Below are 56,334 nucleotides of genomic sequence, written 5' to 3' on the forward strand. Positions count from 1 at the left end.
CGGCGACCGGGTGCCCTCCGCACGGCAGATCACCAAGGAATGGGGCGTCGCCATCGCCACCGCGACCAAGGTGCTGGCCGTGCTGCGCCAGGAAGGAGTGGTGCGCGTGGTGCCGGGTGTCGGCACCGTGGTGGACACCCCGCAGGCCGCACCCGCGCGCGAGCACAGCCGCGATGCCGAACTGACCGCGGAGCTGGTGGTGCGCGCGGGTATGGCCATCGCCGACGCCGAAGGTCTTGCCGCACTGTCGATGCGCCGAGTGGCCACCGAACTCGGCGTGCCGACCATGTCGCTGTATCGCCACGTGGGCAGCAAGGATCGGCTGGTGCTGCTGATGGCGGACGCGGCCTTCGGTGAAGCCGAATTCCCGGACCCGGCGCCCGCGGGCTGGCGCGAACGCCTGGAACTGCTGGCCCGCCTGCAATGGGCGATGTACCACCGGCATCCGTGGGTGGTCGCGGCCATCTGGGTGAATCAGCCGGATCCGACGCCGAAGTTGCTGGCGCACACCGAATGGGCGGTGCGCGCCTTCGACGACCTCGGCCTCGGTCCGGACGCCGTGATCTACGCCCACGTCTCGCTGTACAGCTACGTCCGCGGCATCGCCGTGAACCTGGAGCTGGAAGCCGGGTTACGCCGGGCGGGCGCACCGGTCGAACCGTGGGACGTCCGCGAGCCGGAGTTCGAGCAGTTCCTGGCCGGCGGGCAGTTTCCCACGCTCGCGCGGCTCAACGAGCGCAACGACTTTCAGTTCGACATCGACCGGCTTTTCGAGTTCGGGCTGCGGCATCTCCTGGACGGGTTCGCCGCCTCGGTGGCACCGCGCGACTGAGCGGCGCCGGCGAAGGTCGGTCACCCGAACCGACCGTCATATCCGTACGAATCCAGTAGAACTAACAATCAGTCTGAAATGAACCTGAGAATAATCCCGAATCAGAGCATTCGGCTTGCCAAGATCAGGTCCCGCTATCTACTGTCTCAATACGTAGCAACCAGCTACGCACGATCATCACGAGCGAGCTCGCCCGGCGCGGTTCGACAGCTCGGGTCCTCCCTCATCGGACCCGCGGTGTCGGTGGGTGCGGAACATGGACTGGACACCCATTCGCACCCCCGCGCGACGGTCGATCTCCCTCGTGATCAGCCACCCTCGAGTCGGCGCCGGCACGGCGACTCGAGGGTGGTGTTGTATCCAGCCCCCTTGGCTGTGCGGAACGTCATACCCCCCAATCACTTCCACGACCTCGGCCGCCGGATACGTTGGCGCCCGATATAGTTGGTGGTTGGCGTTAGGAAGCTCGATGAAGTTCACAGTGCAGCGGCTCGCTCTGATCGGGCTGGCCATCGCGACATTCATCGGAGTGTCCTACTACTACGTGAACCGAGTCGAATCCCCCAGAGCGAGCGCGCAGTGCGGCTCCACCGTCTGCGCCGACGCGCCCGCCAGCATGCCCGGCCGCGACACCCTCGCCCTGCTGGAGACGATCCGGGTGGCCGGCCGCGCCCCCAAAACCGGTTACACCCGTGAACAATTCGGCCCCGCCTGGACCGATGACGTGTCCGTCCCCGGTGGCCACAACAAGTGCGACACCCGCAACGACATCCTGCAGCGGGATCTCACCGAGATCACCTTCAAGGACAACAGCCGCTGCGTGGTCGCCACCGGCACCCTGAACGACCCGTACACCGGCAAGACCATCAAGTTCGTCCGCGGCCCGAAGACCTCCGACGACGTGCAGATCGACCACGTCATCGCGCTGTCGGACGCCTGGCAGAAAGGCGCGCAACAGCTTTCCGAGGCGCGTCGCCGTGACCTGGCCAACGATCCGCTGAACCTGCAGGCCGTCGACGGCCCGACCAACCAGTCCAAGAGCGACTCCGACGCGGCCAGCTGGCTGCCGCCGAGCAAGGGCTACCGCTGCGCCTACCTGACCAGGCAGATCCAGGTCAAAGCGGCCTACCAGCTCTGGGTCACCCAGGCCGAGAAGGACGCCATGACAAGGGAACTCAGCACCTGCCCCTGATGGCGTCGCTCAGGACATCCGCACGACAACCTTGCCGAACGGGTCGCCGTCGCGGAAGTAGCGGTACGCCTGCACCGCATCGTCGAGCGCGAACACCCGATCGATGACCGGCCGGGTGCGGTGTTCGCTGATCGCCCGGTTCATGGCCGCGAAGTCGGTGCGGCTGCCGACGGCGATGCGGCGGATCGACACGTATTGCGAGCCGAACACCTCGCCGACCGGCTCCGCCACCGCGGTCGGCATCGCACCGATCATCGTGATCTGCGCGTTGTATCCGCCGGAGCGAACGGATTTCGACAGTGTCGGCAGCCCGACGGTGTCCACGACATGCTCGACGCCGTCGCCACCGGTCAGTTCCTGCACCGCCGCGTCCCAGTCCGGTGTCTCGGTCCGATCGATCACCTCGTCCGCCCCGAGCTTGCGCAGCCGTTCGGCCTTGACAGGATTGGAGGTTATCGAAAAGACCCGCGCGCCCAGCATTGCGGCGTGCTGCACGGCGAACAGCGCGACGGTTCCGCTGCCCACCGTGAGCACGGTGTCGCCGGGAGACACCGGCACCGGCTTCGTGAGTGCCGCCCACGCAACGACTCCCGCGCAGGTCAGCGTCGCCGCCTCGACATCGGTCAGGTGCTCGGGCACGTGCACCACCGAATCCTGCTCGAGCACCGCGTAAGTGGCGAGCATGCCGTGGAAGTTGGCGCCGTACTGCTCGGCGACGGTGGCGAGCCGCTGCGGGCCGTCGATCCACCGCACGAAGTAGCTCGCGGTGATCCGGTCGCCCACTTCGGCGCGGGTCACGTTCTCGCCCACCGCGATCACCTTCCCGACGCCGTCGGAGAGCGGGATGATGCCCGGCGTGGCGGGCAGCGGGTAGTCGCCGTCCATCAGCATCAGATCGCGTCGGTTGAGCGAGGCCGCCAGCACCTCGATCACGACCTGGTTCGGGCCCGGCTCGGGCAGGTCCTGCGCCGCCGTGGTCAGGCCGTCGAGTCCGCGCAGTGGATCCAGGTGATACGCAAGGCCGTTCATCGCACGCCCTCGATGTACTGGTGGTCGGACAGGATCCGGCCCTCGTCGTCGAGGCCGATGACCTCGAAGCCGCCGCCGGCGACCGCACCGTCGGCCTTGGCCACCATGGTCCAGCTCACCCCGATGAGTCCGGCGGGCAGCCGGAACGCCGGTGCCTCTACGGCGAACTCGTACTCCCCCGACGCGATGAACATCTCGTAGGCCCGAGTCACCCTGCGGTCCATGGCATCATGGCCGCGCACCTCCAGTGCGGGCATCGGGAATTGCAGCCGCTCAGCCTCTTCCCGCATCTCCACCGGCGGGTCGACCAGGGTCTGTGCACCGGTGGGTGCCCACAGTTCCCGGATCCGCTTGCGCCGAGTTTCGGGGTCGGACTCGTTCCACTGCGCGGCGTACTCTTCGGCGAAGCGGGCCAGTTCGTTGTCGTTCAGTTGCTTGCTCATGGCACAGAGTTTTGCCGTCGCAGCGATACCGCGCGATTCCCGGCAGGGAATAGCCGAATCACGGAGAAGCTGCTGCTCATACCCTCCGCGGAATCGCGAGCGAGCCCACCTCGGATAAGACTGTGCACATGACAACGGCGATAGCAGCACCCGGATTCGCCCGCGAGCTGAAGCATTGGCGGACCCTGCGCCGGGTCAGTCAGCTCGACCTCGCGATCCGGGCGGACACCACCCAGCGGCATCTGAGTTTCCTGGAGCAGGGGCGATCGCGGCCGGGGCGCACCATGGTGGTGCGGCTGGCGGAGTCGCTGGAACTGTCGCTGCGGGAACGCAACAGCCTGCTGCTCGCCGCGGGATACGCGCCTGCGTTCCCCGAATCCGACCTGGACACACCGGAATTGGGTCCGGTGCGCGAGGCACTGAAGACCATTCTGGACGGCCACCAGCCCTACCCCGCGCTGGTGGTGCGCCCGCGCGGCATCCTGCTCGCCGCCAACGCGGCCTTCGAGGTGCTCACCGAGGGCGCCGCCCCCGAACTGCTGGAGCCGCCGATCAATGTGCTGCGCCTCGCTTTACATCCGGACGGGCTGGCCAAGCGCGTGGAGAACCTGCCCGAGTGGGGCAGGCACGTCATCGAGGCGCTGCGCGGCCAGGTGTCCCGCAGCCCCGACGCGGCCCTCGGCGAATTGATCGAGGAGCTGGAAGGCTATCTGCCGCAGGCCGAACCGGGCCCGGACCATCTGGGTTTCGCGGTACCGCTGCGGCTGCGCAGCGACGCCGGGGAGCTGCGACTGATCACCACCCTCACCTCGTTCGCCACGGCCACCGACATCACCCTCGCCGAACTACACCTGGAGGCGTTCCTCCCCGCCGACGCACAGACCGCCGACATCCTCCGCACCCGCGCGGCCCGCAAACCGACGCAGCCGCACACTTTTTGATTTCCCGCATACCGAATCGCATGCGATTCCAGGTGCGGGAAATCAGCAGGTGTGCGGCTACCAGGTGCGGGCGGCGGCGCGCAGGTGGGCGTGCACGAGGTCGACGTGCGGACGGGTGCCGGGGCCGGGGCGGCGGACCAGGAAGCCGGTGTTGATCGGCGGGTCCGGCGGGTCGAGCAGGGTGACCAGTGTGCCCGAATCCAGTTGGGCCGCACACAGATAACGAGGAAGCACGCTGATCCCCGCGCCCGCGGCGACCGCAGCAGCAACCGCGCGCAGATCCGAGACGATGACCGCGGCTTCACCGGCCAGCCGGATGCCGAAGACGTGCCGCCAGTACCGGCGCAGGATCGGCAGATCGGCGGCGTAGCTGACGAGCGGGACCGTGGACAACACGACCGGACCCTCGGCGCGCAGTTGCACGAGGTCGATCCGTTCGGCGACCGCGGGCGCGGCGACCAGGACGAATTCTTCATCCGACAACGCCTCGGCGACCACCGTCCGGCCCCGGGGACGCACGGTCGACACCACGATGTCGTGGTGACCGGCGCGCAGCCCGGCCAGCAGATCTTCCGAGAGCCCGGCCGTCACGGTCAGCCGGACACCCTCCGCCACCAGCGGCGCCAACGCCGGAAGCACCTGCACCGCAAGCATTTCCGCAGGCCCGGCCAACCGGACCGGTGGCTGCGCTGCGAACTCCGCCGCGACATTCCGTCCGGCGACCGCGTTCAACGCGTCCAACGGTTCGGCGATCCGCGCCGCCAACTCCGCGGCGGCCGCCGTCGGCGCGACGCCGCGCGGCAGCCGCTCGAACAGGCGCTGCTCCAGCCGCTTCTCCAGCGCCTGTAGTTGCGCGGTCACCGTGGGCTGCGACAACCCGACCAGCCGGGCCCCCGCGGTGATCGACCCCGCCCGGTGCACGGCCAGAAATGTGCGCAACTGATTCAGATCCAAACTGCCATCGGAATCCCTATCGCTCACCGGACCAGTCTATTGCCTCGCCGATGTTGCCATGCGTCACTTCGGGCGAACGGCGGCGAGCAGCTCCGGCCCACCCGTGGCCAGCCGCCGCTCAGCGATGCGGGCACCGAGCAGGGCTGCCGCGATGCCGAGCCCGAGGCCGACCGGGACCGCCAGCCATTCGACCGCCTTCAGCTCGGTCGCGCGACCGACCAGCAGGATGGCCACCACCGGCAGCACCGAGAACATCTGCCCGAGGATCATGACGAACTGGATCAGCATCTTCGCGCACCCCGGATTACCCGAACCGGAGAACGGATTACCGGTGCGCGGCGGCAACGGATACGGCGCGATGACCGACAGCACCAGCGCCGAGCAGACCCCGACACCCAGCGCGACGGCATACAGCGAGAGCACCCACGGGTACATCTCCCACCGGCCGAGCGCCCCCGGCAGGATCAAGCTGAGCGGCAGCGTGGGCACCCCGACCACCAGCAGCAAGGCCAATAAGCGACCACGCACATCCGCGCGAGCCGCCCCGGGTGTGACGAGGGTTTGCCACAGAGCGGTGCCGTCGTAACCGTAGAGATTGGCGGCGGCCAGCACGGCGAACAAAGCCGCGGTGACACCCGCGAACGGCACGCCACCCGCGCTACCACCCTGCACGGCCGGGAACACCGGCATCAGGATGCCGACCACCAGCACCGGCAGCAGCGTGGCCCGGCGGCGGCTGTCCCGCCACCAGGCGCGCAGCTCCTTGACCAGCACGGCGCCGACCGGTCCGCCCTGTCGCACCCGGCCGAGCAGACCGCCCCCGCTGCCGCCTGCCACCGAGTTCATCGGCGCGGCCAGGCGCCGGGCCAGCAGCACCGACCACGCTTGCCACAACCCGAGCGACGCCGCGGCCAGCGCGCCGAGCGCGAGCAGCGCGATCAGCCAATCCCCCTGTGCCGCAGCTGCTACGGCGGCAGGCGCCCAACCGGACGGTGACCAGCGCAGCGCCGTCGCGACACCGGACGGCACGTCCCGCAGCTCGCTCACGTGCCCCAGCAGCCAGCTCAACGGGTAGTAGGCGAGGCCGACCAGCCCGGCCAGCAGGACACCGAGATCTTTGCCGCGCCGCGACCGCATGGCCGCGCCGACCCAGGCCAACACCACCCGCGACAGCAGCACCACGAATACCAGGTGCAGCAGCACACCGATAACCGCGACAAACGTTGCCGCCCAACCCCATTGCGCCGCAAGCACGATCAACCCGCTGAACGCGATCAGGTTGATCACCGGCGCGGGCCCGGCGAACGCCGCGGCGAGCAGCCCGGCGGCCAGCCCGCGATGGCTGATCGGCAGCAGCCGCAGATGCTCCGGCTGCACGGTCTCGTCGCTGCTGCCGATCAGCACCGGACCGCACAGCCAGCCGAGCGTCCATATCCCGAAAAGCGTTGCCGCGATGGTTGTTCCGTGGGCCACATCGCCGTCGCGCGCCGCGAAACCGATCACCGCGGCCGTGCCGATCGCGACGACAGCACCGGCCAGGATGCCGGTCACGAAGGTGAAGCCTTGCCAGCCGTTGGTCAGCGCCCGCCGGGTGAGCAGCAGCCGCATCCGGATCAGGACGCCAGCCACGACAGTCCGTCCTCGCCGCCGACACGGCCACCGACGAGGCGAACGAACGCCTCCTCCAACGTGGTTCCGCCGCGCACCTGCTCCAGCGTGCCCGCCGCGACCACCCGGCCGCCGGTGATCACCGCGACCTGATCGCACAGGTTCTCCACCAGCGCCATCACGTGACTCGACAGCACCACCGCGCCGCCCGCGGCGACGAAGCGCTGCAGGATGGTGCGAATCGTGCTCGCCGACACCGGATCCACCGCCTCGAACGGCTCGTCGAGCACCAGCAGCTTCGGCGCGTGCAGCAGCGCGGTCGCGAGACCGATCTTCTTGCGCATGCCCGCCGAGTAGTCGACCACCAAAGTGCCTTCGGCCCCGGTCAATTCGAACACCGCGAGCAGTTCGTCGGCGCGCTCGGCCACCGTGCGCTCCGGCATGCCGCGCAAAAGCCCGGTGTAGGTGAGCAATTCCCGTCCGGTGAGCCGCTCCGGCAGCGCGAGCCCGTCCGGCAGCACGCCCGCCAGGGTTTTCGCGCGCACCGGATCGGCCCACACGTCGGCGCCGAAGATCTCGGCGCGACCGCTGTCGGGCCGCAGCAGTCCGCAGGCCATCGACAGGGTCGTCGTCTTGCCCGCCCCGTTGGGGCCGACCAACCCGAAGAAGGAGCCCGGCGGGACCGCCAGGCTCACGTTGTCGACGACCCATGGACCGCCGAAGCGTTTGCACAGGCCCGTCAGGTGCAGGGCAGGCTGGTGGTCAGGTTGCATCGTTCCCCCGGAGTGCGCTCGACTTGATGTGCTCCACAGAGTACGGACCACCAGCCCGCCCGGTTCGGGCGAATCAAACCGCTACGGCCAATTCCTTTTGTGCGGGCGCATCCCAGTCGATCCGGTAGCGCTGCTCGGGCCCCATGGTCTTCTCCGGGTTCATCATCTTGATGAACAGCGGAGCGAGCAGCTGCATCATCTTGCGTCCGACCGGACCGAGGGTCTTGCTGTGGTTGGCCTTCGCCGCTCGGGCCGCGACGGCCTCCACCCGGCCGCGGCGCAGCTGCTCATAGGTGGCGAACGCCGCGGGCACCGGCAGGTCACGCAGACAGCGAGCGATCTGGACGGCGCTCTCGATGGCCAGCGACGCACCCTGGCCCGAGCTGTTGGACGGCGCGTGCACCGCGTCGCCCACCAGCACCATCCGGCCGCGGAACCAGTGCGGCACCGGCGGCATGATGTGCAGTGCGCCGATGACTTCCAGCTGCTCCTCGGTGGTGCGCCTGGCCAGTTCGCCGCCGGGGGTGTCCTCGGCGTAGGTCTCGCGCAGGATGTCGAGCCAGTGCGATTTCGGGATCGCCCGGGCCGCGGTGAGCGACAGGTACTCCTTGTGCGGCAGGTTCGCGCCCCACATCACCCGGCCGTCGCCGCCCGGCCCGTACAGGTAGTAGGCCTGCTTGCCGAACGCGAAGGTCATGGTGTCGTCCGGGATCTCGCCGTCGTAGTCGACCAGCGCACCGAAGCCGAGCATGCCGAGGTACTCCGGCCCCGGCGCCTGCGGGTCGATCAAGCCGCGCACCGTGGATCGGATGCCGTCGGCCCCGATCAGTACGTCGGCGGTGGCCGTGCTGCCGTCGGTGAACCGGGCGGTGATGCCCGACTCCGTCTCGGCGACATCGACCAGGCGCTTGTTGTATTCGAAGGGCACGCCGGCGGCGACCGCGTGATCGTGCAGCGTCTGGTGCAGTTCGCCGCGATCGACCAGTTGCAGTGGCGGCAGGCCGGACAGGCCGGGCATGTGCATGTCCTTGTCGTTGACGGACAGGCCCATCTTCGGCACCGGCACGGCGATGTCGCGCACGGCGTCACCCGCGCCGATGATGTCCAGGGCGGCAATGCCATTGGGTGCGAGCGCGAGCCCGCTGCCGATGTTGTCGGACGGTCCGGGATAGGCCTCGTAGACGCGGGCGTCGATGCCCGCCTTCAGCAGGGCGGTCGCGGCGACCGGTCCGGCGATGCCGCCGCCGATGACCAGTGCGGTTCGAGTTTCAGACATGGGTGTCTCCAGGTTCGGGTACTGCGGATTTTTCGAATCCCCGAACCGACCCGTGCACAACGCACCCAGTTATCCTGTGGTTGCCAGCCTTGTAGCCGGGTGCGCGTACGCGGGCGCGGTTCGAGACTGTTCAATCGGGCTCGGCGGCGGTGTTGCCGCACCCCGCCGGGCCTGGTCTCGTGGTCAGGACGATTCCTGTTCGGTCAGCCCCCTTTCTATGGACGCGATGACTTCCGCCACCGGGATGTCCTCGGCGTGCACCTGCCGCCACCAGTCCACCTCGGGGAACGTGCCGTCGACGAGTTCGTCGCGCAGCGAACGCGCCCAGGCGGCTTCGGCTTTCAGCATGGCGAGCCCGTATTCGGATTCGATGACGAACAGGCGAGGCAGTTTGCCTGCCATGGCTTGGTCAAGTTCCCGGCGCCCCGAGTCGAAGAGCTGGTCGAGCGCCTCGATGCGCCGGCCGAGCAACTCGACGACCTCGTCGGGAGGCAGCACCGCGAGCACGGAAAGCCCCGCGACGAACCGGTTCTGTTCCGGTTCCGGCTCGGCGAGCAATTCTCTGGTCCAGTCGGTGAGTTCGGCGCGGCCCGCGTCGGTGATCCGGTAGATCACCCGCTCCGGCCGGGCACCGTCGCGCTCGCTGCCGACGATCTCCAGGAAACCGACCTTCGCCAAGTTCTGCACGACGGTGTAGAGCGAACCCCACTTGATGTCCATGTCCTGGTCTTTGCCGCGGTCGCGCAGCGTCTGGGCGATCTCGTAGCGGTGCTTGGGCCGATCGATCATCACGGAGAGCACCGCAAGCGCCAGCAGGTTGTTCACCTTGCGCTTCTTGGCCATCGCACCTCCTTACTCGTCTACGAATATACGTGCACGAGTATTCGCGGCGCAAGGCGGTAGCGCGATCGCGACGCGGGTGTTTTCAGGCGCGGGCGGGCTCGTGCTCGCCGGTCTCTTCCTCGAGCAGCTTGGCGGCGACGTTGTCCAGGGCCTGGTCGAACAGTGCGCGATCGGCCGGATCGTCGTTGCTCCAGTCGTCGAGCGTGCTGTCGAGCCACCGGCGCCACGCGGCCTTCACCCGGTCCAGCTCGGCCTGGCCCTGGTCGGTCAGCCGCAGTTCCCGGCCGTCATCGATGAGGTATCCCTTGGCGGCCACCCGGCGATAGATCGGCTCGAGCACATCGTCGGGCAGCTTGTGCGCCCGCGCGACCGAGTCGATCGTGGCCCCGCCCTTCACGCGGTCGCGCAGGTAGACCTGGCCGAGCGCCCAGGCCTCGCCGCGGCTCAGCGTGCTGCCCGCGTCGGCGAGGATGCGCGGCCCGATCGGCCCCTCGGCGTGTGATTTGCGCAGGGTTCCCGCGATCGCCCGCTCCAGCTGCACCACCCGGTCCGCCGAGTCGGGCACCGAGAAGCCGCCGCCGACATCGCCCGCACCGGTCCTGGCACTGTCACGCAGCGGCACTTCTTTGAGGAACCAGGCCACCACAAAGCCGACCAACGCCACCGGAACCACCCAGACGAAGACGTGGTCGATGGTCTTCGCGTAGGCGTCGATGATGGGCGCCGCCACGTCGTCGGGCACCGCCTGCAGCGACTGCGGATTCGCCGCGACCTCCGGCGGCACCACCTTCGCCTGCGCCAGCCCCTCACGCAGGTTCGGGCCGATCTCGTTGCTGTACAGGGTGCCGAAAATCGCAGTGCCGAAGGTACTTCCGAGGGTGCGGAAGAAGGTGACGCCGGAGGTTGCGGTGCCGAGTTGCGCGTAGGGCACGGTGTTCTGCACGACGATGGTGAGCACCTGCATGGTCAGGCCGATGCCCAGCCCGAGCACCATCATGTACAGCGATTCTTCCCAGAAGCCGGTGTCGCGGCCCATGGTCGACATCAGGTACAGGCCGAGCGCCATCACCAGCGTGCCGACGATCGGGAAGTACCGGTAGTGGCCGGTCTTGCCGACCACCTGACCGGACAGGATCGAGGTGACCAGCAGACCCACCACCAGCGGTAGCGAGCGCACGCCGGACATGGTGGCCGAAACCCCGTCCACGTACTGCAGATACGCGGGCAGATAGGTGATCGAGCCGAGCATCGCGAAGCCGCAGATGAAGCTCAGGATCGAGCACACCGTGAACACCCGGCTGCGGAACAGCCCCATCGGCAGCATGGGTTCCTTCGCCCGCAGTTCGATCACCACGAACGCCGCGAACAGCACCACCGAGGCCGCGAACAGTCCGAGGATCATCGACGAGCCCCACGGGTACTCCTGCCCACCCCATTCGAGCCCGAGGATGAGCGTCGAAACCGCCACGGCGACAAGTCCGATGCCCGCGTAGTCGATGATCGGCTTGATGACCGCGCGCACCCGGGGAATGGTGCGGGCCGACATCACGATCATGATGATCGCGATCGGCACGTTGACGTAGAAGCACCAACGCCAGCTCGCGTGGTCGGTGAACAGGCCGCCGAGCGTCGGCCCGATCACCGTGGTGACACCGAAAACGGCACCGAGCGCGCCCTGATACTTGCCGCGCTGGCGCAGCGGGATGGTATCGGCGATGAGCGCCATCGCCGTGACCATCAGACCGCCGCCACCGAAGCCCTGGATGCCGCGGGCGATGATCAGCATCATCATCCCGTTGGCCAGGCCGGCGATCATCGAGCCGATGATGAAGATCAACGCGCTGACCTGGAAGACCAGCTTGCGGCCGAACAGATCGCCGAGCTTGCCCGCCAGCGCGGTCGCCACCGCCTCGGCGAGCAGGTAGGCCGTGACCACCCAGGCCATGTGCCCCGCCTCGCCGAGGTCGGCGACGATCGTCGGCAGCGCGGTGGACACGATCGTCTGATCGAGCGCGGCCAGCAACATGCCCAGCACAATCGTGGCGAACACAATGTTGGTCTTCGCCCGGCTCATCGGCTCGGGGGCTTTCTCGGCGACAGCGACTGCACCGGTCATCGACTCAGTATGGTCTTGATCCGCCGTCCTGTCCGTCCAGCGACACGGCAGCGACTCGAGCAGCGGCGGCGGCCGGGCTCAGCCGAGCAGGCCTTCGAGCACCTTGGCCCGCGCCGGTTGCCGCAGTTTGGCCATGCCTTTGGCCTCGATCTGACGGGCGCGTTCGCGCGACACTCCGTAGGTCTTGCCGATCTCGTCGAGCGTCTTCGGCTCGGCGCCGTGCAGGCCGTAGCGCAGGGCGATCACCTCGGCTTCGCGCTCGGTCAGGGCGGCAAGGACCTGATCGAGCTGGCCGCGCACCGCCGAGGCCAGCGCCGCGGCGGACGGGTCCGGTGCGGTGTCGGCGATGAGCTGACCCAGCTCGGCGGTGTCGTCCTCGCCGACCGGCGTGTGCAGCGAAATGGGTTCGCGCGCATGGTCGAGCACCTCGCGCACCTTCTCCGGCGTCATGTCGAGCTCGACGGCCAGTTCGGCCGGGCTGACAGCGCGGCCGAGTTGCTGAGTGAGCGCCCGCTGAGTGCGGACCACCCGATTCAGCACCTCGACGACGTGAACCGGGATCCGAATAGTGCGGCCCTGATCGGCCAGCGCGCGGCCGACGCCCTGCTTGATCCACCAGGTGGCGTAGGTGGAGAACTTCAGCCCGCGGTGGTGATCGAACTTCTCCACCGCGCGCATCATGCCGACGGTGCCCTCCTGCACCAGGTCCAGCAGCGACATGCCGACGGGCGTCGGATAGCGCTTGGCGATCGAGACGACCAGGCGCAGGTTGGCCTCGACCATGTGGTCCTTGGCGCGCTCACCGTCGGTGACGCGACGGCGCAGTTCGCGGCGTTCCGCGGGGTCGAGTTCGCCCTCGTCGGCGAGCCGTTGGCCGGCCAGCACCCCCGCCTCGATGCGCTGGGCGAGCTCGACCTCTTCGGTCGCGGTGAGCAGCGGGGTGCGCGCGATGAGCCGCAGGTAGTCGTTGACCGGGTCTTCGCTGACGGTGCCGGACACGCGAGTCGGGCGGGCGGTGCAGAGCTTGGTCACGGGTGAGTCCTTCCGAAGGGAGCGAACCGGTCGTCGGCGCGGTGCTGCGCCGACGACCGGCAGGGGCAGTGCTCGGCTGGTCAGCCGCGACCGGGGATGCGCAGCGGGCGCTGCGGGGCCGCCCGGAAGGCGGTCCGGTTGGGCGAGAGGACCTTTCGGTCGAGTCGCTGCGTGCCGGGGAAAGCGTTGGTGTGCGGCTTCTTTCGCTTGGCAGCGGCCTCGGTGGGTGCGAAGCGCTCGAGCACGGCGTCGATCGCGGTCTGTGCGGTGGTCTTGTCGGCCATGGTGGCTGGTCCCTTTCGGTCGGTGGTGGAGCTGGTGCGGGCCGGGGTTGCTTCGACAAGTCCGTGGTTCATCGAGGTGCTGCTCCTTCGTTCTGACGACGAGCACAAACTTAGAACAGACCTAAAAATATGTCAAGCATAAATTTTGGTCGGTATCAGCTATGGTGGTGCCATGAGCACCGAGACGTTGGGCCTCCGGGACCGAAAAAAGCTGCAGACCAGGGAGAACATCTCCCATCACGCGACCATGCTGTTCCTCGAGCACGGCTTCGACAAGGTGACGATCGCCGACGTCGCGGCCGCCGCACAGGTCGCCAAGATGACGGTGACCAACTACTTCCCGCGCAAAGAGGACCTGGCCCTCGACCTGGCGGACGTGTTCATCGACCAGCTCGCGCGCACTGTTCGCGAGCGCCAACCCGGCGAATCCGCGTTAGCGGCGCTGCGCGGCGCCTACCTGACGGCAGCGGCTGAACAGGATCCGGTGGTCGGCTTCTCCGGACCGGAGTTCGCCAAGATGATCGACGACAGTCCCGCACTGACGGCACGACTGCGCGAATTCCACGACGAACGCGAGCGGGCCCTAGCCGCGACGCTCGCCGCCGAAACCGGCGCGGCGGCAACGGATATCACGCCGCGGGTGGCGGCGGCTCAACTGGGCGGGGTGCACCGGGTGCTGTTCGACGAGACCATGCGCCGCACCCTCGACGGCCAGTCGAACGACGAAATCGCCGCAGCCCTCACCGAATACATCACCATCGCGTTCGACGCACTGGCCCCGTCGCTGGCCACCTACGCCGTGCGTTGATCCGGAACTTCCAGTAGCGACAGCGCGATCGGCACCAGCAGTTCCACCAGCTCCCCCACCGAGGGACGCGGGTCAGCCAGCACCCATTCATGCGCCAGGCCGTTGATCGCGCCGATCAATGCGCTTGCGCCCCAGGCACTTCCGCCGCGAATCCGCGCGCCGGGCGCCACCGTGGGCACCAATTTGGTATCCAGCAGTTGCGCCCACGCGTGCCGCCGTTCGCGCCGGTGCCGCTCCATCCGGTCGCTGACCCCGACCACCTCGATGAAGGCGACCTTGGCGCGATACGGGTCGGCGCCGATCGACCCCAGATAGGCCGAGACCATCGCGGTCATCGCCGCGGTCATGTCGAAGCGCGGGTCGAGGTCGGTCAGCGCCGCGAGCAGCACGGCGGCCGCCTCGTCCTGGATCCGGTCGTAGGCGGCGACCAGCACGTCTTCCCTGGTCTGGAACTCCTCGTAGAACTGCCGCTTGGACAGCGACGCGGCGGCGCAGACGTCGGCCAGCGAGCAGTTCGCGTAGCCGCGTTCGGCGAAGATCCGGGTCGCCGCGTCGAGGAAGCGCTCGCGGCGTTCGGCCTTGCGCTCCGTGACGGCGCGTCCGCCGTACTGCCTGCCAACCATGGTCACGCACCCACCGTATCCGAGCGGGGGCACGACCCATGCGTACCTGCGCATTCGCTCCGGCTGCCGGCGGTACGAACCCCTGCTGCGAGGCACGTCTCGACAACAAATGTTTGTGATTCACGTCATGGCGATGCATACTCGACAACAGTCTGAAACCGATTGGGCTCACATGTGCGCCCGGGCAACAAAGAGGTTGATCTGTGGTTACACCGCGCAAGCACGCATCGAAGCTGCTCGCGGCCCTCGCCGTGCTGGCGGCCGGGCTGCCCTTCGCCCTCGCCGGGCCGGCCGTCGCGGAGCCGGATACGCCGCCGGTCCAGCCCGCACTGCAGTTCCCGATTCCGCCCATGCCGCCCGGCTTCGATCCGGCCTTCTATCGCCCGGCGCCGGAAACCTACGCCGATCTCGCGCCGGGCCAGATCATCGCGGCCCGCCAGGTGCACGTGGCGAACCTGTCGCTGATCCCGGTCAACGTCGATTCCTGGCAGCTGTCGTATCGGTCGACCAACACCCGCGGCGAGCCGATCGCCGCGGTGGCCACGGTGCTGAAGCCGCGCGGTCACGTCGCCGATCGGCCGCTGTTCTCCTATCAGATCGCCGAGGACTCCACCGGCAACTACTGCATGCCGTCCTATCAACTGCAGATGGGCTCGATCCCGGCCACACTCACCGGCTCGATCCTGGTGGCCGCGCAGTTCCTGGAGGTGCAGGCGGCGCTGGCGCAGGGCTGGGCGGTGGTCGTGCCCGATCATCAAGGACCCGATTCCGCCTATGCCGCAGGGCCGTTGGCGGGCCGGATCACCCTGGACGGCATCCGGGCCGCGACCAACTTCGATCCGATGGAGTTGTCCGGGAACGCGACCCGGGTCGGCCTGATGGGCTACTCCGGCGGCGCCATCGCCACCGGCCACGCCGCCGAGCTGAAGCGCAGTTACGCGCCGGAACTGAATGTCGTCGGCGTCGCCGAGGGCGGCATCCCCGCCGACCTGTCGGCCGCGCTGAAGATGGCCAACGGCAATCTTTCCGCCGGACTGATCTTCGCGGGTGCGCTGGGCGTCTCGCGCGAGTACCCGGAGCTGCGAAACTTCCTCGACGCCAACATGAACGGCCTCGGCAAGCTGATGATGGCGGCGAAGGAACAGCTCTGCGCGAGCTACCAGTCCATCTTCTTCCCGTTCGCCGACAACATCGGCATGCTGGCCAAGAATCCGTTCACCGATCCCACGGTCACCGCGGTGCTGGACAAGACCAAGATGGGCAAGGCGGTGCCGGACATGCCGATGTTCATGTTCCAGGCGAACCCGGACTGGCTGATTCCGGTCGGCCCGGTCAACGACCTCGTCGCCTATTACGCGCAGGACCCCAACGCCCGCGTCGAATACATCCGCGATCACTTCAGCGAGCACCTGACGCTCGACCCGATCGGCGCGCCGCGCGCCCTGCTGTGGCTGCGCGACCGCTTCGCCGGCAAACCCGTCGCACCCGGGGTGACGACCACCGATGTCGGCTCGATGATGCTCGACCCGGCGACCTGGCAGGTGTGGAGCGACACGGTCGGCACGACACTGGCGGCGGTGTTCCAGCAACCAATCGGCAGCGGACGCTGAGTGAACTTCGCGTGCGCGGGGTGTGATCTTTGACGAAGGCCGTGCGAGCCGCCGGGTGCGCTGCTGTGATCGCTTGCGACTGTGATCTCTCGCGGCGGTTTCCCACACGCGGCCGAGTGACAGGTATCACCTCCGTCTGAGACACTCGTCATCGAACCGGGGTGAAACCCTTCCCCGGAAACTTACTCCAGAGTAAGGTTGTTTCATGGCGTGGAAACCTACTGAAATCCCGGATCAGACCGGACGCACCTTCGTGATCACCGGCGCGAACGGCGGGTTGGGCGCCGTGACCACCGAGGTCCTCGCGGCCAACGGGGCGACCGTCATCATGGCCTGCCGCAACGCGGCCAAGGCCAAGGCGGTCGCCGACGGCATCACCGGCGACGTCCGCGTCGCCGAGCTCGACCTGTCCGACCTGGCGTCGGTGCGCAAGTTCGCCGACGAATCGGGCGAAATCGACGTGCTGATCAACAACGCGGGCCTGATGAACGTGCCGTTCTCGCGCACCAAGGACGGCTTCGAAACGCAATGGGGCGTCGACCACCTCGCCCACTTCGCGCTGACCGGTCTGCTGCTGGACCGCATCCGCGACCGGGTGGTGACGCTGGCCAGCATCGCGCACAAGCAGACCCCCAAGCTGTGGGTCGACGACCTCAACTACGAGAACCGGCGCTACCAGCGCAATCTCGCCTACGCGCAGGCCAAACTGTCGAACCTGATGTTCGCCAGGGAACTACAGCGCAGGCTCGCCGAATCCGGTTCGGCCAAGCGGTCTTACGCGGTGCACCCCGGTGTCTCGGCCACCGACCTGTTCGCCAGGACCGAGACCCCGGTCGACCGGATCATCAAGCCGTTCGTCGCGCTCATCGGGCACCCGCCGAAGAAGGCCGCGCACTCCTCGCTGTTCGCCGCCACCATGCCCGACGCCGATCCCGAGGTCTACTGGGGTCCGCGCCGGTTCTTCCAGACCCAGGGGCCGGTGGAGGCGTCGCCGTCCAGCCGGTTGTCCAAGAACAAGGAACTCTGGAAGCGGCTCTGGGAAGAATCCGAGCGACTGACCGGCGTCACCTACAAGTTCTGAACGCAGCGCGACCCGCTCTCCCTGGGGGCGGGTCGTCGCATGTGCTGCGACCACCCTCGCGGTGAGGGTGCCGCCGCCGGGACTTCACGTGCCCCGCGGCAGTTCGCAATGCCGGGTGCCGCACCGCACAGCCCGGGATCGCAGCGGGTTCCGACCGCCGACCTGCTCCTACGGACCGCGTAGTAGACGGGTACCGTAGTAGCCGTGTCCGCTTCACCCCGCCGCTCGGCACACAATCGCCCGGCCCTCATCGCGCTGGTGATCGTCGCTGCCCTCGGCTGCCTGGCGCTGGCGTGGTGGCAGTGGCAGCGGTTCGAATCGACCAGCGGCACCGGCCAGAATCTGGGGTACGCGCTGCAGTGGCCGTTGTTCGCCGCGTTCGCGGTGTTCGCCTACTTCCGGTTCGTCCGGCTGGAACGCGAAGCCGAGGAGAGCGAGAACCCCGGCGACCAGACCACACCCAGCCCGAAAAAGGTTGCGCCGCGCGAGATTCCGGCCGGACTGCTGCCGGAACGGCCGAAGGCGGTTCGCGACGACGACCCGGTGCTCGCCGAATACAACAGGTATCTGGCCGCACTGCACGCCCAAGACATCGATGATCAGGTCCGCGAGGCGGGCCTGCATACCCGCGACACCGAGAGGAGCGCCGGTTGACCGCCAGCGAGAATTCCACCGAGAGCACCGCGGCCACCGAGCGCACCCTGGCACCGGCGCGCACCGGCGGCACCGGCACGGCCAAGATCAAATCCGCGCTGCTGCGGTACCGCACCCTGGCCTGGATCACCGGCCTCTGGCTGCTGCTGCTCACCGGCGAGATGATCGCCAAGTACGGCTTCGACGTGCACACCCCGAGCTGGATCGCCGTCGTGCACGGCTGGGTGTACTTCGTCTACCTGCTGGTCACCGCCGACCTCGCGGTCAAGGTGCGCTGGCCCGTCCTGCGCACCGTCGGCACCCTCCTCGCAGGCACCATCCCGCTGCTGTCCTTCGTCGTCGAGCACGTCAACGCGAAGAAGGTCAAGGAAGAGTTCGGCATCTAGCACGCGACCGCCGCACACTTTTTGATTTCCCGCATACGGAATTGCATGCGATTCCGTATGCGGGAAATCAAAAGTTGTGCGGCTCACCTCATCCAGCAGGCCAGCCTACGAGTGGGGCAGTCCTGGACGGACGGCTCAGGGCTCGGCGAGCTCGGACAACGCGGGCAACAGCTGCGTCAGCGCGCGGCCTCGGTGCGAGACCGCATCCTTTTCGGCGGGAGTCAGTTGCGCGGCGGAGGTGTCGCCACCCTCGGGAACGAACAGCGGGTCGTACCCGAACCCGCCGTCGCCCAGCGGTTTCCGGCCGACCGCGCCCGGCCATTCGCCGCGCACCACGATCTCCGCACCTTCCGGCACGACCAGCGCGCAGGTGGACACGAACCGCGCACCGCGCCGCTCGTCGGGCACATCGCCGAGTTGCGCGAGCAGCAGCGCGTTGTTCGCCGCGTCGTCGCCGTGCCGCCCGGCCCAGCGCGCCGAGAGCACACCCGGCATGCCGTTGAGCGCGTCCACCTCGATGCCGGAATCGTCTGCGACACAAGCCAATCCGGTAGCAACGGCACCGTCACGAGCCTTCGCGAGCGCGTTCTCCTCGAACGTCGCGCCGGTCTCCGGCGCCTCGTCGTAGGCGGGCACGTCGTCCAGCCCGACGATCTCGATACCCGCGATCCCCGCGTCGGCGAGAATGCGCCGCAGCTCGTTCAGCTTCTTGGCATTGCGGCTGGCCACCAGTACCCGGCGCGCCATGACTACTTCTTCTTCGGCTCGGCCGGCTCCGGCAGCACGCCGGGGTACGGCAGGGCCAGCGCCTCCTTCTGGATGCCGAAGATCTGCTCGCAGCCGACCAGCGCGGAGTCCAGCATCTTGTCCAGGGTGGAGCGCGGGAAGGTGGCGCCCTCGCCGGTGCCCTGGATCTCGACCAAAGTGCCCGTGTCGGTGGCGACCACGTTCATGTCGACCTCGGCGCGCGAATCCTCTTCGTAGGGCAGGTCCAGCCGCACTCGGCCGTCGACCACGCCGACGCTCACCGCGGCGATCGCGCAGGAGATGGGCTGCGGGTCGGCCAGCACGCCCTTGGCGGCCAGGTAGGTGACCGCGTCGACGAGCGCGACATAAGCGCCGGTGATGGCGGCGGTCCTGGTGCCGCCGTCGGCCTGCAGCACGTCGCAGTCGATCGCGATGGTGTTCTCGCCGATGGCGGCCAGGTCGATGCAGGCGCGCAGCGAACGGCCGATCAGCCGGCTGATCTCCTGGGTACGGCCGCCGACCTTGCCCTTCACCGACTCGCGTCCGCTGCGGGTGTGCGTGGCCGCGGGCAGCATCGCGTACTCGGCGGTGACCCAGCCGAGGCCGGAGTCACGACGCCACGGGGGCACGCCCTCGGTGACGCTCGCGGTGCACATCACCCGCGTCTGACCGAACTCGACCAGCACCGAACCCGCTGGATGCGTGGTGAATCCACGGGTGATCCTTACCTCGCGGAGTTCGTCGTCCGCCCTGCCATCGGCTCGTCTAGACACGCGCAGAGCTTAACTGCCGCACCTTCGCGCGGCTGAGGCGGTCAGAGATCGAACGTCTCACCCGGTGCCACGGCGTGCACGGGTCCGGAGAACTGCGCCTTGGCTTCGGCGATGACGTCTTCCCGCGAGGTCCACGGCGGAATGTGGGTGAGCAGGAGCTCCTTCACGCCCGCCTCGGCGGCGATCGTGCCCGCCTCGGTGCCCGAAAGATGAATGCCGGGTGGCCGATTCGCGGGGTCGTGGGTCCACGACGCCTCGGCCATCAGAATGTCGGCGCCCCTGGCGAGCTCGTTGACCGAGTCGCACATCGCGGTGTCACCGGTATAGACGAAGGTGCGCCCGGCAGCCGTCACGATCCGCAGACCGTAGGACTCCGGCGGATGGAACATCCGGCTCGCGGACACGATATGGCCCGGTCCGAATTCGATCTCCTCGCCGGCGTTCCACGGCTGCAGGTCGATCACGTCGGACCAGTCGTCGCATTCGCCGCCGACCTCGGCCGAGGCGTTGCCGATGCGCAGCGCGCTGTCCGACGGGCCGCGCACGATGGCCCGGCCGACCGGCGGTGTCGGGTGGTAGCGCCGCCAGACCAGCAGGCCGGGCAGATCGAGGCAGTGGTCGGCGTGCAGGTGGGTGAGGAAGATGTCGACCTCACCGGGGTCGGCATACCGTTGCAACGCGCCGAGCACGCCGGGCCCGAAATCGATCACCACGGGCGTCATATCCGGCCCGGTCAGCAAATAGCCCGACGCTGGGGAGTCCGGGCCGGACACGCTGCCCGAGCACCCGAGGACGGTTAGGCGCATTCCCCCATGCTCCCACGACGAATTCTCCATCAAGAAACTATCCCCCACATTTCTCGACGAGCCGCTGAATCACCGTGGCGACGCAATGACTCCGGCCTGATTCCCGCGACGATTCCGGCGTGCATCACCAGAGAGTACCCAGCCGGCGAGCAGTCCACCCATCGCCCCGAAAAGGTGCCCCTGCCAAGAGATTCCAGCTTGTCCCGGCAATACGCCCCACAGCAACGACCCGTAGAGCGCCAGCACCACGAGTCCGAGCACGATTTGCCCGACATTACGGGCGAACCACCCACGCGAGATCAGGAACGTCAACCAGCCGAACACCAGGGCCGACGCGCCGAGGTGCACGCTGCCGGTGGCACCGGTCAGCCAGGTGCCCAGGCCTGCGACGATCCAGATGATCGCGGTCGCCGCCAGGCCACGGCCGATGCCCGCCGCCAGCGCTAGAAAGCCGAGCACCAGAACGGGGAGGGTGTTGCCGATCAAATGCGGCCAGCCGTGGTGCAGAACCGGGGCGAACAGAATGCCCCACAGCCCGTCGGCCTGCCGGGGCTGGATACCCGCGTTGTCGAGTCCGTTGTTATCGAGGGTGTCCACGCCTTCGATGCCGTACAGCAGCGCGACGAATCCCGCGATGAGCACACCGGCGCGCAACCACAATTGCCGGATGGCAGAGAAGTTGTTCGACTGCACCGGGGGCGTTGCACTCCGCGGCACCGTCGCGCCGGGCTTCCCCAACTGCGCACGGATCGACGCGATCCGATCGGGGTCGAATGACGAACCGATTCCCGAACCACCGGTCATCGCAGCCTCCTCGTCGAGCAGGAGCACGACGATGCAGCTAACGACCGTCGTCCCGCTATTGACGAGGGTACCGGCGCGACCGGCCGCGGGCAGTTATGCCCAGAGCTGCCCGTCGAGACGTTCCTCGGCCTCTTCCAGGGTGCCGTCGTACGCGCCGGTCGACAGGTACTTCCACCCGCCGTCGGCGACCACGAACGCGATGTCGGCGCGCTTGCCCGCCTTGGCCACCTTGCGGGCGACGCCGAGCGCGGCGTGCAGGATGGCGCCGGTCGAGATACCGGCGAAGATGCCCTCCTCGCCGACCAGCTCACGGGTGCGTTTCACCGCGTCGAACGGGCCCACCGAGAAACGGGTGGTGAGCACCGACTCGTCGTAGAGCTCGGGGATGAAGCCCTCATCGATGTTGCGCAGCCCGTAGACCAGCTCGCCGTAGCGCGGTTCGGCCGCGACGATCTCGATGCCAGGCACCTTCTCGCGCAGGAAGCGCCCGGTGCCCATCAGCGTTCCGGTGGTGCCGAGGCCCGCGACGAAGTGCGTGATCTCCGGCAGGTCGGCCAGGATCTCCGGGCCGGTGGTCTCGTAGTGCGCCAGCGCGTTCGCGGGGTTGCCGTACTGGTACAGCATCACCCAGTCCGGGTGCTCGGCGGCGATCTGCTTGGCCAGCGCGACGGCCTGATTGGAGCCGCCCGCGGCCGGGGAATCGATGATCTGCGCGCCGAACATGGTGAGCAGCTGCCGCCGCTCCACCGAGGTGTTCTCCGGCATCACGCACACCAGCTGGTAGCCCTTGAGCTTGGCGGCCATGGCCAGCGAGATGCCGGTGTTGCCGCTGGTCGGTTCCAGGATGGTGCAGCCTGGCGTCAGCAGACCGTCGGCCTCGGCCTGCTCGATCATCCGCAGCGCGGGCCGATCCTTGATCGAGCCGGTCGGGTTGCGGTCCTCCAGCTTGGCCCACAGCCGCACGTGGTTGTCGCCGTCCCACTGCGGGGACAGGGTGCGCAGGCCGACCAGCGGGGTGTTGCCGAGGGTCGCGATCAGCGATTCATAGCGCGCCACGGGTCGCCTCAGCCGCCGGCGACGGCAGGCAGGATGGTCACGCTCGCGTCGGCGGGCACCTCGGCGTCGAGGCCGCCGGAGAAACGCACGTCCTCGTCGTCGACGTAGATGTTGACGTAACGGTTCAGCTTGCCGTCCTTGAGCAGTCGCTCGGCGAGGCCGGGGTGGTTCGCGTCGAGGTCATCGATCAGCGCGCTCAACGTGGCGCCCTGCGCCTGCACGCGCTTCTCCCCCTTGGTGAGCGAACGCATGATCGTCGGGATGGACACGGTTACCGGCATGGGGACTCCTCGGTTGCACGAACAAGCATCGGTTTCAGTCGGTTTCGTACGCGTCGACGATCCGCACCGGTTCCTCGGTGACCTCGCCGTCGACGATCCGGTAGCTGCGCAGCTCGTGCTGCTCCGGGGCGCGGGTGGAGATCAGCACGTAGTGCGCGAACGGCTCGGACGCGTAGGACACATCGGTGCGGCTCGGGTACGCCTCGGTGGCGGTGTGCGAGTGGTAGATCACCACCGGCGTCTCGTCGGCGTCGTCCATCGCCCGCCACACCTTCAGCTGCTCACCGGAGTCGAACCGGTAGAAGGTGGGTGAACGCTCGGCGTTGACCATGGCGACGAAGCGTTCCGGGCGATCGGACCCCTCCGGTCCGGCGATGATGCCACACGCCTCGTCGGGATGATCGGCGCGCGCGTGCGCCACCATCGCCGCCACGAGGTCGGCCCTGATCACCAGCACTAGTCGAACCCTTTCGCAATGCCGACCCTGTCGCAGTCGACAACGAGTGAGAATATTCGGCTATTCCCCGGGGTCCGTCGCCCGGTCCCGGATTCCCCGCGGCTAACGGGGAAATAGAGCGCTGTACGCGGGGACTTCGCCGACCGAATGCGCGGACAAGATCGCGTCCACGATCGCGCGTTCCACACAGAGGGCCGCGGCGGTGCACAGCACGTCGACCAGGAACACGTCCGGCGGGAACGCGGGTGGCAGCGGGAAGCTCTCCGGTGGCTCCCAGGCGCCGGTCGCCAGCGCGAAGAAGGTGTCGCCGTCGAACGGGGCGTGCGCGGGGCGGATCGCGCGGGCCAGCCCGTCGTGCGCGGCGGTCGCGAGGCGCTGGCAACCCGTCGGGTTCAGCGGCGCGTCGGTGGCCACCACGCCGATGGTCGTATTCAGCCGCATGCCTTTCGAAGGCAACGTGTTGGCGTGGGCCAGCTGCTCGGCGGTCGGCGGCCGCAGGCCGAAATGATCGGGTCCATCGGTACCGACGCCCCACGGCAGGCCGGTGCGCGGATCGAAGGCCGAGCCCGCGGAGTTCGCCACGACCAGCGCGGAGACCGTGGCGCCGGCTGCCACACCCTCACCGATCACCACACTCGCGGACCCGATGCCGCCCTTGAGCGCCCCGGCTCGCGCACCGACGCCCGCGCCGACCACGCCACGTTCGAAGTCGAGCGCCGCGGCGTCCGCGGCCCGGTAGCCGAAGTCGGCGGTGGGCCGAATGTCCCACGCGCCCAACGGCAGGTCGTAGACCACCGCGGCGGGCACGATCGGCACCACCCGGCTCGGATCGGTCGCGTCCATCGGGACGCCTTCGCGGCGCTCCTCGAGCCAGCGCATCACCCCGTCGGCCGCCGCGAGCCCGTACGCGCTGCCGCCGGTGAACAGGAGCGCGTTCACCTGGCGCACGGTGGTGGCCAGGTCGAGCACGTCGGTTTCCCGGGTGCCCGGCCCGCCGCCGCGCACGTCGACCGCGGCGGTCGCGCCGCCGGGGGCGAAGACGACGGTGGAGCCCGTCGCCGCGCCGGAGCCGAGCGTCGCGTCCGGGTCGAGTGCGTAGTGGTGCCCGACCAGCAGACCGGATACGTCGGTGAGCGAATTACGTTGCCCCGCTTGCACCTGCACAGTTGCTCCTGACTCTCGGTCGCGGCGCGACTGCGCCCGCATACAGGTTCTGTTCTACCTGTCCGGTCCGGTTCGCGCGGGACCGTGCGGGCGGGTCAGGGAGCCAAGGCTTGCAGCAGCGAGTCCTGCATCCAGGTGAGCCAGTGGTACACGTCCAGGTGTGGCGCGCGCGGATCGTCCGGGCTCAGGTGGTCCGGGGTGTCGGCGTCGATCCCGAGCACCGTGCCCAACGCGAGGCGCACGTCGGTGAGGGCGGTCAGCCAGGCGTCGGCCTGCTCGGGTGTGAGCACGATCTTGCCGCCCGAGGTGGGCACGGTGTTCAGGATGACGCTGCCCGCCGCCAGCTTGGCGTCGATGATCTCCGGCTCGTGCAGCCCGCGCAGCGCGCTGTTGAGGTCGGCGCGGTCCGCGTCGGGTGAACCGGGTTCACTGCGATGGAAGTCCGGCAGCAATCGACGCAGCCGCGGATCCTCCGGCGCTGCGGTGTTGCCGGTACGCAGCCCGGTCAGCGCGGCGAGGTCGTCCTCGGGCGCGGCTTCGGCACGCTCGCTGAGCAGCCCGGAGACCGCACCGACCAGCGAGCGCAGCACATTGGCCTCGCGTGCGTCCATCTCGGATCGCAGTTTGAGACCGCTCAGCGAGTTCTTTCTGCTCCACTTCCGCACGGCGTCAGGGTAGTCGTCCTGGTCAGTCGTCTCGCTGCATGGTCGCCCAGAGTCCGGCGGCGTGCAGCCGCTGGACGTCGTGTTCCATCTTGTCCCGCGAACCCGACGAGACGACCGCTTTGCCCTCGTTGTGCACGCAGAGCATCAGCTCAGTCGCCTTCGCTTTGCTGTAGCCGAAAAGCTTTTGGAAGATGTAGGCGACGTAGTGCATGAGGTTGACCGGGTCGTCCCAGACCACAGTGACCCACGGGCGATCTTCTGCCTCCAAGATCTCGGTGTATTCGACCGCCTCGGGGGTCGCCTGTGCCGCTGACAGTGTCGCGTCCACGGCGCCTACCCCGACGCCGCCGCCGACTATGTTGCACAAGGCCATAACGTCAAGGGTACGACTCGACTCCGGATGAGCAACACCCCGATCGGACCTGATTCGAGCATTTCACAGGTCACCGAGCGAGCGCCCACCTATCATGTATCGCACTCGCAAGCGCTCTATACCGGACCGGTCTGTCTACAGTGGCTGCGTGGACATCCGCGACGGCGTCGGCAGCACCGCTCTGCTGACGGACCAGTACGAACTGACCATGCTGGCCGCCGCGCTGGCCGATGATTCGGCGCATCGCCGCTGCACCTTCGAGGTGTTCGCGCGCCGCCTGCCGCACGGCCGCCGCTACGGCGTGGTCGCGGGCACCGGCCGGGTGCTGGAGGCGCTGGAACGTTTCCAGTTCGGCGAGCCGGAGCTGGCCGTGGTCGCGCCGTTCCTGCCGGCCAAGACGGTGGACTGGCTGCGTGACTACCGCTTCACCGGCGATATCGACGGCTACGCCGAGGGTGAGCTGTACTTCCCCGGCTCCCCCATCCTGTCGGTGCGCGGCAGCTTCGCCGAGTGCGTCGTACTGGAGACGCTGGTCCTGTCGATCCTCAACCACGACAGCGCGATCGCGTCCGCGGCGGCCAGGATGGTGAGCGCGGCGGGCGGGCGCCGGATGATCGAGATGGGGTCGCGGCGCACCCATGAACTCGCCGCGCCGGACAGCTCACGGGCCGCCTACCTGGCCGGCTTCGACGCGACCTCGAATCTGGCGGCGGTGCGTCGCTACGGCGTGCCGGGCGCGGGCACCAGCGCGCACGCGTTCACGCTCTTGCACGCGGGGGCGGCAGGCGCCGGTGTCGGGGCGCCCGGCACGGCAGAAAGCGAGGCAGCCGCCTTCCGCAGCCAGGTCGAGGCGCTCGGCATCGGCACCACGCTGCTGGTGGACACCTACGACATCACCCGCGGCGTGGCGACCGCGATCGAGGTAGCCGGGCCGGAGCTGGGCGGGGTGCGGATCGACTCCGGCGACCTCGGCGTGCTGGCCAGGCAGGTCCGCGATCAGCTGGACGGGCTCGGCGCCACCAAGACCCGCATCGTGGTGTCCGGCGACCTCGACGAATACGCCATCGCCGCGCTGCGGGCGGAGCCGGTGGATGTGTACGGCGTCGGCACCTCGCTGGTGACCGGATCCGGCGCGCCGACCGCGGGCATGGTCTACAAGCTGGTCGAGGTCGAGGGCGTGCCGGTCGCCAAGCGCAGCAGCCACAAGGAGTCGCGCGGCGGTACCAAGAAGGCGATCCGGCTGTCCAGGGAGACCGGCACGATCGTCGAGGAGATCGTCTACCCGGCGGCCGGGCCGATGCCCGAGGTGAACGGTTTCGAGGCGCGTGAACTGCTGGTCCCGCTGGTGCGCGAGGGCAAGCTCGTCGACGATCTGCCGACGCTGTCCGACAGCCGCGATCACGTGGCGAACGGCCTGATCAGCCTGCCGTGGGAAGGCTTGAAGCTGTCCGCGGGCGAACCCGCCGTGCCGACGACCTTCGTCAGCTGACCACCGCCTGCCGATCCGCCGGGTCGGCAGTCTCGCGAAGCGGCACAATGCAATACGGGTACTCAGTTCACACCGCGGGAGGTCAGCATGACCCGAGCCCTGATCATCGTCGACGTGCAGAACGATTTCTGCGAGGGCGGGTCGCTCGCCGTCGCGGGCGGCGCCGCGGTCGCCGCGCGCATCAGCGACCTGCTCGCGGCCACCCACTACACCGCGGTGGTCGCAACCCGCGACCATCACATCGACCCCGGTGACCACTTCTCCGCGCAGCCCGATTACGTCGACTCCTGGCCGCCGCACTGCCGCGCGGGTACTCCGGGCGCGGATTTCCACCCGAATCTGAACACCGCGGCGGTCCAGCAGGTCTTTTCCAAGGGTGAGTATTCCGCCGCCTACTCCGGTTTCGAGGGCACCGCCGAGGACGGCACCGGCCTGGCCGATTGGCTGCGCGCGCACGACATCGAGTCGGTCGACATCGTCGGCATCGCCACCGACCACTGCGTCCGCGCCACCGCGCTGGACGCGCGAATCGAAGGCTTCGACACCCGCGTGCTGCTCGACCTGACGGCCGGGGTTTCCCGCGACACGACCGACGCCGCGCTGGGTCATATGCGCGCCGCGGGCGTCGACCTCGAAGGAAGCGTTTCCGGGTAACCGATCACCGCGACGGCCGCGTCTGCTGTCGGTCCCGGGCAGTAGGCTGCTCGCGTGCCCGAACTCCCCGCCGTCCCCGACCTTTTGGCCACTGCCGTGCAGGCGCTCGGCGGGAAAGAGCGCGTCGGGCAGGTGACGATGGCGACCGCGGTGGACCACGCGATCGACACCAAGGAGCACCTGGCGGTGCAGGCCGGAACGGGTACCGGCAAGTCGCTGGCCTACCTGGTGCCCAGCCTGCGCCACGCGGTACGCACCGGGCGCACGGTGGTGGTGTCGACGGCGACGATCGCGCTGCAGCGTCAGCTGGTCGATCGCGATCTGCCCCGGCTGTCCGAGGCGCTGAGCAAGCCGCTCGGGCGCGCGGCGAAGTTCGCGATTCTCAAGGGCCGCAACAACTATCTGTGCCTGAACAAGATCAACAGCGTGATCCCGGACGAGCCGGAGGCCGAGCTGTTCGACGCGTTCGCCATCTCCCGGCTCGGCCGCGAGGTGCAGCGGCTCAACGAGTGGGTCTCCGACACCGAGACCGGCGACCGGGACGAGCTGGTACCCGGCGTGACCGACCGCGCCTGGAAACAGGTGAGCGTCTCCTCGCGCGAATGCCTCGGCAAGTCGCGCTGCCCGTTCGGCCAGGACTGCTTCGCCGAACGCGCCCGGGCGGAATCCGCGCAGGCCGACGTGGTGGTGACCAACCACGCGCTGCTGGCCATCGACGCGATCAGCGGCATCCAGGTGCTCCCCGAACACGACGTGGTGGTCATCGATGAGGCGCATGAACTGGTCGACCGCGTCACCGGCGTGGCCACCGCCGAGCTGGCCTCGACGGCGATCAGCGCGGCCGCGCGGCGCTGCGCCAAGCTGATCGATGAGAAAGAGGTGGACCGTCTCGAGGGCGCCGCCGAGGCGTGGCACGACGTGCTGGACGAGTTGCCCGCCGCCCGCTGGGAGCGGATACCCGGCGGCGTCGCCCCGGTGCTCGCGCTGATCCGCGATGCCGCGTGGAACGCCCGCACCGCGCTGGCCCCGCAGGGCGGCACCACCCAGCAGGGCGATGTGGAGACCGCCGCGGCCCGTACCCAGGCGGTGGCCGCGATCGATGAGATCCACGACAGCGCGGTCCGTGCGCTCACCGCGTTCGACGAACCGGATCCGGCCAAACGACACGACGTCATCTGGCTGTCCGCCGACGAGATGCGCGGCGTCGCCCGGCGCGCGCTGCGGATGGCGCCACTCTCGGTGGGTGGGCTGTTGCGCAGCAGGCTGTTCGGCACCGCGACCGTGGTCCTCACCTCGGCGACACTGCAGATCGGCGGCTCGTTCGACGGGCTCGCGATCACCTGGGGACTGCCCGCGCAATCGTCGAGCCAGTCCGATCCCGGCATGGCCAACGGGGCCGAGGCACCCGCCGACGCCGACAAGGTGCGCTGGAGTTCGCTCGATGTCGGCTCGCCGTTCGACCATGCCAAGTCCGGCATCCTCTACGTCGCCAAGCACCTGCCCCCGCCGGGGCGCGACGGCCTCGCGCCCGCCTACCTGGACGAGATCGAGCGGCTCATCAAGGCCGCGGGCGGTCGCACGCTCGGCCTGTTCTCCTCGATGCGAGCGGCCAAGGCGGCGACCGAGGCGTTGCGCGAGCGGCTGGACACACCCGTGCTGTGCCAGGGCGACGACTCCACCGGCGCGCTGGTCCGCAAGTTCGCCGACGACCCGGAGACCTCGCTGTTCGGCACGCTGTCGCTGTGGCAGGGCGTCGACGTGCCGGGTCCGTCGCTGAGCCTGGTCATCCTGGATCGAATTCCGTTCCCGCGCCCCGACGATCCGCTGCTCACCGCGCGCCAGCGTGCGGTCGAATCGCGCGGCGGCAACGGGTTCATGGCGATCGCGGCCAATCATGCGGCGCTGCTGCTCGCCCAGGGCACCGGCCGGCTGCTGCGCAGCGTCGACGACCGCGGGGTGGTCGCGATCCTCGACTCCCGGCTGGCCACCGCCCGCTACGGCGGCTACCTGCGCGCCTCGCTACCGCCGTACTGGGAGACCGCCGACCCCGAGGTCGTCGTGAAGGCGTTGAAGCGACTCACCGAAAACGCGGTGTGATACCGCGCACATCGCCGCGCCGATACTCGCGCATACTTCCGAACAGAAGTAAATTAAGGGTGGTACTTCGGTGAACCCCAATTCCCACACCGAATGTATCGGCGGTCCCCGCGCCAAGCCCTGCACGCGGCGCGGGGACACCACAAATCCCCCCTCGCGCGCGGTCCGCACATGAGACCGTTTCCAGATGAAGCACCCCGCAGACACTGATGTCCTAGGCGAATTTCTGGTCAGCGCAAGATCATTGGCCGAGTATCGCGCAATATTCATGCTCTCCGACGCCGATTTGCACGGCCGCATTCTCGACTGCCCGGGCGGCGCAGCGAGTTTCACGGCTGAGGCGAGTGCACTCGGCGCCCACGTCACCGCCGCCGATCCGGTCTACGCCCGCTCCGCCGAGGAGCTGCGGATTCTCGCGGTCGCCGAAACCGACCGCGGAAGCAGCTGGGCCACGGCGCATTCGGCCAGATACCGGTGGGACTGGTACGGCGGCCCGCAGCAGCACCGCGACATGCGCCACGCCGCTGCCCTGCTGTTCGGCGCCGATCAGACCGTCCACCCCGATCGGTACGTCGCCGCGGAGCTGCCGTCGCTACCCTTCCCGGTTAACAGCTTCGACCTGGTGCTCAGCTCCCACCTGCTGTTCACCTACGCCGATCGGCTCAACGCCGACTTCCACCGCAACGCCCTGCTCGAACTGGCCCGGGTCGGCACCGGTGAGGTCCGCACCTATCCGCTGGTCGACCACCTCGGTAACCCACTGGACGACCTGGTCGCGCACGTCCGAAAGGAACTCGAAGACAAAGGTATTCGGACCAGCCTGCGAGAAACCGACTACGAATTCCACCACGGGGCGCACACGATGCTCGTCTTACACCCCTGATCACCAGCTGTGTGCCACCGCGCGGTAGGTGGTCTCGATGAGCCGGTGCAGTTGTCGCTGGAGCTCCTCGGTCGGCCCCGGCGTCAGCGTGAACTCGTCGTCGCCGTGGTTGTGCAGCAGGTAGCGGCCGTCGGCGGGCAGGTAATCCATCCAGTGGAAACCACGACCGTCGGTGGTCGGCCTGCTGTCGATCGCGCCACCGGCGAACACGCCGACTTCACCGAGCCCGGAGCGCGGGCGGCGGACAATGCGATTGAGTTGCTCGGTGTGTGAAAGGCGCGTGGGGTGCTTGGCGTACTCCACCCGGTGCACATCCGAGCGGCGCCCACTGATCGGCGGATATTTGCCGCCGACACAATTCGGGAACTGCGCGGCGATCTGCCCCGGCAAAGCCTGCGGCGGACAGCGGCTGAGCAGAATATCGCGGCCGTATTCCTGCGTGGGACCGGGCAATTGGACCGCGATGGTCGCGGCGCGCGCCGTCATACCCGCGTGCACGCGCACCACCTGTTTGAAGTCGCGCCCGAAGAATCCGTGCACCTCGACCCGAACCTGCGGTTCCAGCAACACATTCAAGGCATTGAACAAGTCGGGAGTCGCGAACCCCGACAGCTGCCGCGTGGCATTCTCGCGCAGCCGCTGATAGTCCTCGTAGGCGTCCACGTCATCGACGGTGTAGCGCAACGGATATGGCAGCCGGTCCCGGCCGAGCGCCTCCAGCGCCAGCTCGAACATCAAACCGTCCAGGCGCCAGCGGGATTCACTCATCCGCCGATGACCCCGCCCGGCGGCAGCGCGGGCGGCTGCGTGCCCAGCAATTCCGAACCACGGTCGTAGATCAGGTAATCCGGGGTTTTGTGCTCGCCGTCTTCGTCGCCTTTGCCGCGCGCACCGGGCGCACCCATGCCCGGCATGCCTGCCGCGCCCGCCTTGCCCGTGGATGCCGCGCGGGCGGCGGTCGACGCGGCTGTGGTGGTGGGCGTGGCTGCTTTGCCCGGCACGCTCTTTCCCGGGGACGGGGTGGAACTCGGGGTCCCCGGGGTGCGCGACGGGGTGCCCGGGAACGTGGTGGATGGTGTGCCGGCCGGGGTCGACGGGTTGCGCGACTTCGTCGGATCGTCGGTGTTGCTGGGGGTCCCCGGGGTGGCCGAGGCCGGCGTTGTGCTGGTCGGCTTGTCCGAGGTCGGGTTCTGGTTCGTGCTGGCGGGTTGCGTCGACTGCGGGGTGGTGGTGTCCGGCTTTTTCGTGTCGTCCGCGGATTTCGGGTCCGTCGAATTCGGCGAGCCGGTCGGATCGGCGCTGGTCGGGTTGCCGGTCGGGTTCGAACTCGGGTTGCTGATCGGGCCACCCGGGTTGTTCTTGTCCACCGTGGTGGTGGGTTCGGGGAGGATCGGGGTGATCTGGTCGACCTCGTTCACGCCGGGGCGGTAGTACTGGGTCATCACGAACCGCGCCTCACTCTCCGCCTCTTGCGCGCGATGAGTGGGGCCCTTGATGACGTTCTGCAAAGGCAAAGCGTCGATGAATCGATCACCGACCGTATAGCTATCCGGCTTCCCCACACTGGCTTTCGCCTGCGCCAAGTGCCCCTGCGTCAGGTCCAGACCGTGGCCGACCATCTGGAACGTGGCGGCCAGCTTCGCGAACGATGTCGAGAATTCGCGCGTCGCATCGATCGCGCTCGTGCCCGACTTACCGTTCCAGTGCTCCGTAATATCCTGCTCGACACCCTTTTTGAACTCTTCGACGGCGGTGCGCGCATCGGTGGACAGATTCCGCCAGCCGTCGGCCTTGGCGTTGATCTCGCCCTCTTGCACCCCTTCGAGCGCGTTGTAGATCTGCTGATGCGACATCGTCTCGAACGGATCCTGCGCCTTGATGGCCGGTGCGTCGAACGTGCCGTTGCCGTACTCGGACAGCAAGCTCGACCACTCGTTGTTGACGAAACCGCGGTCCTGATCCCACTTCGTCTTCTCGTCGGCAGCACGCTGCTGATCGGTCTGCTTGTTCTTGTCCGCCTCGTGCGACGAGCCGGTGAGACGGCCGGCGCCGATCGCGACGAGCCAGTCGTTGAAGGAGGGCATTACGCACCACCCGTGTTCAGGGCGGCGAGTTTGTCCGCGACGGACTGGTCGGATTCGGTGATCTTGCCGATGGCGAGTTCGTACGTTTCCTTCATCAAGGTGACGATGTCGATGCTCTGCTGAAGCCGCTTCACGGCCGAATCAGTGCCGTTGTTCGCCTTGAGCGCGAACTTCTGTCGCAGATCCCCCGCGGAAGTCAGACTGCCGAACCCGCTGAGATGTTCGAGTTCCGCAGCCTTGTTCACCATCGCATCAAGCTTGGTGCGCATCTGCTCGGCGTGCGTCACCAACCGTTCACGAATCTGACTATCCAAGAGGAGCTCACCGCCTTCGGCCTGCTTCTTCAATGTCTGCCAGCGCGTCAGCATCGCCTGCATTTCGCTCTGCTCGGTGTCCGACATCGTCCCTCCTCTAACTGTCTTGATCCCCTGCCCGCTGCCGCCGTTATTGCGGCGCCGCTGCGTCTGCCATCAGTGGGTCGCAGCGCGATGCGGCTACTTCGGCAGGAAAGGCTCGAGTTCCTGCGCGTGCCGAACGGCCAAATCACACGGAGGCGACTGCGGGATCGAGGCCCGCGCGCTGTATCGCCAGCCGACGGCCACCTCGAACATGCCCTTCGACCAGGGCAGGCTCGCGTAGCAGCGGAGCTTGTCGACATCGGATTTGTCCTGGTAGGTCAGGCCGGGGCGCGGACCGATCGGCACATCGCGGAAGCCGGTCAGCTTGTCGTTCTTGCGAGCTTCGTCCTGTGAATAGACAGTCGACGAGACACTGACGAAATACGGACCCTCGGTCGAACTCCACTGGCAAACCCGAGCGCTGACAGGACCTGTCGGCGCATCTGTGGTGACGTCCTTAGAGGCAGCATCCACTTTGGTGGCGCGCAACGCGTCATCGGACAACTCCGTGCACGGGTTGTACTGCACTGTCCGCTCACCATTGGTCGGCTTCCCACTGACCTCCGTCGTAGGCGTCCCCTCGGTCGGCGAGCACCCCACCACCAACCCGACCACCGCCACCCCGGCGAGCACCGTCCGCACCGCAACCTTCGGCGACACAATGGCGGTTCGCATATCTCTCCTGACTTCGGCCCGGGACACCCCGACACAGGATAAGACGCACACGATCTCCCCCTGGTTCCCCTTCAAACTAGAGCAATCCAATTGGATCGTTCCAGTCCGGCCGCCGAATCCCGCGCCATCCCCACCCGCGGAACTCGGCGGCCGACCCCGGTCAACCGCGCACAGCTACCGCGTCCACCTCGAACAACATCCCCGGCAACGCGAGCGCGGCAACACCCGCCAGCGTCTGCACCGGCGGACGCTCACCCCAGATCTCTGCGATCTTCTGTCCGATCACCGCAAGCTTGTCGAGGTTGTGGTCGACAATGAACGTGCGCAGTTGCGCAACATCCGCGAAGTCCAATCCCACTGAGCGCAAAGCGATCCCGAGGTTGGCGAACGCCTTGTCGACCTGCACCCCGAAATCCGCGCTCGTGGTATGCCCCTCCGCATCCGAGTCGTACTGCCCCGCGACGAGCACCAGCTCCCCGCTGACCCGCGCCACATGGCTGTACCCGAACCCCGTCGGATCGTGCAGCTCCGCAGGATTGCTGATCTCGATAGCCATCACCGTCTCCTATTGTCTCGATCTTCCGAACAACGAGATGACCACGCAGCGTCGCGGACTGTGACATGACAACGGCGCGGCGACCCGAATGGGTCACCGCGCCGCGATCGAGAGGTGTGGTCAGTAGGTCAGATGACCCACTTCAGGATGAGGGTGATCACCGCGGCGATCACGGCGAGCACGATCGCCGCGGCGCCGACCGCGAATCCCCGTTGCGCCCAGGGGCGGCCGTGATCCAGCGAGAACTTGCCGGGGCCGGTGAAGGCGAATCCCGCGGCGACGACGCCGAACAGCAACGGCATCTCGTAGGTGTTCTCACCGAACAGGCCCATGGGCCACAGCGCGTTGATCGCGTTGATCATGGTGCCCAGCACGATGGCGGAGGCCAGCGGCGTCAGGAGACCGAGGGCGAGGAGCAGACCGCCACCGAGTTCCGTAAGACCGGCGAGGGCGCCGAAGACCTTGCCGGGGTTGTACCCCATGCCATCGAAGCCTGCGGCGGTGGCTTCCAGGCCGTAGCCATAGAACCAGCCGAACAGCTTCTGGGCACCGTGCACGGCCATCAGCCCGCCGAACGCGACGCGGATGATCAGGAGGCCGATGTCGGCGGCGACGCCGTCCAATTCGGTGTTGGTGGTAGCTCTTTCCAGTACGGATTTCGTGGTCATGCTGGTCCTCGTCCCTGCAAGTCAGATTCCAAACAGCTGGTCAAATGGCTTCGGCGTTGAAGCGGACTGCGGTCCGATTCTCGCACGGGCCATCACAACTTCCAAGACCCTGGTCTTATTCCTGACTACGTTTTCCGTCCCCGGTTCGGTTCACTCCGTGAGGAAGAAGAAGTAACCCAGGAACACGACCAGCAGTGCCCACATCGCCGGGTGCACGTCTTTGATCCGGCCCTTGGCGACCATGACAATCGGGTAGAACAGCATTCCCATGGCCAGGCCATTCGCGATCGAGTACGTCAGCGGCATCATCACGATCGTGATGAATGCGGGCACCGAGTATTCAAGCCGATTCCAGTCGATCTCGCCGAGTGCGCGAGACATCAACACACCGACCACGATCAACGCCGGGGCGGTGACCTCGCCGGATCCCGCGACGACCGCGAAGATCGGGTAGCAGAACATGGCGATCAGGAACCACCCCGCGGTGGTGACGGCGGTCAATCCGGTGCGGCCGCCCGCGGACACACCCGCGGTGGATTCGACGTAGGCGGTGGTGGTGGAGGTGCCGATGACCGCACCCGCCATGGTGCCGACGGAGTCGGCGGCCAACGCGCTCGCGGCGCGCGGCAGTTTGCCGTCCTTGTCGAGCAGACCCGCCTGGTTGGCGACGCCGATCAGCGTCCCGGACGCGTCGAAGAAGTCCACGAAAAGCATGGTGAGAACGACGACGGCCATCTGACCGGTGAACGCGTCGGGCAGATGGATGATCGCCTGACCGAAGGTCTGGTCCAACCCCTTCGGCGCCGCGACGACACCATTGGGCAGATCGACCAGCCCGCTGACGATGCCCACACCCGCGGTAAGCACGATTCCGTACAGCACCGCACCGTGCCAGCCGATGACGAGGAAGACCACGGTGATCACGAGCCCGAACAGCGCGAGCAACGTGGTGCCCTTGGTGAAGTCGCCCAGGGTGACGAGGGTGGCCTCGCTGTTCACCACGATGCCCGCGTTCTTCAAGCCGAGGAACGCCACGAACAACCCGATGCCGGCGCCGACGGCCAGCTTCATCTGCATGGGAATCGCATTGAGGATGCGCTCGCGCACCTTGGTGACCGCGAGCAGGAAGAAGATGATGCCGGAGAGCAGGGTGCCGGACAGCGCCACCTCCCACGGAATGCCCATGCCGAGCACCACCGAGTAGGCAAAGAACGCGTTGAGCCCCATGCCGGGTGCGAGCGCGATCGGATACTTGGCCCACAGCCCCATGACGAGCGTGCCGAACACCGCGGCGACGGCGGTCGCGGTGAACACCGCCTGCATGGGAATGCCCTTGTCGCCGAGCGCACCCTCGTCGCCGAGGATCGACGGGTTCACGGCGAGCACGTAGGACATGGCCAGGAACGTGACCGTGCCCGCCATGAGTTCGCGTTTCATGCTCGAGCCAGTCGCGCTGATGCCGAAGAACGCGTCGATGCGACCTCGGGGCTCGGTCGGTACGGCGGTGGCCATGGGCGGTCTCCAGTCGGGGAGTGGTACGGGCGTGCCCAGGCACGGTAGCCGACGATTCACCGAATCGCGGAATTCGACCCGACCGATCCCCGCTCGGACCGTCTATGTCCCGAAAGGGCTGGTGTGGCCCTTGCGGCCGGTCTCAAGCGTTGGGCGCGGCGACCAATCCGAGCTCCGCATCGCCGGCGAGCAACGCGTTGTGTGGCAGCACTCGCACCGTGTAGCCGACTGCGCCCGACAGCGGCACCGGCGTGTCCACGGTGAAAAGCTCGACACCGGCATCGGATCCGGCGTGCGTCATCGCGACGGTGCTCACATCGGAGAGATCGTCGGAGGTGGACACCCGCCCGAGCACCGCCTGCACCACCACGTCGCCGACCTGCAATCCGCCCAGGTCGATGCGCGCGGTCAGGGACAGCCGGGCACCGATGATCGGCGTATCCGGCAGGCCCGCGCTGTCCACCTGGATCACCTTCACCGACGGCCACGCCGCTTCGACGCGGCGCCGATAGTCGGCGATGGCCCGGGCTTCGGCGAACTCGTCGGCGGTCGCCCGCTGGTAGGCGTCGGCGGCCGGGGCGTAGTACTCGACGGCGTAGTCGCGAACCATGCGGGAGGCGAGCACCTTCGGGCCGAGGGTCTGCAGGGTGTGCCGCACCATCTCGACCCAGCGCACCGGCATCCCGGCGGCGTCGCGATCGTAGAAGCGGGGCGCGACAGTCCGCTCGAACAGGTCGTAGAGCGCGGCGGCCTCGAGGTCGTCGCGGCGGTGTTCGTCGCTGACGCCGTCGGCGGTCGGGATGGCCCAGCCGTTCTCGCCGTCGAACATCTCGTCCCACCAGCCGTCCCGGATGGACAGGTTGAGGCCGCCGTTGAGCGCGGACTTCATGCCGGAGGTGCCGCACGCCTCGAGCGGGCGCAGCGGATTGTTCAGCCAGACATCGCAACCCCAGTACAGGTAGCGGGCCATCGACATGTCGTAGTCGGGCAGGAAGACGATGCGGTGCCGCACCTCGGGATCGTCGGCGAAGCGCACCACCTGCTGGATCAGCGCCTTGCCGCCGTCGTCGGCGGGGTGGCTCTTACCCGCGACCACCAGCTGCATCGGCCGCTCGGGGTCGAGCAGCCTGGCGCGCAACCGTTCCGGGTCGCGCAGCATCAGCGTGAGCCGCTTGTAGGTCGGCACGCGGCGGGCGAAGCCGACGGTCAGCACGTCCGAGTCGAAAACACTGTCCACCCAGCCCAATTCGGCCTCGGCGGCGCCGCGGTCCAGCCAGGACGCGCGCACCCGGCGCCGCACCTCGGCAACCAGGATGCCGCGCAACGCGTTCCGGGTGGACCACAGTTCGCCCAGATCGACGTCCCGCAGCCGCTCCCAGCCGCGCGCCTCCTCGACGAGTTCGGCGCCGATGTGCTTGCGCGCCTTGTCGAACCACTCGCGGGCCGCCCAAGTCGGCGCGTGCACACCGTTGGTGACCGAGCCGATCGGCACCTCGGCCGCGTCGAATCCGGGCCACAGCGCGGCGAACATCTCCCGGCTGACCTCGCCGTGCAGTTTCGAAACACCGTTGGCGCGCTGGGCAAGTCGCAAACCCATGTGCGCCATGTTGAACACCGAAGGGTCCGCCTCACGACCCAAAGCGACGATCCGGTCCACGGAAAGCCCTGGGAGCATGGCGGATTCGGATTCGCCGTGCGCTCCCCCGAAGTAGCGGCGCACCATCGGCATCGGGAACCGGTCGATACCGGCGGGAACCGGGGTATGCGTGGTGAAGACCGTGCCCGCCCGCACCGCGGCCAGCGCCGTATCGAAATCCTGCCCGGCAGAGACGAATTCGCGAATACGCTCGACGCCGAGGAACCCCGCGTGCCCTTCGTTCATATGGAACACATCAGGATCGGGCAGTCCGGCCGCGTTGGTGTAGGCGCGCACCGCACGCACCCCGCCGATACCGGCCAGGATCTCCTGCCGGATCCGATGCTCCTGATCGCCGCCGTAGAGCCGGTCGGTCACCGCACGCAGCTCCGGATCGTTCTCCGCGATATCGGAGTCCAGCAGCAGCAGCGGCACCCGGCCGACCTGTGCGATCCACACCCGCGCCCGCAGCACCCGCTGATCGGGCATCGCCACGTGAATCAGCACCGGCGCGGTCTCCGCCCCACCGTTGTCCGAGGTGAGCAGCCGCAACGGCAGACCCTGCGGATCCAGATCCGGGTAATGCTCGGTCTGCCACCCGTCCGCCGACAACGTCTGCCGGAAATAGCCGGAGCGGTACAGCAAACCGACACCGATCAGCGGCAGGCCGAGGTCGGAGGCCGCCTTCAGATGATCCCCCGCGAGGATGCCGAGGCCGCCGGAGTAGTTGGGCAGCACCTCGGTCACGCCGAACTCCATGGAGAAGTACGCGATCCCGCGCACTCCCTCCTCCCCCGCCCGTCGCTCGAACCAGCTCGGCGCCGCCAGGTAGTCCCGCAGATCCGCCGCCGCGGCATCCACTCGACGCACATATTCGGGGTCGGCCGCCAGCTCGTCTACCCGCGCGGCAGGCACCTCCCCCAGCATCCGCACCGGGTCGTGCCCCATCTCCAGCCACCGCTGCGGATCCATCTCGGCAAACAGATCCTGCGTAGGCGGATGCCACGACCAGCGCAGATTCGTAGCGAGCTCGCCGAGGGCGGCCAGCCGCTCAGGCAGATGGGCACGGACGGTGAATCGACGCAATGCCTTCACCCGGCGAACCCTACCGAACGAGGCGCCTTCGAGCCGCCTCGGCGGTAGAGCTCACAACCAAAGCGATACGACATCTGTCTTACTTATGTCGTACACTTGTCACATGGCTACGATTACCTTTCGCCCAACCGCTGACGACGAGCAGATCATCAACCGCGCCCGCCACGACGACGAGAACATCACCGATGTCATCCGTCGCGCCCTGCGATTACTCGATCGCGAAGAGTGGCTAGCGCAGGCCCGAATCGACGCGGCAGCGCTCCGGGACGAGGACCTGAACGCGGAGCCCGACGCATGGTGAACCTGATCCGTGGAGCAGTCCACCGTGTCGATCTCGGCGATGCCAAGCGCGGCCATGAGCAACGCGGGCGACGGCTGGGGATCATCGTGTCGCCGACAGATCTGCTTTCCTCGGTAGTCACGATCGTCCCGACTTCGACGTCAGCTCGATCTTCGGTCTACCGACCGGTGACCGAGATCGACGGCCGCGAAACACTGCTACTGGTCGACCAGGTGCGAACCATCGATCTGGACTACCTCGGAAAATTTGTCGAGATGCTGAACCGCACCGACGTAGCTGCACTCGACGACGCACTGGGTCGGTACCTCGGGATCGTCTGATCCGAATGCAAGGGGGTTGTCATGACTTACCTCGACCACCGGTAGTCGACTGCCGAAAGTACTTACGGATGACTGATTCGGGTCGTGTCCTGCGGCAATAGCGTTGCTCCCGTTAGCAAGACGAGCAACGAGCACTACGAAGGACACATCATGAGTCGAGTTATCCGCCGTACGCCGCGCCAGGCAATCGTCCTCGCGACGGCCGCGATCATCGCGCTGGGGCTGGGGACCGGATGCGCTACCGCGGACCCCGCGCCGGCGCCGCCCTCGGGTAGCTCGCAGACCGCGGCACCGGAGGTCGATATGAATACTGTTGTCGCCCAGTACCTGGAGGCGTGGAACGCCACCGATCCCGCCGCCAGGAAGGCGGCCATCGCCCGGGTGTTCACCGAGCAGGCGACCTACGTCGATCCGTTGATGGCCGTGACCGGTCACGCGGAGCTCGATGGGGGCATCGCCGCGGTGCAGACCAAGTTCCCCGGGTGGGTGTTCAAGCTGGCGGGACCGGTTGACGCGCACCACAATCAGGTCCGCTTCACCTGGGGGCTCGGCCCGGCCGACAGCGAACCGGTGGTGATCGGCTTCGACGTCGCCGTCGTCGAAAACGGCCGTATCGCAAAGGTATACGGCTTCCTCGACAAGGTCCCCGCCGCCTGATCCGCAGGGCCCATGACCGAATCACCAACGCGGCCCCGGCTTTCCGCCGGGGCCGCGCTCGTCATTACTGCCCGCTGAACTTTTCCGCGGTGTACTCGGGGCTGAACTGCTCGACGTACTCACCCGCGGGCGGCACCTCGGTGATCATGTCGATCAGTACCCCGCTCGGGTCGGCGACGATGAAGTGCCGCTGCCCGAAGTCCTCGGTGCGGATCTCGAGTTCGGCCTTCAGGCCACCCTGGACCACCATGCGGTCCCACTCGGCATCCACGTCGGCGACCTCGAAGTTCAGGATCAGTCCCTGCACCGGCTTGCGATACGCCTCGGGCACCGTCGCATGGGTGTAGTCGAGCAGCGCGAGCTCGTAGGTGACATCCCCCGGCCGACGCAGGCTGACGTACCAGTCCGCCTCGAAGGTGATCTCGAAGCCGAGCCACTCGGTGTAGAAGTCGCGGGCTGCCGCGACCTCGGAGGTACCGATGACCGGGTAGAAGCTGCTCAGTTTCACGTTCTCACCTTTCACATACCGTTGGTATGTGAGTTAAGGTAGTTCACGTACCATCGGTATGTCAACAGGGAAGGTGGGCGATGCCGAGCAAGATCCGCACCCAGCAACGCGAGGAGACCCGCAACGCGCTGCTGCGCGAGAGCAGGCGCCTGTTCGCGGCGAAAGGCTATGGGGCCGTGGGCTTGTCGGAGATCGTCAGAGCGGCGGGGGTGACCAAGGGCGCGCTGTACCACAACTTCGACAGCAAGGCCGAGCTGTTCGCGGCGGTCCTCGAACAGGTGCAGAGCGAGGTGGGCGAACGAGTGGCCGCGGCCGCCGACGCCGTCGAGGACCGCTGGGAGCAACTGGTCACCGGATGCACGACGTTCCTGGCGACCTGCACCGATCCGGAGCTGGCGCGGATCATGCTGATCGACGGGCCCGCGGTCCTCGGCTGGCACGAATGGCGTGCGCTGGACGCGGCCGCATCGGGCCGCCACCTAGAGGAGGCATTGACGGCGCTGATCGACGAGGGTGTGCTGGCCGACCAGCCCGTCGCCCCGCTGACCCACCTGTTGTCCGGCGCGATGAACGAGGCGGCGCTGTGGTTGGCCACCTCGGACGACCCGCAGGCACTGGCCGACACCACCGCCGCCCTGCGCCGCCTGCTCGAAACGTGTCGCACCACTCCTGGGTGAGCACCGCTGGAAGCCGGGCAGGCGACGGTTCCCGCCATGCGCAGTCGCAGGGACCGGTCGCGAATCTGACACCGCAGCAGCTGACGGCAATGCCGTTTTCCGATGCGGCCCCGCAGCAGGCGATCGGAGCGCGGCCAACGGCAGGCGACCACGCCGTCCGGAATGCGGCCGGGCAACAGGCAACCGCGCCCATCAGCTGCGGAAGCCGAAATCTGCTGGCGACGCAGCCAATCGACATGACAGCATCGACGAATGCCGCACTGGGTGACCGTCCTCCCCCAATTCCTGCTGGCCTGCGTCATCCTGGCCGCGCTACCCGGACCCGCGACGGCCCTGTTCCTGCAGCGCGCGGTCCGCGACGGACGCAAGGCGGGCCTGGCCGCGGTCGCGGGCAACGAGATCGGCGTGCTCGCCTGGAACCTGGCGGGCGCCGCCGGCCTGTCGGTGCTGCTGGTCGCCAATCGATACATGAACACCGCGATGCACATCATCGGCGCGGTGGTGCTGATCTGGCTCGGCGTGCAGGCCTGGCGCGGTGCGCGCACCGACGACGAGTTCGGCGGCACCATGACGAAGCTGCTGCCCTCGGGCCGGACCCCCGCCGCGGCGTTCCGCGCCTCCCTGGTCTCCATCGCCGCGAATCCGAAGGCGGCGGTGTTCGGGCTGACGATCCTGCCGCAATTCCTGCCGTCCAGCGGCCCGGTGCTGCCGACCATTTTCATCCTGGTGGCGATTCAACTCGTCGTCGACTCGGCCTGGTGCGTGGGCATCGTGCTGGCCGCCGACCAGGCGGGCAGCTGGTTGCGGCGCACCGGTATCCGGCAGCGGATCGAGCGGGCGCTCGGCGCGATCCTGATCGCGCTCGGCCTCGGGCTGGCCGCCGACGCGCGTTGATCCGCCGACCGCGCTGATCACACGAATGGCGCTCTGACGGTAGGTTGGGTCCGTGACCGGCCGCATCGCAATCGATGACACTGCCCCGTACATCGCAGGCGGACGGCCCGCCAAGGCCGTCGTCGGGGAGGTTTTCCCGGTGCGCACCGTGGTGTGGCGCGAGGGCCACGACGCCGTCGCCGCCACACTGACCGTGCGCGCACCGAATTCTTCCCGGCCGATCCGGATCCGGATGACGCCCGATCTCGAACCGGACGTGTTCAACGCCACGTTCACCCCCAACCTGCCCGGTGCGTGGACCTACCGCATCGAGGGGTGGAGCGACCCCATCGCCACCTGGCGCTCGGCGGTGGAGGCCAAGCTCGCGGTCGGCCAGACCGCCGCCGACCTCGCCAACGATCTCGAGATCGGCGCCAGGCTCTTCGACCGGGCCGCGCAGGCCGTGCCGAAGAAACAGTTCGAACGGTTGCGCGCCGCGGCCGCCGCATTGCGCAGCGACGAGCAGCTTCCCGCCAGGGTGGCGCCTGCCTTCGCCGAGGAGATCGCCGAGATCCTGCGCGCAACGCCGTTGCGCGACATGGTGACTCGCGGCCCTCAGCACACCGTGCAGGTGGAACGGCAACGGGCACTGTACGGCTCGTGGTACGAGTTCTTCCCGCGCTCGACCGGCGGCCGGGACGCGGCGGGCAAGCCGATCCACGGCACCTTCGCCACCGCCGCGAAAGAACTGCCGCGCATCGCCGCCATGGGCTTCGACGTGGTCTATCTGCCGCCGATCCATCCGGTCGGCGAGGTGAATCGCAAAGGCCGCAACAACACTCTCGTCGCCGAACCGGACGATGTCGGATCGCCGTGGGCCATCGGGTCGAAGGACGGCGGGCACGACGCCGTGCATCCGCTGCTCGGCACCGAGGCCGACTTCGCCGAGTTCGTGGACACCGCAGCGCAACTCGGCCTCGAGGTGGCGCTCGACCTGGCGCTGCAGTGTGCGCCGGACCATCCGTGGGTCGCCGCGCATCCGGAGTGGTTCACCACCCTGCCCGACGGCACCATCGCCTTCGCCGAGAACCCGCCGAAGAAGTACCAGGACATCTACCCGGTCAACTTCGACAACGACCCCGACGGCCTGTACGCCGAGGTGCTCCGCGTGGTCCGGCATTGGATCGCGCTGGGCGTCAAGATCTTCCGGGTGGACAACCCGCACACCAAGCCGGCCGACTTCTGGGAGTGGCTGATCGGCACGGTGCGCCGCACCGACCCCGACGTCATCTTCCTGTCCGAGGCGTTCACCCGCCCGGCCCGGCTCTACGGTCTCGCGCGGCGCGGATTCAGCCAGTCCTACACGTATTTCACCTGGCGCATCGCGAAGTGGGAACTGACGCAGTTCGGCGACGAACTCGCTGCCAAGGCGGACGAGGCCAGACCCAACCTGTTCGTCAACACCCCCGACATCCTGCACGAAAGCCTGCAGCACGGCGGCCCCGGCATGTTCGCCATCCGCGCGGTGCTGGCCGCGACCCTCGCACCGAGCTGGGGAATGTACTCCGGCTACGAGCTTTTCGAGCACCAGGCGGTGCGACCGGGCAGCGAGGAATACCTGGATTCGGAGAAGTACGAGCTGCGCCCGCGCCCGTTCGCCGAGGCTCTGGCCCGCGGTGAATCGTTGGAGCCGTGGATCACCCGGCTCAACGAGATCCGCCGCGCGCATCCGGCGCTGCAACAGTTGCGCTGCATCCACTTCCACCACGTCGACAACGACTCACTGATCGCTTACTCCAAGATCGATCCGATCAGCGGCGACGCCGTGCTCGTGGTGGTGAACCTGAACCCGTTCGCCGCCGAGTGGGGCATGGTCTCGCTCGACCTGCCCGCCATCGGCCGCGAATGGCACGACCACCCGGTGGTGTACGACGAGGTCAGCGGCGAGGAATACCACTGGGCGCAAACGAATTACGTGCGCCTCGACCCGGCGAACTCGGTCGCGCACATCCTCACCCTGCCGCCGGTCGCGCAGCAGGCGCGCACCGAACTCGCCTACCGGAGCACGCTGTGAAGCGCCGGGACCTGATGCTGCTCGCCGCGGGCACCCACGGCGATCCGCACACCGTGCTCGGCGCACACCCGCATCCGGACGGCACCGAGATCAGCGTGCTGCGCCCGCACGCGGAGTCGGTCACCGTCCGCATCGGCACCGCCGACCATGCACTGAAGTCGTTGGGGCACGGCATCTTCGCCGCGGTCGTCCCCTACCCCGAGGTGATGGACTACCGCATCGTCACCACCTACCCGGGCGGCCGCACCATTCTCTCCGCCGACGGCTACCGCTTCCTGCCGACGGTCGGTGAACTGGACCTGCACCTGATCGGCGAGGGCCGCCACGAGCGACTGTGGGACGTGCTCGGCGCGCACCCGCGCCGCTACACCACCCTCGACGGCGAGGTGGACGGGACCTCGTTCGCGGTGTGGGCGCCGAATGCGCGCGGCGTCACCGTGATCGGCGATTTCGACGGCTGGAGCGGGCACACCGCGCCGATGCGCGCGCTCGGGTCGTCCGGCGTGTGGGAAGTGTTCGTGCCCGGAGTCGGGCCGGGCATGAAGTACAAGTTCCGGGTGCACGGCGCGGACGGCCGCACGGTCGACCACGCCGACCCGATGGCGTTCGCCACCGAACTCCCGCCCGCCACCGCATCGGTGGTCACCGAGAGCCACTACGTCTGGGACGACAAGGCCTGGCTGGACACCCGCGCGAGCACCGACCCCAACCAGGCGCCGATGAGCGTCTACGAAGTGCACCTCGGCTCCTGGCGACCGGGCCTCGGTTATCGCGAATTGGCCGACCAGCTGGCCGATTACGTGCAGGCCGCCGGATACACCCACATCGAACTGCTGCCCATCGCCGAACATCCCTTCGGCGGCTCCTGGGGCTATCAGGTCACCTCGTACTACGCGCCCACCGCGCGCTTCGGCACGCCGGACGACTTCCGCGCCTTCGTCGATCGGCTGCACCGAGCGGGCATCGGCGTGCTGCTCGACTGGGTGCCCGCGCACTTCCCACGCGACGAATGGGCGCTGGCCCGCTTCGACGGCACCCCGCTCTACGAGCACGCCGACCCGCGCCGCGGCGAGCAACTCGACTGGGGCACCTACGTTTTCGACTTCGGCAGACACGAGGTGCGCAACTTCCTGGTGGCCAACGCGCGCTACTGGATCGAGGAGTTCCACATCGACGGGCTGCGCGTCGACGCCGTCGCCTCCATGCTGTACCTGGATTACTCACGCCCCGAAGGGGGTTGGGAGCCCAACGTGTACGGCGGCCGGGAAAACCTGGAGGCCGTCGACTTCCTGCAGGACCTCAACAACACCGTGCACCGCCATCATCCCGGCGTGGTCACCATCGCCGAGGAGTCAACCAGCTGGCCGGGCGTCACCCGCGGCACCGACGTCGGTGGCCTGGGCTTCACCATGAAATGGAACATGGGCTGGATGCACGACACCCTCGACTTCCTGCAGCGCGACCCGATCCACCGCTCCTGGCACCACAACGAGATCACCTTCTCGCTGATGTACGCGTGGAGCGAGAACTTCGTGCTGCCGATCAGCCACGACGAAGTGGTGCACGGCAAAGGCACACTCTGGACCAGGATGCCCGGCGACGACTTCGCCAAGGCCGCGGGCGTGCGGGCCCTGCTGGCCTACATGTGGGGTCACCCCGGCAAGCAAGTGCTGTTCATGGGCCAGGATTTCGGCCAGTTCCGCGAGTGGTCGCACGATCGCGGGCTGGACTGGGCAGAGCTGGAAAACCCACTGCACCAAGGGATCACGGCGGCCGTGCGGGACCTCAACACGGTGTACCGCGCCCGGCCCGCGCTGTGGAGCCAGGACATCACCCCGGGCGGCTACTCGTGGATCGAGGCGAACGACCAGGCGAACAATGTGCTGGCGTTCCTGCGGTACGGGTCGGACGGGTCGGTAGTCGCCTGCGTGTACAACTTCTCCGGCTCGGTGCACGGTGAGTACCGGGTGGGCCTGCCGTTCGCCGGACAGTGGACCGAGATCCTGAACACCGACGCCGCCGAATACGGCGGATCGGGTATCGGAAACCTGGGTGCTGTCAAGGCCACTGACGAGGGTTGGCACGGTCGGCCGGCCTCGGCGACGATCGCGCTGGCACCCAACAGCGCCGTCTGGCTGGCCCCGGACAGCTGACATTCGGTCGGGTGACAGCCGGATCCGTTCGGTCCAGCGATAGCAACGACAGCGCCCCGCCACCCGATTCGATCCGGGATGACGGGGCGAGTTGCGTTGTCGGGATGCGCCGCCGGCCGAGCTAGTACAGCGCGGCAGCCAGCTTGCGGCGAGCGGCGACCACGAACGGCTCGGCCTGATCGAACAATTCGAAGAGTTCGAGCAGGCGGGTGCGCGCCTTGGTGCGGTCGTCGCCCGCGGAACGCTTGACGACCGCGATCAGACGGTCGAACGCGGCCTCCGGCTGCTGATCGAGCATCTCCACGTCGGCGGCGTCGAGCGCGGCGTCCACATTGCCGAGGTCGGCGTCGGCGGTCGCGATCGCCGATGCCGGGATGTTCTGCGCGCGGCCGAGGAACCGCAGCTGGCGCAGCGCGCCCTTGGCTTCCTCGTTGCCCGGTTCCGCGGCGATGATCGCCTCGTAGGCGGCCTCGGCGCCGGCCAGGTCGCCCTGCTCCAGCGCCGTCTCCGCGGCGACGAAGCGAGGGTCCTCCGGCGCCTCCTGCGGCTCCTCGCCGCCGGGCAGCTTGCCCGCCACCGCGTCGATGACCGCGCTCAGCCACTGCCGAACCTGCGGCTCCGGCTGGGCGCCCTGGAAGTCGGCCAGCGGCTGGCCGCCCGCGACCGCGATGACGGTCGGGATGCCCTGCACACCGAACGCCTGCGCAATCCGCATATTGGCCTCGGCCTCGACGGTGGCCAGGTCCCAGGCGCCGTTCGCCTCGCCGACCAACCGCTCCAGCGTGCGGACCAGCTCGACACTGCCCGGACTGCGTTGCGAGTACAGCGCGACGACCACCGGCACCTGCACCGAGCGGCGTAGCACCTTGGTCTCGAAGTTCGCCTCGTTCACCGCGTAGTCGCCGCCGTTGGCGGCGGCACCGGGCGCACCGGCGGGCGGTTGCTTCAAACCGGAGAGATCAACTGCCCCGGACATGGCGGCGACAGCGGCTGGCGAAGGACGGCGTGCAGCAGGTCGAGTCACGGTTTCCAGTTTGTCACGACGTGGCGGCGGCCGGAGCCCCGGATCCGCCAGAATTCGCGTTGCTCAGCTCACCGAGCTTGCCCGAGCGGACCGCCCAGATCTCGAACAGCACGGTGAAGAACGGCGGGATGCTGGACAGCAGCGCGAGCACCGTGGTCTTCGCGTTCCAGCCGAGCTCACGCGCGGTCACGATGGCGAGGATCACGAAAAGCACGAAGATGATGCCGTGCGTCATGCCGAACACCTTCACCGGCCACAGCACCGGCTCGGGGAGGCGCTTGAACACCATGCCGACGATCAGAAAAACCCACGAGATCGCCTCGAGTACCGCGATGAAACGAAACCGCTTCGCGACGGTGCTCAGGTCGAAGACATTGCCCATGCGCACCATTGTGCCGGATGCACTACGACGTGTCGTAGTGCGACGGGTCACATTCGACCGCCGCCGCCCGCCGTCCGAGCGCGCAGACGACTCGGCCCCCGTGCACCTGCACGGGGGCCGACGACGAACTCGCTTGCGGCAGAACTAGACCCGGACAATCAGGGCATCGCCCTGACCGCCGCCACCGCACAGCGCGGCGGCACCGACGCCACCACCGCGGCGCTTCAGCTCCAGCACCAGGTGCAGCAGGATGCGCGCACCGGACATGCCCAGCGGGTGCCCGATCGCGATCGCGCCACCGTTGACGTTCACCTTCGCCGGATCGATGCCCAGCTTGCGGGTCGAGGCGACACCGACCGCCGCGAACGCCTCGTTGATCTCCACCAGATCCAGGTCGGCGGGCGAGATACCCTCGCGCGCACAGGCCTTCGCGATGGCGTTGGCCGGCTGATCCTGCAGCGTCGAATCCGGGCCCGCGACCACGCCTGCGGCGCCGATCTCGGCGATCCAGCTCAGACCCAGCTCCTCGGCCTTGGCCTTGCTCATCACCACGACCGCGGCGGCGCCGTCGGAGATCTGCGAGGCGGTGCCCGCGGTGATCGTGCCGTCCTTGCGGAACGCGGGGCGCAACTTGGCCAGCGACTCCGCGGTGGTGTCGGCGCGGATGCCCTCGTCGGCGGCGACCAGCAGCGGGTCGCCCTTGCGCTGCGGCACCGAGACCGGGACCACCTCGTCGTCGAAGACGCCGTTCTTCCACGCCTCGGCCGCGCGCTGGTGCGAGGCCGCGGCGAACGCGTCCTGGTCTTCCCGGCTGACCGGCTCGGTGTCGTTGCGCTGTTCGGTCAGCGCGCCCATCGGCTGGTCGGTGAAGATGTCGTGCAGGCCGTCGTAGGCCATGTGGTCACGCAGCGTCACGTCGCCGTACTTGAAGCCCTCGCGGCTCTTCTCCAGCAGATGTGGGGCCTGGCTCATCGACTCCTGGCCGCCCGCGACCACGATCTCGTACTCGCCGGCCCGGATCAGCTGGTCCGCCAACGCGATTGCGTTGATACCGGACAAACACACCTTGTTGACGGTGAGCGCGGGCACGTCCATCGGAATGCCCGCCGCCGCGGCCGCCTGCCTGGCCGGGATCTGGCCCGCACCCGCGGTGAGCACCTGGCCCATGATCACGTAGTCGACCTGCTCCGGCGCGACGCCACCCTTTTCCAGCGCAGCCTTGATGGCGAAGCCGCCGAGGTCGGAACCGCTGAAGTCCTTGAGGCCGCCGAGCAGGCGACCGACGGGGGTGCGTGCGCCGGAGACGATCACGGAAGAAATCACGACTGAGCCTCGCTATCTAGGTTGCGCAGAGTTCCGTACTCCACGGTAACCGCTACGCCCGAGTTGCCGGTACGCAGGTAGCGGCTACCTTCGAGTAGTGAGCAACGTTATGGATTCGTCCGATTTCATCCCCGCGGACTACGTCGTCGCCATCGACCACGTCGGTGTCGCCGTGCCCGACCTGGATGTCGCGGTTGCCTGGTATGCCGAGAACCTCGGCATGATCGAGACCCACCGCGAGGTCAACGAGGCCCAGGGTGTGCACGAGGCGATGCTCTCGCTGCCCGGCGCCCCCGACCGTGGGACTGCCCTGCAGTTGCTGGCTCCGCTCAACGAGGAGTCGACCATCGCTAAGTTCATCGACCGTAACGGCGCGGGCCTGCAGCAACTGGCCTACCGGGTCACCGACATCGATGCCGTCTCCGCGCACCTGCGCGCGCGGGGCCTGCGTTTGCTGTACGAGGCGCCGAGGCCTGGAACAGCGGATTCCCGCATCAATTTCATCCATCCGAAGGATGCTGGCGGTGTGCTGATCGAGTTGGTCGAGCCGAACGCGAATGTTACGCACTAGTATCAAGATCGGGCGGGCAAAACTCTTCGGAATCACATTCGCGGTCGAGTCACCATCAGGTCTCTGTAGGCTGTAGTTTGTGTGCCATGTCGTCACCTGAGTCCGATCGCAATCGCTTCGTTGCACTGCCCTTCACCGTTGTGCGCAAGGGTTATGCGCAAGACGAGGTACGCAACTACTTCGACCGCTTCGACGCCGAACTAAGGGTCACCGCTACCGACCGGGATGCTGCTGCGGCACAAGCCCGTAACCTCGCGAGCCAGCTCGAGGATGCGCGTGACGAGATCGACGAGCTCCGCAAGGAGGTCGACCGACTCTCGGTGCCGCCCACCACCGCGGAAGGCATGTCCGACCGCATCTCCCGCATGCTGCGGCTGGCCTCCGACGAGGCCTCCGAGGTTCGGGCCCTGGCCCAGGCCGAGGCTGCGGAGATGGTGTCGATCGCGGAGCAGCAGGCCACCGAGATGCGTGGCAAGTACGAGTCGTTGCTGGCCGAAACCAAGGAAAAGCGCGAGGCGCTCGAGATCGAGTTCGAGCAGACCCTGGCAAACGCGCGCACCGAATCCGCCAAGATCATCGAGGCCGCGCAGGCCGAGGCCGACCGCCTCGGCAAGGAAGCCGACGCCAAGCGCAAGGCGACCCAGCAGGACTTCGAGGTCACCATGGCGGAGCGGCGCACCAAGCTCACCCGCGCCATGGAGGAGCTGGAGGCCACCAGTCGCGCCGAGGCCGCACAGCGGATCAAGGACGCGACCGACGAGGCCAACCGCCTCATCACCTCCGCGACCCAGACCTCCGAGCGCAAGATCGCGCACGCGAAGGAACTGGCCGAGGAGATGCGCGTGCTGCGCGGACGCGTGCTCGCCCAGCTGCTCGGCATCCGCGGCCAGCTCGACTCGGTGCCCGCGATGCTCGCCGCGGTCAACCGGGAAAGCGAACTGCTGGACGGTGTTCCGGATCAGCGCAAGTCGATCAGCAACAACACCAAGCAGGTCTCCGGTTCCAGCCGCAAGGCCATCCCCGAGGTTGCCTCGGAAGAGGATGACATCGTCGACGAGGAGCGCGAGAACGCCGACATCAGCAACTAATCGGCGGGCCAAGCGGCGACTAACGCAGTAACCCAACCGAATTCACACCAAGGCCGCCCCTTCCCGGGGCGGCCTTCCTAATTCCCGGAGGTCACTAGGACTTCTAGAGCACGCCACCGGCGAACAGCCACAAGAACATCGAGCGCCGACGTCACGGCCCCGAGCTATCGCCCTCTCCAGCAAGGGCATTCGCAACGAACATCGCGATTCGGCGGAATCCATTCGGCCACAGAACCATTCAGAATGCGCGAACCGATCAGCGACCGGCGTTCACGACCAGCGGCGCGTGATCCCCCGCGTTTGCCGCCCGTTCCAGCAACCGCGGTGCCAATGCCTGCGATCGTCCTCACCGCCATCGGCAGCCCACGCGACGATGTGCGCAACCCCCAGCGCGATCTCATGGTCACATCCCGGGCAGCGATACACCTTCACCGCTCGAGCACCTGGGATGGTCCGAACAACGTAGGTCTCGTCCCCACCCGGCCCCGCCTCGGTCCGGCCGAAGACATCACCGAGCGGCGCACCGCCCGTCCGCGAGCGGCCCGTGTGACCGTCTGCGCGCGGTTTCCGACGAGGCATGCTGCCAGCCTATTACTCGCGTGGAGGTTGCTCTGATCGGCCGCTACCCATCCCGCTGCGGTGCCGGACGGATCGGCGGGCTCGACCTGCCGCGATCCGTCCGAATGTGGCACAGTAGGGCACCGCCGGAACGCCCCGCCGGACCCGCGGTGACCAGGTTCGCAGCAATCTCACAGGGAATACCAGGATCGAACACAGCGGCGTCCGCGATCATGGAGGGACACCGCACAGACACGGAGGTATCTATGGCCGTCGCGACGACCACGGACGACCGCATACCGGTCGTCGGTTCTCGTTGGTGGCGACCGAGGGTGCCCGCGACCGTCGGCTATCTGTCCGCTCTTGTCATCGTCACGTCGATCTTCTCGGCGCTGAGCGATTCGGCGCAGTCGAAGGTGGTGCTGCACGCCAGCACCAACCTGCACAACCTGCTGCAAGGCCGGGTCGTCACGCTGCTGTCGAGCGCGCTGGTGATCGGTGATGTCGGCACCGCGTGGTTGATCATGCCGCTGCTGGCCTGCCTGCTCGCGCTGGCGGAGCTGCGGTTCGGCGCGCTGCACATGGTGCGCGTCTTCCTGGCCGGGCACATCGGTGCGACGCTGCTCGTCGCGGCGGGGCTCTGGGTAGCGGTCGAGTTCGATTGGATGCCCGCCAGTGTGCGCTGGAGCGAGGACGTCGGTATCAGCTACGGCGCCATGGCTTTGATCGGCGCGCTGGTCTTCGTCGTGCCGAGCAGGCTGCGGATCGCCTGGGCCACAGTGTGGTTCACGGCCGCGGTGGCCGGCGTGCTGGTCGGACAGAACTTCACCAGCGTCGGCCATCTGCTGGCGTTCTGCATCGGCTCGGGTGTCGGCTACGGCATGATCCGGACCAAGACGCCGGTCACTCGGCGGTTCACCAGGGTGGAGCGGGCGTTACTCGGCACCAGCGTGATTCTGGCCGCCGCCGTCCTCTTCGGCTGAGCGACACGATGCCGCGAGTCGAGGCGGGCTGACGTCCGCGGTCGCCGGTTGGTCACCTAGAGTGCTTGGGTGCGCCTAGTGATTGCTCGCTGTCAGGTCGACTACGTAGGGCGACTCACCGCCCATCTCGCGATGGCCCGCCGCCTGCTGTTGGTGAAAGCCGATGGCTCGGTCCTCGTGCATTCCGACGGCGGCTCGTACAAGCCGCTGAACTGGATGAGCCCGCCGTGCTGGCTGGAAGAGCGCGGCGCCGCTGACATCCCCGAGGGCGCGAAGGCCCTGTGGGTGGTCACCAACAAGGCCGGCGAGGAACTCCGCATCACCATCGAGGACATCGAGCACGACTCCTCGCACGAGCTCGGCATCGACCCCGGTCTGGTGAAAGACGGTGTGGAAGCCCACCTCCAGGTCCTCCTGGCCGAGCACGTCACCACCCTCGGCCCCGGCTACAGCCTGATCCGCCGCGAATACATGACCGCGATCGGCCCGGTCGATCTGCTCTGCCGGGACGCCGAGGGCGCCACCGTCGCGGTCGAGATCAAGCGCCGCGGCGAGATCGACGGCGTCGAACAGCTCACCCGCTACCTCGAACTGCTCAACCGCGACCCCCTGCTCGCACCGGTAGCAGGCGTCTTCGCCGCCCAGCAGATCAAACCGCAGGCCCGCACCCTCGCCGAAGACCGCGGAATCCGTTGTCTCGTCCTCGATTACGACGCCCTGCGCGGCACCGAGAGCACCGAATTCCGCCTGTTCTGAGGCGTATCAGCCCTCGAACGGGATGAAATCTTCTTTGCGGGCGCCACACACCGGGCACACCCATCCGTCGGGGATGTCGGCGAACGGGGTGCCCGGTGCGATCCCGCCATCCGGGTCACCTTCGGCCGGATCGTAGATCGCTCCGCAGGTCACGCAGATCCACAGTGCGGCAATATCATTGAGCGCCCTGCCCTGCGCCGTTCGCACACCGTCGCCGGTCACGGCTCGACCGGTCCGGCCAACGAACCGAGCGAGAACCGGTTGCCGCGGCGGAAGGTGCCGAAGTCGTTGAACCGAACGCCGCGTTCGCGCAAGATCACCTGGCATTCCCGCCTGATCGCCTCGCGTACATAGAACGGATCGCGGACCAAGAAGTGGTGAATGGCGTGTGTGCCACCGAAGTTGAAGCACAGTGCCTGCATCGGCCACAACCACTTCGCCGTCCAGACCTGCGTCTGCTGCAGAACGTTGTGCGCCTCGACGTCGCCGTAGTAGTGCAGGTTCGAGCTGACGAAATGCAGGCAGAAGGTTCGAATCATGTTGGGAGCCAACAGGGTAATCGCCAGGAAGTTCATGGCGTGATACGCGGCGTTGTGCGGGACGTTTCCGCCGAACAACTCGTAGACGTGCACCCCGATCGCAATGTGCCACAGCCCGTAATGGACTGCGCCCAGCGGGAAATAGCCCAGTGGAACCGTCACCGCCAGGAAGCGGGCATCGGCGGCGTCGCGTGCCGCACGCGCCACATACTCGTTGACTATTCGATGCGTACGGAACGGCCGGGTGTAGATGCCCAGCATGGTGTCCAACAGACTGAGCAGACGATGCCCACCCCACCGCTGACCATTGGTGATGCCGCGTTCCTCGAGATCGGACTCGGTGCCAGATACCTCATGGTGATGCAGGTGCAGGCGTCGACGAACCCACGGGTTGATGGTGCTGGGCCGAAACACCCAAACGCCGAGCATGATCGCGTTGTGTGCCCACTTGTTTCGACGGAAATACATCGAGTGGATCAGGTCGTGCTCGAGTTCGTGCAGCAGCGACAACCAAAACGCCGTCGCCAATATCGTTGTCCACCAAGGCAACACACCCGCCGCATACAACACTGCGTCGCCGAGCACACCGCCGACGGACACCGCGAAGATCGCCGTCCCGACCGCGTTCTGATGGCTGCTGATCCACGGATGCCTTGCCCGCCAACGGTCACCGACGCCGATGATCTCCGCTCGAATCGTAGCGATCCGGTCCGCGTCCTGCTGCGCGAGACCGCGTTCTCCGGGTAACCGAGTTGCGAGCCGCATGGTTTCTCCTGTCGTAGATCGCCGGAAGTGGTAGTTGCCGCAGCGCCCGGCCGGTCAGGTCGCCCGCACCTCGTTCGCCAGACCGGCGTAATCGAGGTACCACCCGATCAGGGCCCGCTGGTAGTCCTGGTCCATCGGGAAGTGGAGGGGCGAGCCGTGTCGCTCGGCGACGTCCTGCGCAAAGGCCTTGGCCCCCTCCACATGCGGGGCGTAGAACCGCATCGCATTGTGAAATCGACGCTCGACGGCAGTGAATCCCGCTGCGGAAGTGACATATTCGGGCTCAGGTATACCCGTCATCGAGGACATGACCGCCATGAAGTCCCGCATGGTCGGCGCGGATCCGTTCGTCAAATGAACGATGCTTTCATCGAGGCTCAGTCGCATCGACAGCGAAACCGCTTGTTGCACCAGGAGATCGACCGGGATGAGGTTGATCTGCGCGGCGGGGTCGGCCAGTATGCGTCGCTGCTGCATGACAAAGTTCGGGCCGAACACCTTCTCCACCCGCCGCTTGAAAAGGCACGCCTCACGGATCAATCCGTACAATCCGGTAAAGCTGGTGGCAGCGTAGGTCTTGCTGTGACCGACCACGATGCTCGGTCGCCAAATTCGGGTTCTCATCGACTCACGCTGCGCGACAACGCCTTCGGCTACGATTTTGCTGAGCTCGTACTGGTTGTTGGGGTTGACCTCATCCGCGACCGCGGACTCCACGATCTTCCCTACTGCGGCTCCGGCCACGTATGCGGTACTCATGTAATTGAACCGGGCGACACCGAGCTTCTCGGACAGGTCGAGCAGCCTGCGCGTGCCGTCCACGTTCACCGCGAAGATCTTGTCCCTGTTCCGATCCTCGAACTCGAGCGACGCCGCGCAGTGCCACACATCCGTGATGCCATGTGCCGGTAAACGCTTGACAATCTCGGCGGACAAGAGGTCACCGGCCGCGACATGCAGTCGGTCCTGGTGCCGATCGATGAAATCCCTGTCTCGACCGTATGATTCGGCCGCGACACGCAACGCAGCCAGGCATCGTCCCTCCGCCCCGGAGGCGCCGTCCCGCACGACCAGGTGGATCGGCGCACCGGTTTTCTCCAGCAGTTCCAGAGTCAGCGCACCGCCGACGAACCCGGTCGCACCGGTTAGCAAATAGCTGCCCATCTCGATCCTCACTCAGGGTGTGGGAACGGCGTCCGCGACGCGTTCCCTGTCCTCGGTCGGGTTCTCCGCTTCCGGCCCGCGGCCGCGAGTGGGCCGCCCAGCCACGGGGAACGAAGGGAACCACCAGTTCCAGCGACCCATGATCTGCATCAACGCAGGCACCAAGACGAGCCGGATCAAGGTGGCGTCGATGATCAAGGCGATCGCGATGGTGAATCCGAAGACGCGCAAGCCGCTGATATCGGAGACGAGCAGGCTGC

The 56,334-nt window shown here is 67.7% G+C and carries 61 protein-coding genes (2 of these 61 running past the window's edge); 23 read left to right on the plus strand and 38 right to left on the minus strand.

Going from position 1 to position 56,334, the window contains the following annotated elements; all coding sequences use genetic code 11:
* On the plus strand, positions 1-832 hold the 3' portion of the coding sequence (locus tag IBX18_RS35880; RefSeq protein ID WP_194837891.1) for a TetR/AcrR family transcriptional regulator C-terminal domain-containing protein. The gene continues 98 nt to the left of window position 1, outside the view; 832 of the gene's 930 nt are visible here — the last part of the coding sequence; its start codon lies beyond the left edge, outside the window; the stop codon is at positions 830-832.
* A 469-nt stretch (positions 833-1,301) separates the two neighbouring features.
* Positions 1,302-2,024 carry an HNH endonuclease family protein gene (locus IBX18_RS35885; RefSeq protein ID WP_194837892.1) on the plus strand — a complete coding sequence of 241 codons (723 nt, stop codon included), beginning with the start codon at positions 1,302-1,304 and terminating at the stop codon, positions 2,022-2,024.
* A gap of 9 nt (positions 2,025-2,033) precedes the next feature.
* On the opposite strand, the gene IBX18_RS35890 is transcribed toward IBX18_RS35885, so the two are convergent.
* Both IBX18_RS35890 and IBX18_RS35895 read right to left on the minus strand, forming a co-directional pair.
* Positions 2,034-3,053, minus strand: a complete 1,020-nt coding sequence (locus tag IBX18_RS35890) for an NAD(P)-dependent alcohol dehydrogenase (protein WP_194837893.1) — start codon at positions 3,051-3,053, stop codon at positions 2,034-2,036.
* Positions 3,050-3,496: a hypothetical protein gene (locus IBX18_RS35895; RefSeq protein WP_194837894.1), complete on the minus strand. Its 447-nt coding sequence runs from the start codon at positions 3,494-3,496 to the stop codon at positions 3,050-3,052. The genes IBX18_RS35890 and IBX18_RS35895 overlap by 4 nt, the downstream gene beginning before the upstream one ends.
* Positions 3,497-3,624: 128 nt before the next feature.
* On the opposite strand from IBX18_RS35895, the gene IBX18_RS35900 reads away from it, so the two are divergent.
* Entirely contained in the window at positions 3,625-4,437 is an 813-nt protein-coding gene (locus IBX18_RS35900; protein ID WP_194837895.1) for a helix-turn-helix domain-containing protein, read from the plus strand.
* 57 nt (positions 4,438-4,494) lie between these two features.
* Here IBX18_RS35900 and IBX18_RS35905 read toward each other — a convergent pair whose 3' ends face one another.
* From IBX18_RS35905 to IBX18_RS35940, 8 genes are all read right to left on the minus strand, one after another.
* Positions 4,495-5,418 carry a LysR family transcriptional regulator gene (locus IBX18_RS35905; protein WP_194837896.1) on the minus strand — a complete coding sequence of 308 codons (924 nt, stop codon included), beginning with the start codon at positions 5,416-5,418 and terminating at the stop codon, positions 4,495-4,497.
* A 36-nt stretch (positions 5,419-5,454) separates the two neighbouring features.
* Entirely contained in the window at positions 5,455-7,020 is a 1,566-nt protein-coding gene (locus IBX18_RS35910; RefSeq protein WP_194837897.1) for a hypothetical protein, read from the minus strand.
* Positions 7,005-7,772 carry an ABC transporter ATP-binding protein gene (locus IBX18_RS35915; protein WP_107654500.1) on the minus strand — a complete coding sequence of 256 codons (768 nt, stop codon included), beginning with the start codon at positions 7,770-7,772 and terminating at the stop codon, positions 7,005-7,007. The genes IBX18_RS35910 and IBX18_RS35915 overlap by 16 nt, the downstream gene beginning before the upstream one ends.
* Positions 7,773-7,845: 73 nt before the next feature.
* Positions 7,846-9,048, minus strand: a complete 1,203-nt coding sequence (locus IBX18_RS35920; RefSeq protein ID WP_194837898.1) for an FAD-dependent monooxygenase — start codon at positions 9,046-9,048, stop codon at positions 7,846-7,848.
* Between the two features lie 183 nt (positions 9,049-9,231).
* Complete coding sequence (locus IBX18_RS35925; RefSeq protein WP_194837899.1) at positions 9,232-9,891, minus strand: PadR family transcriptional regulator; 660 nt, start codon at positions 9,889-9,891, stop codon at positions 9,232-9,234.
* Between the two features lie 82 nt (positions 9,892-9,973).
* A complete protein-coding gene (locus IBX18_RS35930) occupies positions 9,974-12,007 on the minus strand; it encodes an MDR family MFS transporter (protein WP_194837900.1) in 2,034 nt (677 codons plus the stop codon).
* Positions 12,008-12,085: 78 nt separating this feature from the next.
* A complete protein-coding gene (locus tag IBX18_RS35935) occupies positions 12,086-13,039 on the minus strand; it encodes a sigma-70 family RNA polymerase sigma factor (protein WP_194837901.1) in 954 nt (317 codons plus the stop codon).
* A gap of 80 nt (positions 13,040-13,119) precedes the next feature.
* Positions 13,120-13,395 carry a hypothetical protein gene (locus IBX18_RS35940; protein WP_194837902.1) on the minus strand — a complete coding sequence of 92 codons (276 nt, stop codon included), beginning with the start codon at positions 13,393-13,395 and terminating at the stop codon, positions 13,120-13,122.
* Between the two features lie 100 nt (positions 13,396-13,495).
* On the opposite strand from IBX18_RS35940, the gene IBX18_RS35945 reads away from it, so the two are divergent.
* Positions 13,496-14,131 carry a TetR/AcrR family transcriptional regulator gene (locus IBX18_RS35945; RefSeq protein ID WP_194837903.1) on the plus strand — a complete coding sequence of 212 codons (636 nt, stop codon included), beginning with the start codon at positions 13,496-13,498 and terminating at the stop codon, positions 14,129-14,131.
* Here the strand turns inward: IBX18_RS35945 and IBX18_RS35950 are convergent.
* Positions 14,116-14,754: a TetR/AcrR family transcriptional regulator gene (locus tag IBX18_RS35950; protein ID WP_228542337.1), complete on the minus strand. Its 639-nt coding sequence runs from the start codon at positions 14,752-14,754 to the stop codon at positions 14,116-14,118. The two genes, IBX18_RS35945 and IBX18_RS35950, sit on opposite strands and share 16 nt — an antisense overlap.
* 203 nt (positions 14,755-14,957) lie before the next feature.
* On the opposite strand from IBX18_RS35950, the gene IBX18_RS35955 reads away from it, so the two are divergent.
* From IBX18_RS35955 to IBX18_RS35970, 4 genes are all read left to right on the plus strand, one after another.
* Complete coding sequence (locus tag IBX18_RS35955; RefSeq protein ID WP_194837905.1) at positions 14,958-16,364, plus strand: lipase family protein; 1,407 nt, start codon at positions 14,958-14,960, stop codon at positions 16,362-16,364.
* 205 nt (positions 16,365-16,569) lie between these two features.
* A complete protein-coding gene (locus IBX18_RS35960; protein ID WP_194837906.1) occupies positions 16,570-17,445 on the plus strand; it encodes an oxidoreductase in 876 nt (291 codons plus the stop codon).
* Positions 17,446-17,649: 204 nt separating this feature from the next.
* Complete coding sequence (locus IBX18_RS35965) at positions 17,650-18,099, plus strand: transcriptional regulator (protein WP_194837907.1); 450 nt, start codon at positions 17,650-17,652, stop codon at positions 18,097-18,099.
* The gene (locus IBX18_RS35970) at positions 18,096-18,485 is read left to right on the plus strand and encodes a DUF3817 domain-containing protein (RefSeq protein WP_373889253.1); all 390 of its coding nucleotides are present in this window, start codon (positions 18,096-18,098) and stop codon (positions 18,483-18,485) included. The genes IBX18_RS35965 and IBX18_RS35970 overlap by 4 nt, the downstream gene beginning before the upstream one ends.
* A gap of 135 nt (positions 18,486-18,620) precedes the next feature.
* Here IBX18_RS35970 and rdgB read toward each other — a convergent pair whose 3' ends face one another.
* From rdgB to clpS, 10 genes are all read right to left on the minus strand, one after another.
* A complete protein-coding gene (gene rdgB, locus IBX18_RS35975) occupies positions 18,621-19,232 on the minus strand; it encodes an RdgB/HAM1 family non-canonical purine NTP pyrophosphatase (protein ID WP_194837908.1) in 612 nt (203 codons plus the stop codon).
* A 2-nt stretch (positions 19,233-19,234) separates the two neighbouring features.
* On the minus strand, positions 19,235-20,005 hold the full coding sequence (gene rph, locus IBX18_RS35980) for a ribonuclease PH (protein WP_194837909.1): 771 nt from the start codon (positions 20,003-20,005) through the stop codon (positions 19,235-19,237).
* 41 nt (positions 20,006-20,046) lie between these two features.
* The gene (locus IBX18_RS35985) at positions 20,047-20,811 is read right to left on the minus strand and encodes a cyclic nucleotide-degrading phosphodiesterase (protein ID WP_194837910.1); all 765 of its coding nucleotides are present in this window, start codon (positions 20,809-20,811) and stop codon (positions 20,047-20,049) included.
* Between the two features lie 69 nt (positions 20,812-20,880).
* Entirely contained in the window at positions 20,881-21,615 is a 735-nt protein-coding gene (locus IBX18_RS35990; protein ID WP_194837911.1) for a rhomboid family intramembrane serine protease, read from the minus strand.
* 93 nt (positions 21,616-21,708) lie between these two features.
* The gene (locus IBX18_RS35995) at positions 21,709-22,671 is read right to left on the minus strand and encodes a PLP-dependent cysteine synthase family protein (protein ID WP_194837912.1); all 963 of its coding nucleotides are present in this window, start codon (positions 22,669-22,671) and stop codon (positions 21,709-21,711) included.
* 8 nt (positions 22,672-22,679) lie between these two features.
* Complete coding sequence (locus IBX18_RS36000; RefSeq protein ID WP_107654486.1) at positions 22,680-22,952, minus strand: MoaD/ThiS family protein; 273 nt, start codon at positions 22,950-22,952, stop codon at positions 22,680-22,682.
* Between the two features lie 34 nt (positions 22,953-22,986).
* A complete protein-coding gene (locus tag IBX18_RS36005) occupies positions 22,987-23,409 on the minus strand; it encodes a Mov34/MPN/PAD-1 family protein (protein ID WP_194837913.1) in 423 nt (140 codons plus the stop codon).
* Positions 23,410-23,511: 102 nt separating this feature from the next.
* Positions 23,512-24,573, minus strand: a complete 1,062-nt coding sequence (locus IBX18_RS36010) for a P1 family peptidase (protein ID WP_306796556.1) — start codon at positions 24,571-24,573, stop codon at positions 23,512-23,514.
* A 95-nt stretch (positions 24,574-24,668) separates the two neighbouring features.
* On the minus strand, positions 24,669-25,238 hold the full coding sequence (locus IBX18_RS36015; protein ID WP_135235099.1) for a DUF2017 domain-containing protein: 570 nt from the start codon (positions 25,236-25,238) through the stop codon (positions 24,669-24,671).
* A gap of 22 nt (positions 25,239-25,260) precedes the next feature.
* Positions 25,261-25,611, minus strand: coding sequence for an ATP-dependent Clp protease adapter ClpS (gene clpS, locus IBX18_RS36020; protein WP_107654482.1), 351 nt, complete (start codon positions 25,609-25,611; stop codon positions 25,261-25,263).
* A 148-nt stretch (positions 25,612-25,759) separates the two neighbouring features.
* On the opposite strand from clpS, the gene IBX18_RS36025 reads away from it, so the two are divergent.
* From IBX18_RS36025 to IBX18_RS36040, 4 genes are all read left to right on the plus strand, one after another.
* Positions 25,760-27,100 (plus strand): nicotinate phosphoribosyltransferase, encoded by a 1,341-nt coding sequence (locus tag IBX18_RS36025; RefSeq protein WP_194837915.1) that lies wholly within the window; start codon positions 25,760-25,762, stop codon positions 27,098-27,100.
* Positions 27,101-27,187: 87 nt separating this feature from the next.
* Positions 27,188-27,754, plus strand: a complete 567-nt coding sequence (locus IBX18_RS36030) for an isochorismatase family protein (protein ID WP_194837916.1) — start codon at positions 27,188-27,190, stop codon at positions 27,752-27,754.
* Positions 27,755-27,808: 54 nt separating this feature from the next.
* Positions 27,809-29,851, plus strand: a complete 2,043-nt coding sequence (locus IBX18_RS36035) for an ATP-dependent DNA helicase (protein ID WP_194837917.1) — start codon at positions 27,809-27,811, stop codon at positions 29,849-29,851.
* A 187-nt stretch (positions 29,852-30,038) separates the two neighbouring features.
* Positions 30,039-30,734, plus strand: coding sequence for a methyltransferase domain-containing protein (locus IBX18_RS36040; protein ID WP_228542303.1), 696 nt, complete (start codon positions 30,039-30,041; stop codon positions 30,732-30,734).
* Here IBX18_RS36040 and IBX18_RS36045 read toward each other — a convergent pair whose 3' ends face one another.
* The 8 genes from IBX18_RS36045 to glgP all read right to left on the minus strand — a co-directional run bounded on the left by IBX18_RS36045 (position 30,735) and on the right by glgP (position 39,358).
* Positions 30,735-31,502 (minus strand): ESX secretion-associated protein EspG, encoded by a 768-nt coding sequence (locus tag IBX18_RS36045; protein ID WP_194837918.1) that lies wholly within the window; start codon positions 31,500-31,502, stop codon positions 30,735-30,737.
* A complete protein-coding gene (locus tag IBX18_RS36050; RefSeq protein WP_194837919.1) occupies positions 31,499-32,818 on the minus strand; it encodes a hypothetical protein in 1,320 nt (439 codons plus the stop codon). The genes IBX18_RS36045 and IBX18_RS36050 overlap by 4 nt, the downstream gene beginning before the upstream one ends.
* Entirely contained in the window at positions 32,818-33,219 is a 402-nt protein-coding gene (locus IBX18_RS36055) for a hypothetical protein (protein ID WP_194837920.1), read from the minus strand. The genes IBX18_RS36050 and IBX18_RS36055 overlap by 1 nt, the downstream gene beginning before the upstream one ends.
* A 93-nt stretch (positions 33,220-33,312) precedes the next feature.
* Positions 33,313-33,891, minus strand: coding sequence for a DUF3558 domain-containing protein (locus IBX18_RS36060; protein ID WP_194837921.1), 579 nt, complete (start codon positions 33,889-33,891; stop codon positions 33,313-33,315).
* A 160-nt stretch (positions 33,892-34,051) separates the two neighbouring features.
* Entirely contained in the window at positions 34,052-34,447 is a 396-nt protein-coding gene (locus tag IBX18_RS36065) for a RidA family protein (protein WP_194837922.1), read from the minus strand.
* Between the two features lie 128 nt (positions 34,448-34,575).
* Complete coding sequence (locus IBX18_RS36070; RefSeq protein ID WP_194837923.1) at positions 34,576-35,115, minus strand: DoxX family protein; 540 nt, start codon at positions 35,113-35,115, stop codon at positions 34,576-34,578.
* Between the two features lie 150 nt (positions 35,116-35,265).
* On the minus strand, positions 35,266-36,627 hold the full coding sequence (locus IBX18_RS36075; RefSeq protein ID WP_107654473.1) for an NCS2 family permease: 1,362 nt from the start codon (positions 36,625-36,627) through the stop codon (positions 35,266-35,268).
* Between the two features lie 142 nt (positions 36,628-36,769).
* Positions 36,770-39,358, minus strand: coding sequence for an alpha-glucan family phosphorylase (gene glgP, locus IBX18_RS36080; protein ID WP_194837924.1), 2,589 nt, complete (start codon positions 39,356-39,358; stop codon positions 36,770-36,772).
* 103 nt (positions 39,359-39,461) lie between these two features.
* Between glgP and IBX18_RS36085 the strand changes: the two genes are divergently transcribed.
* The 3 genes from IBX18_RS36085 (at position 39,462) to IBX18_RS36095 (ending at position 40,636) form a co-directional block, all read left to right on the plus strand.
* Positions 39,462-39,659, plus strand: a complete 198-nt coding sequence (locus tag IBX18_RS36085; protein WP_135235090.1) for a hypothetical protein — start codon at positions 39,462-39,464, stop codon at positions 39,657-39,659.
* Positions 39,653-39,979 (plus strand): type II toxin-antitoxin system PemK/MazF family toxin, encoded by a 327-nt coding sequence (locus IBX18_RS36090; RefSeq protein WP_228542304.1) that lies wholly within the window; start codon positions 39,653-39,655, stop codon positions 39,977-39,979. Before IBX18_RS36085 ends, IBX18_RS36090 begins: the two co-directional genes overlap by 7 nt.
* A gap of 150 nt (positions 39,980-40,129) precedes the next feature.
* Complete coding sequence (locus IBX18_RS36095; protein WP_306796557.1) at positions 40,130-40,636, plus strand: nuclear transport factor 2 family protein; 507 nt, start codon at positions 40,130-40,132, stop codon at positions 40,634-40,636.
* A 64-nt stretch (positions 40,637-40,700) separates the two neighbouring features.
* Here the strand turns inward: IBX18_RS36095 and IBX18_RS36100 are convergent, their stop codons facing one another.
* Positions 40,701-41,144, minus strand: coding sequence for a VOC family protein (locus IBX18_RS36100; protein ID WP_107660072.1), 444 nt, complete (start codon positions 41,142-41,144; stop codon positions 40,701-40,703).
* A gap of 80 nt (positions 41,145-41,224) precedes the next feature.
* On the opposite strand from IBX18_RS36100, the gene IBX18_RS36105 reads away from it, so the two are divergent.
* From IBX18_RS36105 to glgB, 4 genes are all read left to right on the plus strand, one after another.
* A complete protein-coding gene (locus IBX18_RS36105) occupies positions 41,225-41,821 on the plus strand; it encodes a TetR/AcrR family transcriptional regulator (RefSeq protein WP_194837925.1) in 597 nt (198 codons plus the stop codon).
* Positions 41,822-42,073: 252 nt separating this feature from the next.
* A complete protein-coding gene (locus IBX18_RS36110) occupies positions 42,074-42,715 on the plus strand; it encodes a LysE family translocator (protein WP_194837926.1) in 642 nt (213 codons plus the stop codon).
* 52 nt (positions 42,716-42,767) lie between these two features.
* Positions 42,768-44,768 carry an alpha-1,4-glucan--maltose-1-phosphate maltosyltransferase gene (locus IBX18_RS36115; protein ID WP_194837927.1) on the plus strand — a complete coding sequence of 667 codons (2,001 nt, stop codon included), beginning with the start codon at positions 42,768-42,770 and terminating at the stop codon, positions 44,766-44,768.
* Positions 44,769-44,782: 14 nt separating this feature from the next.
* Positions 44,783-46,921, plus strand: coding sequence for a 1,4-alpha-glucan branching protein GlgB (glgB, locus tag IBX18_RS36120; protein WP_194837964.1), 2,139 nt, complete (start codon positions 44,783-44,785; stop codon positions 46,919-46,921).
* A gap of 121 nt (positions 46,922-47,042) precedes the next feature.
* Here glgB and IBX18_RS36125 read toward each other — a convergent pair whose 3' ends face one another.
* The 3 genes from IBX18_RS36125 to IBX18_RS36135 all read right to left on the minus strand — a co-directional run bounded on the left by IBX18_RS36125 (position 47,043) and on the right by IBX18_RS36135 (position 49,650).
* Positions 47,043-47,897, minus strand: coding sequence for a tetratricopeptide repeat protein (locus IBX18_RS36125; protein WP_194837928.1), 855 nt, complete (start codon positions 47,895-47,897; stop codon positions 47,043-47,045).
* Between the two features lie 61 nt (positions 47,898-47,958).
* Positions 47,959-48,336 (minus strand): DUF3817 domain-containing protein, encoded by a 378-nt coding sequence (locus IBX18_RS36130; RefSeq protein WP_194837929.1) that lies wholly within the window; start codon positions 48,334-48,336, stop codon positions 47,959-47,961.
* Positions 48,337-48,471: 135 nt separating this feature from the next.
* On the minus strand, positions 48,472-49,650 hold the full coding sequence (locus IBX18_RS36135; protein WP_194837930.1) for an acetyl-CoA C-acetyltransferase: 1,179 nt from the start codon (positions 49,648-49,650) through the stop codon (positions 48,472-48,474).
* Between the two features lie 109 nt (positions 49,651-49,759).
* On the opposite strand from IBX18_RS36135, the gene mce reads away from it, so the two are divergent.
* Positions 49,760-50,221: a methylmalonyl-CoA epimerase gene (gene mce / locus IBX18_RS36140; protein WP_194837965.1), complete on the plus strand. Its 462-nt coding sequence runs from the start codon at positions 49,760-49,762 to the stop codon at positions 50,219-50,221.
* Between the two features lie 86 nt (positions 50,222-50,307).
* On the plus strand, positions 50,308-51,309 hold the full coding sequence (locus IBX18_RS36145; protein ID WP_107660070.1) for a hypothetical protein: 1,002 nt from the start codon (positions 50,308-50,310) through the stop codon (positions 51,307-51,309).
* A 270-nt stretch (positions 51,310-51,579) separates the two neighbouring features.
* On the opposite strand, the gene IBX18_RS42505 is transcribed toward IBX18_RS36145, so the two are convergent.
* Entirely contained in the window at positions 51,580-51,888 is a 309-nt protein-coding gene (locus IBX18_RS42505; RefSeq protein WP_107654463.1) for an ATP/GTP-binding protein, read from the minus strand.
* Positions 51,889-52,133: 245 nt separating this feature from the next.
* On the opposite strand from IBX18_RS42505, the gene IBX18_RS36150 reads away from it, so the two are divergent.
* Complete coding sequence (locus IBX18_RS36150; protein WP_194837931.1) at positions 52,134-52,850, plus strand: rhomboid-like protein; 717 nt, start codon at positions 52,134-52,136, stop codon at positions 52,848-52,850.
* 69 nt (positions 52,851-52,919) lie between these two features.
* A complete protein-coding gene (gene nucS / locus IBX18_RS36155; RefSeq protein WP_194837932.1) occupies positions 52,920-53,606 on the plus strand; it encodes an endonuclease NucS in 687 nt (228 codons plus the stop codon).
* 6 nt (positions 53,607-53,612) lie between these two features.
* On the opposite strand, the gene IBX18_RS42510 is transcribed toward nucS, so the two are convergent.
* The 4 genes from IBX18_RS42510 to IBX18_RS36175 form a co-directional block, all read right to left on the minus strand.
* Positions 53,613-53,759, minus strand: coding sequence for a rubredoxin (locus IBX18_RS42510; protein ID WP_373889254.1), 147 nt, complete (start codon positions 53,757-53,759; stop codon positions 53,613-53,615).
* A 65-nt stretch (positions 53,760-53,824) separates the two neighbouring features.
* Positions 53,825-54,910 carry a fatty acid desaturase gene (locus IBX18_RS36165; RefSeq protein WP_194837934.1) on the minus strand — a complete coding sequence of 362 codons (1,086 nt, stop codon included), beginning with the start codon at positions 54,908-54,910 and terminating at the stop codon, positions 53,825-53,827.
* Between the two features lie 54 nt (positions 54,911-54,964).
* On the minus strand, positions 54,965-56,074 hold the full coding sequence (locus IBX18_RS36170) for an SDR family oxidoreductase (RefSeq protein ID WP_194837935.1): 1,110 nt from the start codon (positions 56,072-56,074) through the stop codon (positions 54,965-54,967).
* A 12-nt stretch (positions 56,075-56,086) separates the two neighbouring features.
* On the minus strand, positions 56,087-56,334 hold the 3' end of the coding sequence (locus IBX18_RS36175; RefSeq protein ID WP_194837936.1) for an MMPL family transporter. The gene runs 2,020 nt beyond the window's last position; only the last 248 of its 2,268 coding nucleotides appear in the window; the start codon falls outside the window, past its right edge; the stop codon is at positions 56,087-56,089.

Origin of the sequence: Nocardia sp. XZ_19_369 (assembly GCF_015355715.1) — a bacterium.
GTDB lineage: Bacteria > Actinomycetota > Actinomycetes > Mycobacteriales > Mycobacteriaceae > Nocardia.

Excerpts from the sequence above, each read along its gene's own strand:
- IBX18_RS35885 (WP_194837892.1), top strand. The coding sequence starts at position 1,302 with ATGAAGTTCACAGTGCAGCGGCTCGCTCTGATCGGGCTGGCCATCGCG.
- IBX18_RS35890 (WP_194837893.1), bottom strand. The coding sequence starts at position 3,053 with ATGAACGGCCTTGCGTATCACCTGGATCCACTGCGCGGACTCGACGGC.
- IBX18_RS35895 (WP_194837894.1), bottom strand. The coding sequence starts at position 3,496 with ATGAGCAAGCAACTGAACGACAACGAACTGGCCCGCTTCGCCGAAGAG.
- IBX18_RS35900 (WP_194837895.1), top strand. The coding sequence starts at position 3,625 with ATGACAACGGCGATAGCAGCACCCGGATTCGCCCGCGAGCTGAAGCAT.
- IBX18_RS35915 (WP_107654500.1), bottom strand. The coding sequence starts at position 7,772 with ATGCAACCTGACCACCAGCCTGCCCTGCACCTGACGGGCCTGTGCAAA.
- IBX18_RS35920 (WP_194837898.1), bottom strand. The coding sequence starts at position 9,048 with ATGTCTGAAACTCGAACCGCACTGGTCATCGGCGGCGGCATCGCCGGA.
- IBX18_RS35925 (WP_194837899.1), bottom strand. The coding sequence starts at position 9,891 with ATGGCCAAGAAGCGCAAGGTGAACAACCTGCTGGCGCTTGCGGTGCTC.
- IBX18_RS35930 (WP_194837900.1), bottom strand. The coding sequence starts at position 12,007 with ATGACCGGTGCAGTCGCTGTCGCCGAGAAAGCCCCCGAGCCGATGAGC.
- IBX18_RS35940 (WP_194837902.1), bottom strand. The coding sequence starts at position 13,395 with ATGAACCACGGACTTGTCGAAGCAACCCCGGCCCGCACCAGCTCCACC.
- IBX18_RS35945 (WP_194837903.1), top strand. The coding sequence starts at position 13,496 with ATGAGCACCGAGACGTTGGGCCTCCGGGACCGAAAAAAGCTGCAGACC.
- IBX18_RS35950 (WP_228542337.1), bottom strand. The coding sequence starts at position 14,754 with ATGGTTGGCAGGCAGTACGGCGGACGCGCCGTCACGGAGCGCAAGGCC.
- IBX18_RS35960 (WP_194837906.1), top strand. The coding sequence starts at position 16,570 with ATGGCGTGGAAACCTACTGAAATCCCGGATCAGACCGGACGCACCTTC.
- rdgB (WP_194837908.1), bottom strand. The coding sequence starts at position 19,232 with ATGGCGCGCCGGGTACTGGTGGCCAGCCGCAATGCCAAGAAGCTGAAC.
- IBX18_RS35985 (WP_194837910.1), bottom strand. The coding sequence starts at position 20,811 with ATGCGCCTAACCGTCCTCGGGTGCTCGGGCAGCGTGTCCGGCCCGGAC.
- IBX18_RS35990 (WP_194837911.1), bottom strand. The coding sequence starts at position 21,615 with ATGACCGGTGGTTCGGGAATCGGTTCGTCATTCGACCCCGATCGGATC.
- IBX18_RS36000 (WP_107654486.1), bottom strand. The coding sequence starts at position 22,952 with ATGCCGGTAACCGTGTCCATCCCGACGATCATGCGTTCGCTCACCAAG.
- clpS (WP_107654482.1), bottom strand. The coding sequence starts at position 25,611 with ATGGCCTTGTGCAACATAGTCGGCGGCGGCGTCGGGGTAGGCGCCGTG.
- IBX18_RS36030 (WP_194837916.1), top strand. The coding sequence starts at position 27,188 with ATGACCCGAGCCCTGATCATCGTCGACGTGCAGAACGATTTCTGCGAG.
- IBX18_RS36040 (WP_228542303.1), top strand. The coding sequence starts at position 30,039 with ATGAAGCACCCCGCAGACACTGATGTCCTAGGCGAATTTCTGGTCAGC.
- IBX18_RS36045 (WP_194837918.1), bottom strand. The coding sequence starts at position 31,502 with ATGAGTGAATCCCGCTGGCGCCTGGACGGTTTGATGTTCGAGCTGGCG.
- IBX18_RS36050 (WP_194837919.1), bottom strand. The coding sequence starts at position 32,818 with ATGCCCTCCTTCAACGACTGGCTCGTCGCGATCGGCGCCGGCCGTCTC.
- IBX18_RS36055 (WP_194837920.1), bottom strand. The coding sequence starts at position 33,219 with ATGTCGGACACCGAGCAGAGCGAAATGCAGGCGATGCTGACGCGCTGG.
- IBX18_RS36060 (WP_194837921.1), bottom strand. The coding sequence starts at position 33,891 with ATGCGAACCGCCATTGTGTCGCCGAAGGTTGCGGTGCGGACGGTGCTC.
- IBX18_RS36065 (WP_194837922.1), bottom strand. The coding sequence starts at position 34,447 with ATGGCTATCGAGATCAGCAATCCTGCGGAGCTGCACGATCCGACGGGG.
- IBX18_RS36070 (WP_194837923.1), bottom strand. The coding sequence starts at position 35,115 with ATGACCACGAAATCCGTACTGGAAAGAGCTACCACCAACACCGAATTG.
- IBX18_RS36075 (WP_107654473.1), bottom strand. The coding sequence starts at position 36,627 with ATGGCCACCGCCGTACCGACCGAGCCCCGAGGTCGCATCGACGCGTTC.
- IBX18_RS36085 (WP_135235090.1), top strand. The coding sequence starts at position 39,462 with ATGGCTACGATTACCTTTCGCCCAACCGCTGACGACGAGCAGATCATC.
- IBX18_RS36090 (WP_228542304.1), top strand. The coding sequence starts at position 39,653 with ATGGTGAACCTGATCCGTGGAGCAGTCCACCGTGTCGATCTCGGCGAT.
- IBX18_RS36095 (WP_306796557.1), top strand. The coding sequence starts at position 40,130 with ATGAGTCGAGTTATCCGCCGTACGCCGCGCCAGGCAATCGTCCTCGCG.
- IBX18_RS36105 (WP_194837925.1), top strand. The coding sequence starts at position 41,225 with ATGCCGAGCAAGATCCGCACCCAGCAACGCGAGGAGACCCGCAACGCG.
- IBX18_RS36110 (WP_194837926.1), top strand. The coding sequence starts at position 42,074 with ATGCCGCACTGGGTGACCGTCCTCCCCCAATTCCTGCTGGCCTGCGTC.
- glgB (WP_194837964.1), top strand. The coding sequence starts at position 44,783 with ATGCTGCTCGCCGCGGGCACCCACGGCGATCCGCACACCGTGCTCGGC.
- IBX18_RS36125 (WP_194837928.1), bottom strand. The coding sequence starts at position 47,897 with ATGTCCGGGGCAGTTGATCTCTCCGGTTTGAAGCAACCGCCCGCCGGT.
- IBX18_RS36130 (WP_194837929.1), bottom strand. The coding sequence starts at position 48,336 with ATGGTGCGCATGGGCAATGTCTTCGACCTGAGCACCGTCGCGAAGCGG.
- mce (WP_194837965.1), top strand. The coding sequence starts at position 49,760 with ATGGATTCGTCCGATTTCATCCCCGCGGACTACGTCGTCGCCATCGAC.
- IBX18_RS36145 (WP_107660070.1), top strand. The coding sequence starts at position 50,308 with ATGTCGTCACCTGAGTCCGATCGCAATCGCTTCGTTGCACTGCCCTTC.
- IBX18_RS42505 (WP_107654463.1), bottom strand. The coding sequence starts at position 51,888 with ATGCCTCGTCGGAAACCGCGCGCAGACGGTCACACGGGCCGCTCGCGG.
- IBX18_RS36150 (WP_194837931.1), top strand. The coding sequence starts at position 52,134 with ATGGCCGTCGCGACGACCACGGACGACCGCATACCGGTCGTCGGTTCT.
- IBX18_RS36165 (WP_194837934.1), bottom strand. The coding sequence starts at position 54,910 with ATGCGGCTCGCAACTCGGTTACCCGGAGAACGCGGTCTCGCGCAGCAG.
- IBX18_RS36170 (WP_194837935.1), bottom strand. The coding sequence starts at position 56,074 with ATGGGCAGCTATTTGCTAACCGGTGCGACCGGGTTCGTCGGCGGTGCG.